This is a genomic window from Streptomyces sp. AM 4-1-1 (assembly GCF_029167625.1).
Lineage (GTDB): Bacteria > Actinomycetota > Actinomycetes > Streptomycetales > Streptomycetaceae > Streptomyces.
In genome coordinates this window covers 4,655,100-4,710,912 of the sequence record NZ_CP119145.1, presented here as the reverse complement: position 1 = coordinate 4,710,912, position 55,813 = coordinate 4,655,100, and the positions used below count along the sequence as shown (strand labels likewise).

General features: G+C 71.2%; 57 protein-coding genes and 1 pseudogene (2 of these 58 only partly in view). 12 read left to right on the top strand and 46 right to left on the bottom strand.

Translation table 11 applies throughout. The features are described 5' to 3' along the window. A protein-coding gene (locus tag PZB75_RS20055) for a protein kinase (RefSeq protein WP_275536675.1) crosses the window boundary here: on the bottom strand, positions 1-736 show its 5' portion. 2,873 nt of this gene lie to the left of the window's left edge; the window shows 736 of its 3,609 coding nt (coding positions 1-736); the start codon lies at positions 734-736; the stop codon falls past the left edge of the window. Between the two features lie 205 nt (positions 737-941). Beyond that, positions 942-3,110: a serine/threonine-protein kinase gene (locus PZB75_RS20050; protein ID WP_275536674.1), complete on the bottom strand. Its 2,169-nt coding sequence runs from the start codon at positions 3,108-3,110 to the stop codon at positions 942-944. Between the two features lie 120 nt (positions 3,111-3,230). Between PZB75_RS20050 and PZB75_RS20045 the strand changes: the two genes are divergently transcribed. Continuing rightward, positions 3,231-4,388 carry a serine hydrolase domain-containing protein gene (locus PZB75_RS20045; protein ID WP_275536673.1) on the top strand — a complete coding sequence of 386 codons (1,158 nt, stop codon included), beginning with the start codon at positions 3,231-3,233 and terminating at the stop codon, positions 4,386-4,388. Positions 4,389-4,539: 151 nt separating this feature from the next. Here PZB75_RS20045 and PZB75_RS20040 read toward each other — a convergent pair whose 3' ends face one another. Further along, the gene (locus tag PZB75_RS20040; RefSeq protein WP_275536672.1) at positions 4,540-6,246 is read right to left on the bottom strand and encodes a glycerol-3-phosphate dehydrogenase/oxidase; all 1,707 of its coding nucleotides are present in this window, start codon (positions 6,244-6,246) and stop codon (positions 4,540-4,542) included. Positions 6,247-6,510: 264 nt separating this feature from the next. Between PZB75_RS20040 and PZB75_RS20035 the strand changes: the two genes are divergently transcribed. After that, complete coding sequence (locus tag PZB75_RS20035; RefSeq protein ID WP_275536671.1) at positions 6,511-7,773, top strand: nucleotide sugar dehydrogenase; 1,263 nt, start codon at positions 6,511-6,513, stop codon at positions 7,771-7,773. A 130-nt stretch (positions 7,774-7,903) separates the two neighbouring features. Continuing rightward, positions 7,904-8,473: a hypothetical protein gene (locus tag PZB75_RS20030; RefSeq protein WP_275536670.1), complete on the top strand. Its 570-nt coding sequence runs from the start codon at positions 7,904-7,906 to the stop codon at positions 8,471-8,473. 127 nt (positions 8,474-8,600) lie between these two features. Here the strand turns inward: PZB75_RS20030 and PZB75_RS20025 are convergent, their stop codons facing one another. The 4 genes from PZB75_RS20025 to PZB75_RS20010 all read right to left on the bottom strand — a co-directional run bounded on the left by PZB75_RS20025 (position 8,601) and on the right by PZB75_RS20010 (position 13,024). Next, on the bottom strand, positions 8,601-9,725 hold the full coding sequence (locus PZB75_RS20025) for a GuaB3 family IMP dehydrogenase-related protein (RefSeq protein WP_275536669.1): 1,125 nt from the start codon (positions 9,723-9,725) through the stop codon (positions 8,601-8,603). Positions 9,726-9,843: 118 nt separating this feature from the next. After that, the gene (gene guaB, locus PZB75_RS20020; protein WP_275536668.1) at positions 9,844-11,349 is read right to left on the bottom strand and encodes an IMP dehydrogenase; all 1,506 of its coding nucleotides are present in this window, start codon (positions 11,347-11,349) and stop codon (positions 9,844-9,846) included. Between the two features lie 152 nt (positions 11,350-11,501). Then, a complete protein-coding gene (locus PZB75_RS20015; protein ID WP_275536667.1) occupies positions 11,502-12,077 on the bottom strand; it encodes a sigma-70 family RNA polymerase sigma factor in 576 nt (191 codons plus the stop codon). 335 nt (positions 12,078-12,412) lie between these two features. After that, positions 12,413-13,024 (bottom strand): response regulator transcription factor, encoded by a 612-nt coding sequence (locus PZB75_RS20010; RefSeq protein ID WP_003948568.1) that lies wholly within the window; start codon positions 13,022-13,024, stop codon positions 12,413-12,415. 413 nt (positions 13,025-13,437) lie between these two features. On the opposite strand from PZB75_RS20010, the gene PZB75_RS20005 reads away from it, so the two are divergent. Beyond that, positions 13,438-13,773: a WhiB family transcriptional regulator gene (locus PZB75_RS20005; protein WP_275536666.1), complete on the top strand. Its 336-nt coding sequence runs from the start codon at positions 13,438-13,440 to the stop codon at positions 13,771-13,773. A gap of 358 nt (positions 13,774-14,131) precedes the next feature. Here PZB75_RS20005 and PZB75_RS20000 read toward each other — a convergent pair whose 3' ends face one another. Beyond that, a complete protein-coding gene (locus PZB75_RS20000; protein ID WP_275536665.1) occupies positions 14,132-15,022 on the bottom strand; it encodes a LysR family transcriptional regulator in 891 nt (296 codons plus the stop codon). An 89-nt stretch (positions 15,023-15,111) separates the two neighbouring features. On the opposite strand from PZB75_RS20000, the gene PZB75_RS19995 reads away from it, so the two are divergent. Both PZB75_RS19995 and PZB75_RS19990 read left to right on the top strand, forming a co-directional pair. Next, on the top strand, positions 15,112-15,810 hold the full coding sequence (locus tag PZB75_RS19995) for an MOSC domain-containing protein (RefSeq protein WP_275538778.1): 699 nt from the start codon (positions 15,112-15,114) through the stop codon (positions 15,808-15,810). Positions 15,811-15,820: 10 nt separating this feature from the next. Beyond that, the gene (locus tag PZB75_RS19990; RefSeq protein WP_275536664.1) at positions 15,821-16,594 is read left to right on the top strand and encodes an SDR family oxidoreductase; all 774 of its coding nucleotides are present in this window, start codon (positions 15,821-15,823) and stop codon (positions 16,592-16,594) included. Positions 16,595-16,796: 202 nt separating this feature from the next. On the opposite strand, the gene groL is transcribed toward PZB75_RS19990, so the two are convergent. From groL to PZB75_RS19975, 3 genes are all read right to left on the bottom strand, one after another. Then, on the bottom strand, positions 16,797-18,422 hold the full coding sequence (gene groL / locus PZB75_RS19985) for a chaperonin GroEL (protein ID WP_275536663.1): 1,626 nt from the start codon (positions 18,420-18,422) through the stop codon (positions 16,797-16,799). A 100-nt stretch (positions 18,423-18,522) separates the two neighbouring features. After that, a complete protein-coding gene (gene groES, locus PZB75_RS19980) occupies positions 18,523-18,831 on the bottom strand; it encodes a co-chaperone GroES (RefSeq protein WP_018101172.1) in 309 nt (102 codons plus the stop codon). Positions 18,832-19,530: 699 nt separating this feature from the next. Then, on the bottom strand, positions 19,531-20,541 hold the full coding sequence (locus PZB75_RS19975; protein WP_275536662.1) for a polysaccharide deacetylase family protein: 1,011 nt from the start codon (positions 20,539-20,541) through the stop codon (positions 19,531-19,533). 98 nt (positions 20,542-20,639) lie between these two features. Here PZB75_RS19975 and PZB75_RS19970 point away from each other — a divergent pair, with 98 nt between their 5' ends. Further along, positions 20,640-21,887, top strand: coding sequence for a methyltransferase domain-containing protein (locus PZB75_RS19970; protein ID WP_275536661.1), 1,248 nt, complete (start codon positions 20,640-20,642; stop codon positions 21,885-21,887). 179 nt (positions 21,888-22,066) lie between these two features. Here the strand turns inward: PZB75_RS19970 and PZB75_RS19965 are convergent, their stop codons facing one another. From PZB75_RS19965 to PZB75_RS19955, 3 genes are all read right to left on the bottom strand, one after another. Beyond that, entirely contained in the window at positions 22,067-22,432 is a 366-nt protein-coding gene (locus tag PZB75_RS19965) for a hypothetical protein (protein ID WP_275536660.1), read from the bottom strand. Positions 22,433-22,507: 75 nt separating this feature from the next. Further along, a complete protein-coding gene (locus PZB75_RS19960; protein ID WP_275536659.1) occupies positions 22,508-23,167 on the bottom strand; it encodes a hypothetical protein in 660 nt (219 codons plus the stop codon). Positions 23,168-23,426: 259 nt separating this feature from the next. Then, entirely contained in the window at positions 23,427-24,935 is a 1,509-nt protein-coding gene (locus PZB75_RS19955) for an MFS transporter (protein ID WP_275536658.1), read from the bottom strand. A 158-nt stretch (positions 24,936-25,093) separates the two neighbouring features. On the opposite strand from PZB75_RS19955, the gene PZB75_RS19950 reads away from it, so the two are divergent. Continuing rightward, entirely contained in the window at positions 25,094-25,894 is an 801-nt protein-coding gene (locus PZB75_RS19950) for a helix-turn-helix domain-containing protein (protein WP_343286247.1), read from the top strand. A gap of 25 nt (positions 25,895-25,919) precedes the next feature. On the opposite strand, the pseudogene PZB75_RS19945 reads toward PZB75_RS19950, so the two are convergent. The 4 genes and pseudogenes from PZB75_RS19945 to tsaB all read right to left on the bottom strand — a co-directional run. Further along, positions 25,920-26,219, bottom strand: a pseudogene (locus PZB75_RS19945) (hypothetical protein); the annotation flags it as partial. Then, the gene (tsaD, locus tag PZB75_RS19940; protein ID WP_275536657.1) at positions 26,216-27,379 is read right to left on the bottom strand and encodes a tRNA (adenosine(37)-N6)-threonylcarbamoyltransferase complex transferase subunit TsaD; all 1,164 of its coding nucleotides are present in this window, start codon (positions 27,377-27,379) and stop codon (positions 26,216-26,218) included. The gene tsaD and the pseudogene PZB75_RS19945, both read right to left, overlap by 4 nt. Next, entirely contained in the window at positions 27,379-27,840 is a 462-nt protein-coding gene (gene rimI / locus PZB75_RS19935) for a ribosomal protein S18-alanine N-acetyltransferase (protein ID WP_275538777.1), read from the bottom strand. The genes tsaD and rimI overlap by 1 nt, the downstream gene beginning before the upstream one ends. Before the next feature lie 77 nt (positions 27,841-27,917). Continuing rightward, positions 27,918-28,571 carry a tRNA (adenosine(37)-N6)-threonylcarbamoyltransferase complex dimerization subunit type 1 TsaB gene (gene tsaB, locus PZB75_RS19930; RefSeq protein WP_275536656.1) on the bottom strand — a complete coding sequence of 218 codons (654 nt, stop codon included), beginning with the start codon at positions 28,569-28,571 and terminating at the stop codon, positions 27,918-27,920. Between the two features lie 277 nt (positions 28,572-28,848). Between tsaB and PZB75_RS19925 the strand changes: the two genes are divergently transcribed. Beyond that, positions 28,849-29,415: a hypothetical protein gene (locus PZB75_RS19925; protein ID WP_275536655.1), complete on the top strand. Its 567-nt coding sequence runs from the start codon at positions 28,849-28,851 to the stop codon at positions 29,413-29,415. A gap of 219 nt (positions 29,416-29,634) precedes the next feature. Here the strand turns inward: PZB75_RS19925 and PZB75_RS19920 are convergent, their stop codons facing one another. The 8 genes from PZB75_RS19920 to glmS form a co-directional block, all read right to left on the bottom strand. Then, entirely contained in the window at positions 29,635-29,889 is a 255-nt protein-coding gene (locus PZB75_RS19920) for a hypothetical protein (protein WP_275538934.1), read from the bottom strand. Positions 29,890-30,050: 161 nt separating this feature from the next. Beyond that, the gene (tsaE, locus tag PZB75_RS19915) at positions 30,051-30,716 is read right to left on the bottom strand and encodes a tRNA (adenosine(37)-N6)-threonylcarbamoyltransferase complex ATPase subunit type 1 TsaE (protein WP_275536654.1); all 666 of its coding nucleotides are present in this window, start codon (positions 30,714-30,716) and stop codon (positions 30,051-30,053) included. After that, positions 30,685-32,064 carry an alpha/beta hydrolase gene (locus tag PZB75_RS19910; protein ID WP_275536653.1) on the bottom strand — a complete coding sequence of 460 codons (1,380 nt, stop codon included), beginning with the start codon at positions 32,062-32,064 and terminating at the stop codon, positions 30,685-30,687. Before PZB75_RS19910 ends, tsaE begins: the two co-directional genes overlap by 32 nt. A 39-nt stretch (positions 32,065-32,103) precedes the next feature. Next, the gene (gene alr / locus PZB75_RS19905; RefSeq protein WP_275536652.1) at positions 32,104-33,300 is read right to left on the bottom strand and encodes an alanine racemase; all 1,197 of its coding nucleotides are present in this window, start codon (positions 33,298-33,300) and stop codon (positions 32,104-32,106) included. 103 nt (positions 33,301-33,403) lie between these two features. Beyond that, positions 33,404-33,793 (bottom strand): DUF488 family protein, encoded by a 390-nt coding sequence (locus tag PZB75_RS19900; RefSeq protein ID WP_275536651.1) that lies wholly within the window; start codon positions 33,791-33,793, stop codon positions 33,404-33,406. Between the two features lie 135 nt (positions 33,794-33,928). Further along, positions 33,929-35,473: an NAD(P)H-hydrate dehydratase gene (locus PZB75_RS19895; protein WP_275536650.1), complete on the bottom strand. Its 1,545-nt coding sequence runs from the start codon at positions 35,471-35,473 to the stop codon at positions 33,929-33,931. 4 nt (positions 35,474-35,477) lie between these two features. After that, positions 35,478-35,846, bottom strand: coding sequence for a holo-ACP synthase (locus PZB75_RS19890; protein ID WP_275538776.1), 369 nt, complete (start codon positions 35,844-35,846; stop codon positions 35,478-35,480). A gap of 81 nt (positions 35,847-35,927) precedes the next feature. Next, entirely contained in the window at positions 35,928-37,775 is a 1,848-nt protein-coding gene (glmS, locus tag PZB75_RS19885; protein WP_275536649.1) for a glutamine--fructose-6-phosphate transaminase (isomerizing), read from the bottom strand. A 175-nt stretch (positions 37,776-37,950) separates the two neighbouring features. Here glmS and coaA point away from each other — a divergent pair, with 175 nt between their 5' ends. Both coaA and PZB75_RS19875 read left to right on the top strand, forming a co-directional pair. Continuing rightward, positions 37,951-38,946 carry a type I pantothenate kinase gene (gene coaA / locus PZB75_RS19880; protein WP_275536648.1) on the top strand — a complete coding sequence of 332 codons (996 nt, stop codon included), beginning with the start codon at positions 37,951-37,953 and terminating at the stop codon, positions 38,944-38,946. 27 nt (positions 38,947-38,973) lie between these two features. Then, positions 38,974-39,912 carry a DUF389 domain-containing protein gene (locus PZB75_RS19875; RefSeq protein WP_275536647.1) on the top strand — a complete coding sequence of 313 codons (939 nt, stop codon included), beginning with the start codon at positions 38,974-38,976 and terminating at the stop codon, positions 39,910-39,912. A gap of 134 nt (positions 39,913-40,046) precedes the next feature. Here the strand turns inward: PZB75_RS19875 and glmM are convergent, their stop codons facing one another. The 4 genes from glmM to PZB75_RS19855 all read right to left on the bottom strand — a co-directional run bounded on the left by glmM (position 40,047) and on the right by PZB75_RS19855 (position 44,500). Further along, on the bottom strand, positions 40,047-41,405 hold the full coding sequence (gene glmM / locus PZB75_RS19870; protein ID WP_275536646.1) for a phosphoglucosamine mutase: 1,359 nt from the start codon (positions 41,403-41,405) through the stop codon (positions 40,047-40,049). Between the two features lie 177 nt (positions 41,406-41,582). Next, entirely contained in the window at positions 41,583-42,083 is a 501-nt protein-coding gene (gene rpsI / locus PZB75_RS19865; RefSeq protein ID WP_275538775.1) for a 30S ribosomal protein S9, read from the bottom strand. 82 nt (positions 42,084-42,165) lie between these two features. Then, positions 42,166-42,609 carry a 50S ribosomal protein L13 gene (gene rplM, locus PZB75_RS19860; RefSeq protein ID WP_275536645.1) on the bottom strand — a complete coding sequence of 148 codons (444 nt, stop codon included), beginning with the start codon at positions 42,607-42,609 and terminating at the stop codon, positions 42,166-42,168. Between the two features lie 268 nt (positions 42,610-42,877). Next, positions 42,878-44,500, bottom strand: a complete 1,623-nt coding sequence (locus PZB75_RS19855) for an ATP-binding cassette domain-containing protein (RefSeq protein ID WP_275536644.1) — start codon at positions 44,498-44,500, stop codon at positions 42,878-42,880. A 93-nt stretch (positions 44,501-44,593) separates the two neighbouring features. On the opposite strand from PZB75_RS19855, the gene PZB75_RS19850 reads away from it, so the two are divergent. Further along, positions 44,594-45,451: a hypothetical protein gene (locus PZB75_RS19850; protein ID WP_275536643.1), complete on the top strand. Its 858-nt coding sequence runs from the start codon at positions 44,594-44,596 to the stop codon at positions 45,449-45,451. Here PZB75_RS19850 and truA read toward each other — a convergent pair. The 16 genes from truA to rpsH all read right to left on the bottom strand — a co-directional run. Beyond that, on the bottom strand, positions 45,416-46,279 hold the full coding sequence (truA, locus tag PZB75_RS19845) for a tRNA pseudouridine(38-40) synthase TruA (RefSeq protein WP_275536642.1): 864 nt from the start codon (positions 46,277-46,279) through the stop codon (positions 45,416-45,418). The genes PZB75_RS19850 and truA overlap by 36 nt on opposite strands. A 108-nt stretch (positions 46,280-46,387) precedes the next feature. After that, entirely contained in the window at positions 46,388-46,915 is a 528-nt protein-coding gene (gene rplQ, locus PZB75_RS19840; RefSeq protein ID WP_275536641.1) for a 50S ribosomal protein L17, read from the bottom strand. A 322-nt stretch (positions 46,916-47,237) separates the two neighbouring features. Further along, positions 47,238-48,260 (bottom strand): DNA-directed RNA polymerase subunit alpha, encoded by a 1,023-nt coding sequence (locus PZB75_RS19835; protein ID WP_003966937.1) that lies wholly within the window; start codon positions 48,258-48,260, stop codon positions 47,238-47,240. 200 nt (positions 48,261-48,460) lie between these two features. Beyond that, a complete protein-coding gene (rpsK, locus tag PZB75_RS19830) occupies positions 48,461-48,865 on the bottom strand; it encodes a 30S ribosomal protein S11 (protein WP_275536640.1) in 405 nt (134 codons plus the stop codon). Positions 48,866-48,970: 105 nt separating this feature from the next. Next, a complete protein-coding gene (rpsM, locus tag PZB75_RS19825) occupies positions 48,971-49,351 on the bottom strand; it encodes a 30S ribosomal protein S13 (RefSeq protein WP_275536639.1) in 381 nt (126 codons plus the stop codon). A 195-nt stretch (positions 49,352-49,546) separates the two neighbouring features. Further along, positions 49,547-49,660 carry a 50S ribosomal protein L36 gene (rpmJ, locus tag PZB75_RS19820; protein ID WP_003956441.1) on the bottom strand — a complete coding sequence of 38 codons (114 nt, stop codon included), beginning with the start codon at positions 49,658-49,660 and terminating at the stop codon, positions 49,547-49,549. Positions 49,661-49,720: 60 nt separating this feature from the next. Continuing rightward, positions 49,721-49,942, bottom strand: a complete 222-nt coding sequence (infA, locus tag PZB75_RS19815) for a translation initiation factor IF-1 (protein ID WP_014047798.1) — start codon at positions 49,940-49,942, stop codon at positions 49,721-49,723. Between the two features lie 388 nt (positions 49,943-50,330). Further along, on the bottom strand, positions 50,331-51,167 hold the full coding sequence (map, locus tag PZB75_RS19810; RefSeq protein ID WP_275536638.1) for a type I methionyl aminopeptidase: 837 nt from the start codon (positions 51,165-51,167) through the stop codon (positions 50,331-50,333). Between the two features lie 126 nt (positions 51,168-51,293). After that, positions 51,294-51,953 carry an adenylate kinase gene (locus PZB75_RS19805; RefSeq protein WP_275536637.1) on the bottom strand — a complete coding sequence of 220 codons (660 nt, stop codon included), beginning with the start codon at positions 51,951-51,953 and terminating at the stop codon, positions 51,294-51,296. Then, on the bottom strand, positions 51,953-53,272 hold the full coding sequence (secY, locus tag PZB75_RS19800) for a preprotein translocase subunit SecY (RefSeq protein ID WP_275536636.1): 1,320 nt from the start codon (positions 53,270-53,272) through the stop codon (positions 51,953-51,955). Before secY ends, PZB75_RS19805 begins: the two co-directional genes overlap by 1 nt. A 222-nt stretch (positions 53,273-53,494) precedes the next feature. Next, positions 53,495-53,950, bottom strand: coding sequence for a 50S ribosomal protein L15 (gene rplO / locus PZB75_RS19795; RefSeq protein ID WP_275536635.1), 456 nt, complete (start codon positions 53,948-53,950; stop codon positions 53,495-53,497). 1 nt (position 53,951) lies between these two features. Further along, positions 53,952-54,134, bottom strand: a complete 183-nt coding sequence (gene rpmD / locus PZB75_RS19790; protein ID WP_275536634.1) for a 50S ribosomal protein L30 — start codon at positions 54,132-54,134, stop codon at positions 53,952-53,954. Then, on the bottom strand, positions 54,134-54,739 hold the full coding sequence (gene rpsE / locus PZB75_RS19785) for a 30S ribosomal protein S5 (RefSeq protein ID WP_056796577.1): 606 nt from the start codon (positions 54,737-54,739) through the stop codon (positions 54,134-54,136). Before rpsE ends, rpmD begins: the two co-directional genes overlap by 1 nt. A 47-nt stretch (positions 54,740-54,786) precedes the next feature. Then, positions 54,787-55,170: a 50S ribosomal protein L18 gene (gene rplR, locus PZB75_RS19780; RefSeq protein WP_275536633.1), complete on the bottom strand. Its 384-nt coding sequence runs from the start codon at positions 55,168-55,170 to the stop codon at positions 54,787-54,789. 2 nt (positions 55,171-55,172) lie between these two features. Beyond that, complete coding sequence (gene rplF, locus PZB75_RS19775) at positions 55,173-55,712, bottom strand: 50S ribosomal protein L6 (RefSeq protein WP_275536632.1); 540 nt, start codon at positions 55,710-55,712, stop codon at positions 55,173-55,175. A 21-nt stretch (positions 55,713-55,733) separates the two neighbouring features. Then, a protein-coding gene (gene rpsH, locus PZB75_RS19770; RefSeq protein ID WP_275536631.1) for a 30S ribosomal protein S8 crosses the window boundary here: on the bottom strand, positions 55,734-55,813 show its 3' end. It continues 319 nt past the right edge of the window; only the last 80 of its 399 coding nucleotides appear in the window; its start codon lies beyond the right edge, outside the window; its stop codon occupies positions 55,734-55,736.

Here is a 55,813-nt window from a genome sequence, read left to right as displayed (position 1 = left end):
ACCCGGCTTCGAGCATGTCGTGGGAACCGGACACGTCGGTCTCGATCCCGAACGCGTCGGCCTCGGTCCCGGGCGGCACATACGGTCCCGCCGGCCCCGACTCGACGGCCGGCGGGGCGAACTCGCCCTCGATCTCGTCGTCGGGCTGCGGCACCGGCACGTACCCGCACAGCGCCTCCTCCGCCGCTCCGGCCGCCAGGCCGGTGAGCACGACGCGGCCGTCATCGCAGATCAGCACCGTCCGGATGGTGATGTTCCGGTGGGTCCAGCCGTGCGCGTGCAGCACCCGGAGCGCCGTCAGCACGTCGGAGCCGATCTCGGCCGCCCGGTACGGGTTGAGGGGGCGCTCCACCAGCAGCGCGGCCAGCGGACGGGCGTCGACCAGTTCGCTCACTATCCAGAGCGAACCCTCCTCCGCGAACACGTCGAAGACCTGGTCGAGGCGCGGATGGTCGGGCACCTGCGCGGCGGCCTGCGCGGCCTCGATCGCGCGCCGGACGGCGGGGTCCTCGGCCCCGCGCACGGCCCGTGACCGGTCCCGCCCCGGCACGGACGGCGGATCGTCCACGTCGAGGACTTCGGCGTCCACGATCTCCGGTAACGGCACCTGCCTGATGCGGACTTCCTGCCCGCTGTATGTGTCGAAGGCCCGGGTCTCGACCAGTTCGTACTCATCGGACGGGGGCAACGGAAGGCGGTAGCGGTCGGCAAGCACCCGACCCGCGTAGTCGTCCACGACGCCTCCCCGGAGCGCGCTGTCCCCCGCATACGATTGACCGTACGAAGTCGTCGGTCACGGTCACTTACTGTGCGCGCGGCCCACTGTCACGGCTGCGCACGGTCTTCGGTCTCTCACGATACGTGGCAAGTCCTGGTCCCGTCGCCGGGTCACCGGAACCTGTTCCGCCCGGCCGGTCGGGCGGCTCGAACCGGCGCCCGGGTCACACGGTCGGTTCGAAGGTCCTGAACGCGGTCTCGCGCAGCGTCCGGCACTCCGCGCCGTCCCACTCGGCCGCCTTGCAGCTGATCATGATCGAGTAGCCGTGCTTGACGTCCACCTTGAACCCCCTGTTCAGGACGTGGACGCGCTGGCCCTTCTGGTCGCGCTTGAACTCCCAGTCGGCCGCCGTCGGATAGCCGTTGTACTTCACCGGGCCGATGCCGAGGTGCTCGTAGCCGTGGCTGGTGGCGGCGACTCCGCCCATGGCGGCCGTCCAGGCCGCGGCGGCGTCGTCCCTCGGGGAGCCGGTGAAGTCGACCTGGACGCGCGGAAAGCCGCCGTCGGCGTTGTAGATGCCGCCGGAGTTCGAACCGGCGATCGCGTTGCGCGTGAAGCCCTTGGGCAGGGCCATCCGGAAGTGGAACCGCTCGTCGGCCACCTGTGCGTACCCGGCGGGCAGCGCGTCCTTCCCACCCGGCGCCCCGCTCTTCGGCGGGTCGGACGGCTTGCCGGACGCCTTGCCCTGGTCGCCCTGCGGGTCGGTGGCCTTGCCGGTGTCGACGCCTGTGGCCTTCGCGCCGTCACCGCCCGCCGTGGCCCCGGCGGATGACGAGGTGTCCTCCTTGGCCGAGCCGTTCTTGTCGCTGTCATCACCGAGGGTGAGTGCGAGCACGGTGCCCAGCACGGCGAGCACGAGGACACCCGCGATGATCAGCAGGGTGCGCCGGGGCACCACGTCCGTGATCGACGCGCGGGGCGGCTGGGAGCCCGTCGAGGCGGCCGGGCGCGCGGACGGCACGGCTGCGAACCCCGAGGTCTTGACCGCGGGGGACGCCGGAGGACCGGCCACCGACGCGGAGGCGACGGCCGGGGAAGCGGCAGCCGTGGAGGCGGGGGCCGAAGAACCGGCGGCCGGCGGGGTGGCGGCCGGGGAAGCGGCGGCGGGACGCGGCGGAACCGTGGGCACCGGGGGCACGGCGGAAGAAGCCGCGGCGGCCTGTGTACCGGCCGCTGCGGCACCCGCGGCGCCCGCACCGGCAGCACCCGCGGCGACCGCGGGCGTCGGCTTCGCGTTGCGCACCGAACGCAGCGCACCGCGCAACCGGTCCCGCGCGCCGTCCCCGGCCTCCCCGCTCTTCGTCCCGGACGCGACGCCCGGCTTCGGCCCGGATGCGGAACCGGACCTGGAACCGGACCGCGTACCCGGCGCGGCCCCGTTCCGCCCACCGGGCTTCGCCGTGTCCCGGTCCTCGCCGCCGACGAGTCCGGGCAACGCCATGAGCTGGGTCGAGTCGGCCGCCGGGGGCTCGGGGAGCTCCGGGGCGTGGATCACGTCGTTGAGCAACGTCCGCGCGCCCGCGTCGTCGAGCCGCTGCTCGGGGTCCCTGGCCAGCAGGCCGTAGATGACCTCCCCCAGCGGGCCCGCGTTCTTCGGCGGGTCCAGCGGTTCGGTCATGACCGCCGTCAGGGTCGCGATCGCCGACCCCTTGTCGTACGGCGGGCAGCCCTCGACGCTCGCGTACAGCAGTCCGCCGAGCGACCAGAGGTCGGCGGGCGGTCCCGGCTTGTGCCCACGGGCCCGCTCCGGGGAGATGTACGAGGGCGCTCCGACGAGCATCCCGGTCGAGGTGACGGACGGGTCTCCCTCGACCTGCGCGATACCGAAGTCGGTCAGCACGACCCGGCCGTCCTCGGAGATCAGTACGTTGGACGGCTTCACGTCGCGGTGCAGGATGCCCTCGCGGTGGGCCGAACGCAGCACGTCGAGGATGGCCAGACCGACCTCGGCCGCCCGCCTCGGCGTCAGCGTGCCGTCCTCTCGGATGGCCTCGGCGAGCGACTTGCCCTCGATGAGTTCCATGACGATCCACGGCCGGTCGTCGTCGTCCACCACGTCGTAGACCGTCACCGCGCCGTTGTTACGGATACGGGCGATGGCCTTCGCCTCGCGCAGGGTGCGCGTGATGAGCCGGCGCTTCTCGTCCTCGTCGATGGCCGAGGGAAACCGGAGTTCCTTGACCGCCACCGTGCGGCCCAGCGTCTCGTCCACCGCGCGCCAGACCGTGCCCATGCCGCCTCTGCCGAGCACCTCCCCGAGCCGGTACCGCCCCGCGAGAAGACGTCCGTCCTTGTCCCGTTGGGGCTCCCGTGCCTGCTCCGCCTCCGACATGCGTCCCCTCTGCGATCAACCCGCCCTGGCAGAGCGTCCATTGTCCCTCACCCTGGTACCGGTCCTGGTGCCGGGGCCTGGGTCCGTCATGATGTGGCCGTAGGAAGGGAATTCCCCGCCATGCGAACGTTCAGGGCGCTGTACGCCACCCTGCCGGTGTTCACGGTGACCGTTCTGCTGGGGCTCCTCGGTCCCGTCCGTTCCCTCGGTTCCGGAACGGCGAACCTGCCCAGCGAACCACACCTCTCCCCCGCAGCTTCCTACCTTTCCCGCCTCGCCGTCCAGGGCGGCGCCCCGGAAGCGGCGATGCTCACTCACCGCGACTCCCCCGTTCCGCACGACGACTACCGGTCGACGGGTCCCGGCATCGCCCGTGACGACCACTTCCGGGCGGGCAGCGCGACCAAGACGTTCGTGGCCACGGTGGTCCTCCAACTCGTGTGCGAGGGACGGCTTCAGCTGTCGGAGAGCGTCGACCGGTATCTGCCGGGCCTGGTACGCGGGAACGGCAACGACGGGCGTCGGATCACCCTGCGTTCCCTGCTCACGCACACCAGTGGGCTGTACGACTACACCGCCGACACGTCCGCCCGCCCGCTCTCCCCCGGGGCCGCTGTCCGGGCCGCCCTGTCGCACCGGCCTGCCTCCTCCCCGGGTTCCTACGCCTACTCGAACACCAACTACGTCCTGCTGGGCCTGGTCGTCCGCCGGGTCACCGGCCACGACTACGCCACCGAGATCCGCCGACGGGTCCTCATCCCCCTCCGTCTCACCGGCACTTCCTTCCCCGGCGCCCGCACCGGCCTGCCCGAGCCGCACGGCCGTGGCTACTCCCGCGATCCGGCCGACGGAACACTGCGCGACGTCACCGCCTTCGATCCACGCCCGGCGGGCGCGGCGGGCGAACTGATCTCCACGCTCACCGACCTCAGCCGCTTCTACGCCGCGCTCCTCGGCGGCCGGCTCCTGCCGCCCGGCATGCTCGCCACCCTTCTGGACACCGCCCCCACCCACGGGGTGTACGCGATGGGCATCTACCCGCAGAGACTGTCCTGCGGCGTCACCGTGTGGGGGCACAACGGGCACATCGCGGGCAGTTACGTCCGCACCGCCGCCACCCGTGACGGCCACCACGTCCTGACGTTCCGCGTCAATACGGACACCCTGTCCGACGCCTCCCTGGAACCGGCCCTGCTGACCGCCGAGTTCTGCCCGCCGGAAGAACACCCCGGCCGACAGGCCCGACAGCGCCCGGTCCGACAACACCCGACCCGATGACAGCCAGCCCGACAGCACCCGGCCCGACCCGACCGGAAGCCCCTCGCACCGGGAGCGGCACCGGCGCCGTGACCGGGACGGGCCGGGCCCGCCCGACGGACCTCGCCGCTCACGGCGCCGATCCGTCAGACCGCCCTATCAGGCCGCCCCATCAGATCGGCACGATGTCCGGCGCCCCGAGCCGTGCCGCGTCCGCCGTCAGGTCGTCCGGCTGCCGCTGCGACTCCCTTTCGGCCTCCACCCGCTTGCGGTAGTGCTCGACCTCCCGGTCGATCCGGTCGCGGTCCCAGCCCAGCACGGGCGCCATCAGCTCCGCGCAGTCCTGGGCGCTCCGGGTCCCCCGGTCGAAGGTCTCGATCGATATGCGGGTGCGCCGGGTCAGCACGTCGTCGAGGTGGCGCGCCCCCTCGTGCGAGGCCGCGTAGACGATCTCAGCGCGCAGATAGTCGTCGGCCGCGGGCAGTGGCTCGCCCAGCTTCGGGTCCTTCGTGATCAGGTCCAGGAGTTCTTCGGTCATCGAGCCGTACCTGTTGAGGAGATGCTCCACCCGGGCGACATGTATCCCGGTACGGGCCGCCGTCCTGGCCCGCGCGTTCCACAGCGCCCGGTACCCCTCGGCGCCCAGCAGCGGGACGTCCTCCGTGACACAGTCCGCCACCCGCTGGTCCAGCCCGTGCACCGCCTCGTCCACCGCGTCCTTCGCCATCACGCGGTACGTCGTGTACTTGCCGCCCGCGACGACCACGAGCCCGGGCGCCGGGTGCGCCACGGTGTGTTCGCGCGACAGCTTGCTGGTCGCGTCCGACTCACCGGCCAGCAGCGGCCGCAGGCCGGCGTAGACGCCCTGGACGTCGTCCCTGCTCAGCGGGGTGGTCAGCACGGAGTTGACGTGTTCGAGGAGGTAGTCGATGTCGGCGCTGGACGCCGCCGGGTGCGCCTTGTCGAGGTCCCAGTCGGTGTCCGTGGTGCCGATGATCCAGTGCCGGCCCCAGGGGATCACGAACAGCACGGACTTCTCGGTCCGGAGAATCAACCCGGTCGAGGAGTGAATCCGGTCCTTCGGTACGACCAGATGGATGCCCTTGGACGCCCGGACGTGGAACTGTCCGCGTTCACCGATCAGCGCCTGGGTGTCGTCGGTCCACACCCCGGTGGCGTTGACCACCTGTTTGGCCCTGATCTCGTACGTACCGCCGGTGTCGACGTCCTCCACCCGCGCCCCGACGACCCGCTCGCCCTCGCGCAGGAAGCCGGTCACCCGGGCGTTGTTCGCGGTATGCGCCCCGTACCCCGCGGCCGTGCGCACCAGGGTGGTCACATAGCGGGCGTCGTCCATCTGCGCGTCGTAGTACTGCAAGGCACCGACCAGCGCGTCCTTCTTCAGGGCGGGCGCCACCCGCAGCGCCCTGCGGCGGGAGAGGTGCCGGTGCACGGGCAGCCCGCGGCCGTGCCCGGACGACACCGACATCGCGTCGTACAGCGCGACGCCCGATCCCGCGTACAGCCGCTCCCAGCCCTTGTGCTGCAACGGGTACAGGAACGGCACGGGCTTCACCAGATGCGGCGCCAGCCGTTCGAGCAGCAGCCCGCGTTCCTTCAGCGCCTCCCTGACCAGCGAGAAGTCGAGCATTTCGAGATAGCGCAGCCCGCCGTGGATCAGCTTGCTCGACCGGCTCGACGTGCCGGACGCCCAGTCGCGCGCCTCGACCAGACCGGTGGAGAGCCCTCTGGTCACCGCGTCCAGCGCGGTCCCGGCGCCGACCACGCCCGCCCCTACGACGAGCACGTCCAGCTCCCGCTCGGCCATGGCGGCCAGCGCTTCGGCCCGCTCGGCGGGTCCCAGTGTCGCTGTCCTCACTGCTGCCTCCCGGTAGATCGGCGTGGTGGTCCGGCTCGGCCGCCCGACCCGGACCCGGGGACCGGCGGAAGGCCGGATTCCCATGGGTCCACCACTCGATTCTGTCCGCGCTCGCCGACTTCAGCCACCGCCTGTGGACAACACCGGGACGACCGGGCCGCGTAATGCCACAAATCGGTCATATTTAAGCCTAGTCTGACATTGCGCTGTCCACAGCAGTTGCGCTTTCCGACCGGCTCGCTTATGGGAAGGACGGCCTCCGACATGCCCGCAGACCTCGCCGTCATCGGACTCGGCCACCTCGGTCTCCCCCTCGCCCAGGCCGCCGTGGCCGCCGGCGTCCCCACCGTCGGTTACGACACCGACCCCCGGCCGCTAGCCGAACTCTCCGCGGGCCGCACCCCCGTCGAAGGCTCCCTCACCGCCTCCGAGGTCCGCCGCATGCTCTCCGGGGGATTCCGGCCCACCACCGACCCCGCCGATCTCGGCCGGGTCCGCACGGCGGTGATCTGCGCCCCCACCCCCCTCGGCGTCGACCGCACCCTCGACCTCACCGCCGTCGGCGACGCGGCCCGCGCCCTCGCCGCCCGACTGCGCCCGCACACCACCGTCCTGCTGGAGTCAGCGGTGCAGCCGGGCACCACCGAGACCTTCGTGCGCCCCCTCCTCGAAGAGGGCTCCGGACTGCGCGCCGGACGCGACTTCCACCTCGCGTACTCCCCCAGCCGCCTCGACCCCGGCAACCGCACCCACCTCTACGCCAACACCCCCAAGGTCATCGGCGGTCTCACCCCCGCCTGCACCGAGTCCGCCGCCGCGTTCTACGGCCGCCTCACCGACAAGGTCGTACGGGCCCGCGGCCCCCGCGAGGCCGAGATGACGAAGGTCCTGGAGACCAACTTCCGGCACGTCAACATCGCCCTCGTCAACGAGATGGCGGTGCTCTGCCACGACCTCGGCGTCGATCTGTGGGACGTCATCCGGTGCGCCGAGACGAAACCGTTCGGCTTCCAGCCCTTCCGTCCGGGCCCCGGCGTCGGCGGCCACGGCGTCCCGGTGGACCCCGGCTACCTCCCGTACCACAGCCGCACCCCGGGCCACCCGCTGCGGATGGTCTCGCTGGCACAGGAGATCAACGACCGGATGCCGCAGTACGTGATCCAGCGCTGCGCCACTCTCCTCAACGAGCACGGCAAATCCGTCCGGAGCGCCCGCGTCCTCCTGCTCGGCGTCAGCTACAAACCCGACCTCGCCGATCAGGAGGCCGCCCCCGCGCGGGAGATCGCCACCCGGCTGATGGACATGGGCGCCCAGATCGGCTACCACGACCCGCACGTCCTGGACTGGCGGGTACGCGAACTGCCGGTCCCGCGCGCCGATTCGCTGTACGAGGCGGCGGCGAACGCGGATCTGACGATCCTGCTCCAGCACCACCGCACGTACGACCTCCAGGGCCTCGCGGTGAAGGCGCAGCTCCTCCTGGACACCCGGGGCGCGACCCCGGCGGGGGCCGCGCACCGGCTGTGACGAGTGGTCCCCGCACCGTGCCGTGACCGGGTTGTGGCCAGGATTCCGGTGGGACATGTCAGACCGGACTGTTAGCCTGCGGCGTCACTTCTCGCACAGCCGTGCGCATTCGACCCAGGGGGAAACCACCATGAGCCAGCCCGTGCCGCCGCCGAACCAGCCCCAGCCGCAGGAGTCCTACGGCGCCCCGACCGGCAACCCGTTCGCGGCCCAGCAGGGGCAGCCCGGTCAGCCCGGCGTGCCCGGTCAGCCCGGCCAGTTCGGCGGGCCCGTGCCGTTCGCGCCCGCCCCCGCGCCGGCCCGCGACAACATCGCGCTCGGCCTGGTGACCGCCCTCGTCGCGGCGGTCGTCGGCGCGATCCTCTACGGCGTCATCGGCGGCGCCATCGAGCGGGAGATCGGTTACCTCGCCATCGGCGTCGGCTTCCTCGTCGGTTTCGCGTCCGCCAAGGTCGGCGGCCCCAAGCCGGTCCTGCCCGTCGTCGGCGCCGTCCTGTCGCTGGGCGCCGTCTACCTCGGCCAGCTGATCGCCATCTCGATGGTCGTGTCGGACAAGCTGAGCGTCTCCTTCACGGACATCTTCTTCGACAGGTTCAGCGCCGTCACCGACGCCTGGAGCGAGTCGGCGGACGTCAAGACGTACATCTTCCTGGTCCTGGGCGCGGCCGCCGCCTTCGCCGGAGCCAAGAAGGCCGCGTAGCACCGCTCAGCCGCTGTCCCGGCCCGCGCCCCACGGGGAAATGAGGGCGCGACGGGAGCGGGAGCGCACGACGGGAGGGCCAGGACCGTTCCCCGGTCCTGGCACTCCCGTCGTGTCACGGCGTGACTCAGCGGCTGTGCTGCGAGTCCCCCACCGTGACCTCGACCCGCTGGAACTCCTTGAGGTCGCTGTAGCCCGTCGTCGCCATCGCCCGGCGCAGCGCGCCGAAGATGTTCATCGAGCCGTCGGGGGTGTGCGAGGGGCCCGTCAGGACCTCCTCCGTCGTGCCGACCCCGCCCAGGTCCACCAGCTTGCCACGCGGCAGCTCCTCGTGGACGGCCTCCATGCCCCAGTGCCGGCCGCGGCCCGGCGCGTCCGTGGCGCGGGCCAGCGGGGAGCCCATCATGACGGCGTCCGCACCACAGGCGATGGCCTTGGGCAGGTCGCCGGACCAGCCGACCCCGCCGTCCGCGATGACGTGGACGTACCGGCCACCGGACTCGTCCATGTAGTCGCGGCGGGCCCCGGCCACATCGGCGACCGCGGTCGCCATCGGGACCTGGATGCCCATCACGTTGCGCGTGGTGTGCGCGGCGCCGCCGCCGAAGCCGACGAGGACACCGGCCGCGCCCGTGCGCATCAGGTGCAGGGCGGCGGTGTAGGTGGCGCAGCCGCCCACGATCACCGGGACGTCCAGCTCGTAGATGAACTGCTTGAGGTTCAGCGGCTCGGCCGCGCCCGAGACGTGCTCGGCGGAGACCGTCGTACCCCGGATGACGAAGATGTCCACACCCGCGTCGACGACGGCCTTGGAGAACTCCGCGGTGCGCTGCGGGGAGAGCGCGGCGGCGGTGACGACTCCGGAGTCGCGCACCTCCTTGATGCGCTGCCCGATCAGCTCCTCCCGGATCGGCGCGGCGTAGATCTCCTGGAGGCGACGGGTCGCCTTCTCGGCGGGCATCTCCGCGATCTCGTCGAGCAGCGGCTGCGGGTCGGTGTGCCGGGTCCAGAGACCTTCGAGGTTGAGGACGCCGAGACCGCCCAGCTCACCGATGCGGATCGCGGTCCGCGGGGAGACCACCGAGTCCATGGGGGCGGCCAGGAACGGCAGCTCGAAGCGGTAGGCATCGATCTGCCAGGCGATCGAGACCTCCTTCGGGTCGCGGGTGCGACGGCTCGGCACGACGGCGATGTCGTCGAATGCGTACGCCCTGCGGCCGCGCTTGCCGCGCCCGATCTCGATCTCAGTCACGATGGTGTGGCCTTTCAGTTTCCCTCGGCGCTGCTGTCTGCCGAGTCCAGTATCCCCGACACACGTGCGAGGGGCGGCCCCGGGAATCCCGGGGCCGCCCCTCGCACGACGGGTGCGGTTACTTCCTGCTGTAGTTCGGCGCCTCGACGGTCATCTGGATGTCGTGCGGGTGGCTCTCCTTGAGTCCCGCCGACGTGATCCGTACGAACCGTCCGTTGTCCTGGAGCTCCGGCACGGTCCGGCCGCCGACGTAGAACATCGACTGGCGCAGTCCGCCGGTGAGCTGGTGGACCACCTGGGAGAGCGGGCCGCGGTACGGGACCTGGCCCTCGATGCCCTCGGGCACCAGCTTCTCGTCGGAGGCGACGCCCTCCTGGAAGTACCGGTCCTTGGAGAACGACTTGCGGTCGCCGCGGCTCTGCATCGCGCCCAGCGAACCCATGCCGCGGTACGACTTGAACTGCTTGCCGTTGATGAACTGGAGCTCGCCCGGGGACTCCTCACAGCCCGCGAGCAGCGAGCCGAGCATCACGGCGTCCGCGCCGGCCACCAGGGCCTTGGCGATGTCACCGGAGTACTGGAGGCCGCCGTCGCCGATGACCGGGACCCCGGCCGCCTTCGCGGCGAGCGCGGCCTCGTAGATGGCGGTGACCTGGGGGACGCCGATACCGGCGACCACCCGGGTCGTACAGATGGAGCCGGGTCCGACGCCGACCTTGACGGCGTCGGCGCCCGAGTCGATCAGCATCTGGGCGCCGTCGCGGGTGGCGATGTTGCCGCCGATGACGTCGATGCCCGAGGTGTTCGACTTGACCTTGGCGACCATGTCGCCGACCAGCCGCGAGTGGCCATGGGCGGTGTCGACGACGATGAAGTCGACGCCCGCCTCGACGAGCGCCTGCGCCCGCTCGAAGGCGTCGCCCGCGACGCCGACGGCGGCGCCGACCAGGAGCCGGCCTTCCTTGTCCTTGGCCGCGTGCGGGTACTTCTCCGCCTTGACGAAGTCCTTGACGGTGATGAGGCCCTTGAGCACCCCGGCGTCGTCGACGAGGGGCAGCTTCTCGATCTTGTGGCGGCGCAGCAGCTCCATGGCGTCCACGCCGGAGATGCCGACCTTGCCGGTGACCAGCGGCATCGGGGTCATGACCTCACGCACCTGGCGCGTGCGGTCCGACTCGAAGGCCATGTCGCGGTTGGTGACGATGCCGAGCAGCCTGCCGCCCTGGTCGGTGACCGGGACGCCGCTGATGCGGAACTTGGCGCACAGCTCGTCGGCGTCGCGCAGCGTCGCGTCCGGGTGCACCGTGATCGGGTCGGTGACCATGCCGGACTCGGAGCGCTTCACCAGGTCGACCTGGTTGGCCTGGTCGGCGATGGAGAGGTTGCGGTGCAGCACGCCCGCGCCGCCCTGCCGGGCCATGGCGATCGCCATGCGCGACTCGGTTACCTTGTCCATCGCCGCGGAGAGCAGCGGGATGTTCACCCGTACGTTCTTGGAGATGCGCGAAGAGGTGTCGATCTGGTCGGGCGCCATGTCGGACGCGCCTGGCAGCAGCAGCACGTCGTCGTATGTCAGCCCGAGCGTCGCGAATTTCTCGGGCACTCCGTCGACGTTTGCAGTCATGACACCTTCCCCAAATGGCCTTGATCGGTGCGGACGTCCATGCTAACGGCCTTCGGGAGCGTCTCATTCCACGGGCAGGGTCAGCCGGAGGTTCTGTAGCTTCGTACGGATCGCGCGCACGGCCCGGCCGGGCCGTGCTCCTGACGTGGTTTCTACTGCTCGGCGAGGGCGCGGAGTCTGCTGAGCGCCCGGTGCTGGGCGACCCGGACCGCGCCGGGCGACATCCCGAGCATCTGTCCGGTCTCCTCGGCGGTCAGCCCGACCGCGACCCGCAGGACCAGCAGCTCGCGCTGGTTCTCCGGGAGGTTGGCGAGGAGCTTCTTGGCCCAGGCCGCGTCGCTGCTGAGCAGCGCGCGCTCCTCCGGGCCGAGCGAGTCGTCCGGCCGTTCCGGCATCTCGTCGGAGGGTACGGCCGTGGACCCCGGATGCCGCATGGCGGCCCGTTGGAGGTCGGCGACCTTGTGTCCGGCGATGGCGAAGACGAACGCCTCGAAGGGCCTGCCGGTGTCCTTGTACCGGGGCAGCGCCATCAGCACCGCGACGCAGACTTCCTGCGCCAGGTCCTCCACGAAGTGACGGGCGTCACCCGGCAGCCGGTTCAGTCGGGACCTGCAGTAGCGCAGGGCCAGAGGGTGGACGTGCGCGAGCAGATCGTGGGTCGCCTGCGCGTCGCCGTCGACGGCGCGGTGCACCAGGCCACCGATCACCGTCGTCTCGTCGTCACGCATCGGACCATGGTGCCTCGGCGCCGGCTCATCCGCGGCACCGCGTCCGTAGTTGTGCACCGAAGCGTTATGAGCGGGTGCGCCGGGTGTCATGTCCTGCGCCCTCCCCTTCCGCTCGACCGAATCGTTCCCAGGGAACTCCACATGTCAAGGATGCGGCATCCCCCGCGAAGCGTCACACCTCGCTGGTCCGGATGCCCGGGGACGGCGTTCGGCGCCTCACTCCGCCCGGTCGCCCGCCCCGTCCGCAGGGGGGCGGACGGGGGCTCGGTCCACCACCGGACGCCACCCTCGGGGGGCAGGGCGCGCAGGTCGTGCCGTCACCCTGACGGCACGGTCTAACGCACCAGCCCCCAGCGGAAGCCGAGCGCCACGGCGTGCGCCCGGTCCGAGGCGCCGAGCTTCTTGAACAGCCGCCTGGCGTGGGTCTTCACCGTGTCCTCGGAGAGGAACAGCTCGCGCCCGATCTCCGCGTTGGAGCGGCCGTGGCTCATCCCTTCGAGCACCTGGATCTCCCGCGCGGTGAGGGTGGGGGCCGCCCCCATCTCGGCGGACCGGAGCCGGCGCGGGGCGAGCCGCCAGGTCGGGTCGGCCAGTGCCTGGGTGACGGTCGCCCGCAGTTCGGCGCGGGAGGCGTCCTTGTGCAGATATCCGCGGGCCCCGGCGGCGACCGCGAGCGCGACCCCGTCCAGGTCCTCGGCGACGGTCAGCATGATGATCCGGGCACCGGGATCGGCGGAGAGCAGCCGCCGGACTGTCTCGACCCCCCCGAGGCCGGGCATGCGTACGTCCATGAGAATCAGATCCGAGCGGTCGGCACCCCAGCGGCGGAGGACTTCCTCGCCGTTGGCCGCCGTCGTCACGCGCTCGACACCGGGCACGGTCGCTACCGCGCGGCGGAGCGCCTCTCGGGCAAGCGGGGAGTCGTCGCAGACGAGGACGGATGTCATGACCGCCCTCCGCAGCTGATGTGCGTCACCTTGAGCCTCCAGGCTGTGTACAAGTCGTCACCTGTGCGGTTGACACTCTCGGACATCTGCCCGAGGGCTTTTTCCACCAACCGCCTCCGCACTCTCAACGACGGTCACTCGAAAGAGTTACGGGTAGGTCCGCCGGGTTCGGCACTCTACGTGAGGGACCGCCTACGGAGGAGAGTGGCGCGGATCATCCAATCGTCAACAGAACCTTCCCAAGGAAATTTACCCCATTTGGCGGGTTTTCTTTCCTTTCTGTAGTGTCTGAGGCTAAATTCGCAAACAGTCATATTTACATCTACTTACACCGTAGTTGTACGGTCATGGCGAGGCTCAAAGGACGGCCTGCGGGCCGTCTCCGACTCAGCACGGTTTCGAGGGGACTAGCAATGGCAGACTTTTCCCGCCTTCCCGGACCCAACGCCGACCTGTGGGACTGGCAGCTGCTCGCCGCCTGCCGAGGGGTCGACAGCTCACTCTTCTTCCACCCCGAGGGTGAACGCGGCGCCGCGCGCAGCGCGCGCGAGAACTCGGCGAAAGAGGTCTGTATGCGGTGCCCCGTACGCGCCGAGTGCGCGGCGCACGCGCTCGCCGTGCGGGAGCCCTACGGCGTGTGGGGCGGCCTGACCGAGGACGAACGCGAGGAGCTGATGGGCCGGGCCCGCAACCGGGCGATCGCGGCCTCGGCGCCTTCCGGGGTGGCCGTCGCGTCGGGTCACGGCTGACCCGTACGCCTCACAGGCAACCGAAGAAACGTTCCTGCGGGATCTGTCGCGAACCGTTCTTCCTCCGGGGCTGCAGGGACCGCCACAACCCGTTCCTGCGGGTTCCGGTGGCCCGGCCGGCTCACGTACGCCATGCCGCGCCTCCGCCCGGCCGCGCCCGCCCCACGTGAAGTAACGGGGATGAGGGCCGAAGGACGATCCATCGCGCCCCGGCCGCGCCCTGCCCGGCCCACTTCGCGAAGCACGAGAAGCGAAGTACGGGATACGGGGCGAAGGACGAGGGCCGATGCGCCGCGTATCCCTGTCCGGGAGCAGCGGGCCCCGGACCGCCCACACGTCCGCCTCCTCGCCGTCGGCGTCAGCGCGCGGCGGCCTTCTCCAGCCGGTCCAGTGTGGCGGCCACCGCCGGGACCCGGGCCAGGTCCGGGAGGGTGAGCGCGACGATCTCCCGCTCGATGGCCGGTTCCACCATGACCGTGCGCACCCCCTTGGGGCGTACGGACTCGATCGCCAGCTCCGGGAGCACGGCCACCCCGAGGCCCGCCCCCACCAGGCCGGCCACCGCCGGGTAGTCGTCGGTCGCGAAGTCGATGCGGGGCTCGAACCCGGACTCCTCGCAGACCTCGACGAGCTGCCGGCGGCAGCGCGGACAGCCCGCGATCCAGGATTCCTGTGCCAGTTCGGCGATGCCGACGGTGCCCGTGTCCGCCAGCCGGTGATCTTCCGGGACCAGGCCGATCAACCGGTCGGTGAGCAGCGGACGGACGACCAGGTCGTCCCATTCGGTGCCCGTGGAGCCGTACCGGAACGCCAGCGCGATGTCGCAGTCGCCGTCGCGCAGCATCTCGACCGAGCGCGGCGGTTCGGCCTCGACGAGGGAGACCCGGGTGCCGGGGTGGTCGGCGCGCAGGGCGGCGAGGGCGCCGGGGACCAGGGTGGAACTGCCGCTGGGGAAGGAGACGAGCCGCACCCGTCCGGCCCGCAGCCCGGCGATCGCGGCGACCTCCTCCTCGGCGGCGGTGAGCCCGGCGAGGATGCCCGACGCGTGCCGCACCAGGGCCTCACCCGCCTGGGTGAGCCGCATCTCGCGGCCCGTTCGGATCAGCAGCGCGGTGCCGGCGGACGCCTCCAGGGCCTTCATCTGCTGGCTGACGGCAGGCTGCGTACAGCCCAGCTCGCGCGCGGCGGCCGAGAAGGAACCTGAGGTCGACACCGCGCGCAGAACGCGGAGATGACGGGCTTCGATCACCCTTTGAACATAAGCGATGCTTGGGGCGGACGCGAATTTCCGATGAGCAACTTTGAGCCATGGCTCGATAACGTACGGTCATGACGCTCATGAAGGTGCTGACCGTGAACGTGGGCCGCGCACAGGCGGTCGGCCACACCAACGCCCCCGGCGGTCGCACCGGGATCGACAAACGCCCGGCCGACGGGCCCGTACGGGTGGCCGAACCGGGCCCCGAGGGCGTCGGAGGCAGCGGACTGGCCGGGGACGCGGTGTGCGACCTGCGCTTCCACGGCGGCACCCACCAGGCGGTGTACGCCTTCGCCCGCGAAGAACTCGACTTCTGGGAAAGGGAGTTGGGTCGTCCGCTGGCGAACGGCACGTTCGGCGAGAATCTGACCACGAGCGGTCTGGACGTCAGCGGGGCGAGGATCGGCGAGCGCTGGCGGATCGGCCGGGACCTGGTCCTGGAGGTGACCTCCGGCCGCATTCCATGCCGCACGTTCGCGGGTCATCTGGACGAGCCGGGCTGGATGAAGCGGTTCACCGGAAGGGCCGCGCCCGGAGCGTACCTCCGGGTCGTCACGCCGGGCGAGATCCGGGCCGGGGACCCGATCGAGGTCGTGCGGAGGCCGGAGCACGAGGTGACGGTGGCGCTCCAGTTCCGGGCGGTGACGACGGAGCGCGCACTGCTGCCGCGCCTCCTGGCGGCCGAGGAGGCACTGCACCCCGTGCCGCTGCGCAAGGCCCGCGAGTATGTGGCGGGGCCGGCGACGGCCGGGTGGGAGCGGGTCGGATTCGGGCACTAACGTGCCGCGTATGACGACTGCACTGATCACGGGCGCGACCGCGGGCATCGGCGCCGCCTTCGCACGGCGGCTCGCGGCCGACGGACACAATCTGGTGCTGGTGGCGCGCGACACCGAACGGCTCCGGGACCAGGCCACCGAACTGCACGACCGGCACGGCATCGAGGCCGAGGTGCTGACCGCGGACCTCTCCCGGGAGGACGGGACGGCCTCGGTGGAGGCGCGGTTGTCGGACCGTCGGCAGCCGGTCGACCTGCTGGTGAACAACGCGGGTTTCGGCAACAAGGGCCGCTTCCTGGACGTACCGATGGCCGATGAGCTGACGATGCTGAAGGTGCACTGCGAGGCGGTGCTGCGGCTGACCTCGGCCGCCGCGGAGGGGATGAGGGAACGCGGGCGCGGCGGGGTGGTCAATGTGGCCTCGGTCGCGGCGTTCCTGCCACGGGGCACGTACGGGGCGTCCAAGGCGTGGGTGGTGCAGTTCACCCAGGGCGTGGCGAAGGACCTGGCCGGGTCGGGGGTGCGGCTGATGGCGCTGTGCCCAGGTTTCGTCCGGACGGAGTTCCACGAGCGGGCCGGGATGGGTACGGACAACATCCCGGACTGGATGTGGCTCGACGCGGACAAGCTGGTCGCGGCTGCGCTGACGGATCTGGCCCGCGGCCGGACGGTGTCGATCCCGGACGCGCGGTACAAGGTCCTCATGGGGCTGGCGAAGGTGGCGCCCCGCGGGGTGCTCGGCGGTGTGACGTCGAGGACGGGCCGCAAGTACGGCCCCCGGTGAGCCGTGGGTACGGCCCTCGGCGACATGTGGTCCGTGGGTACGGGCGGTACACGAGCCCGCCCCGGACCGGGGAGCGGCGGGAAACGGCCGAGGCCCGGCACCCCCTCCGACGAGGGGGTGCCGGGCCTCGGCCGTCGGCCGTCCCGCCGGGTCCGGGGCGGCGGGCTCGCGTGCCCCGGACCCGGCGGAAGACCGGACCGTGCTAGTGCGAGTGCCCGTGGCCGTGGCCGCCGGCGTCGGCCTCTTCCTCGGCCGGCTTCTCGACGACCAGGGTCTCGGTCGTGAGCAGCAGCGACGCGATGGACGCGGCGTTCTCCAGGGCGGAACGGGTGACCTTGACCGGGTCGATGACGCCGGCCTTGACCAGGTCGCCGTACTCGCCGGTCGCGGCGTTGAAGCCCTGGCCCTTGTCGAGCTCGGCGACCTTCGAGGTGATGACGTAACCCTCAAGGCCGGCGTTCTCGGCGATCCAGCGCAGCGGCTCGACGGCGGCGCGGCGCACGACCGCGACACCGGTGGCCTCGTCGCCGGTCTTGCCGAGGTTGCCCTCCAGGACCTTGACGGCGTGCACCAGAGCGGAGCCACCACCGGAGACGATGCCCTCCTCGACCGCGGCGCGGGTCGCGGAGATGGCGTCCTCCAGACGGTGCTTCTTCTCCTTCAGCTCCACCTCGGTGGCGGCGCCGACCTTGATCACGCACACGCCGCCGGCCAGCTTCGCGAGGCGCTCCTGGAGCTTCTCGCGGTCCCAGTCGGAGTCCGTGGACTCGATCTCGGCCTTGATCTGGTTGACGCGGCCGGTGACGTCGGCGGAGTTGCCGCCGCCGTCGACGATGGTCGTGTCGTCCTTGGAGACCGTGACGCGGCGGGCGGAGCCCAGTACGTCCAGACCGGCCTGGTCGAGCTTGAGGCCGACCTCCTCGGCGATGACGGTCGCGCCCGTGAGGGTGGCGATGTCGCCGAGCATGGCCTTGCGGCGGTCACCGAAGCCGGGGGCCTTCACCGCAACGGCGTTGAAGGTGCCACGGATCTTGTTGACGACCAGGGTCGACAGGGCCTCGCCCTCGACGTCCTCGGCGATGATCAGCAGCGGCTTGGAGCCACCCGCCTGGATGACCTTCTCCAGCAGCGGGAGCAGGTCCTGGATCGAGCCGATCTTGCCCTGGTGGACGAGGATGTACGGGTCGTCGAGGACGGCCTCCATACGCTCCTGGTCGGTCACCATGTACGGGGACAGGTAGCCCTTGTCGAAGGCCATGCCCTCGGTGAAGTCCAGCTCCAGGCCGAAGGTGTTGGACTCCTCGACGGTGATGACACCGTCCTTGCCGACCTTGTCCATCGCCTCGGCGATCAGCTCGCCGACCTGGGTGTCCTGCGCGGAGAGCGCGGCCACGGCGGCGATGTCGGACTTGTCGTCGATCGGGCGGGCGGTCGCGAGGAGTTCCTCGGACACGGCCTTGACGGCGGCGTCGATGCCCTTCTTCAGGGCGGCCGGCGAGGCGCCCGCGGCGACGTTGCGCAGGCCCTCGCGGACGAGCGCCTGGGCCAGCACGGTGGCGGTGGTGGTGCCGTCACCCGCGATGTCGTTGGTCTTGGTCGCCACCTCCTTCACCAGCTGGGCGCCCAGGTTCTCGTACGGGTCGTCGAGCTCGACCTCGCGCGCGATGGTGACACCGTCGTTGGTGATGGTGGGAGCGCCGAACTTCTTGTCGATGACGACGTTGCGGCCCTTGGGGCCGATCGTCACCTTCACCGTGTCGGCAAGCTTGTTGACGCCGCGCTCAAGGGCGCGACGGGCGTCCTCGTCGAACTTCAGAATCTTCGCCATGGGCTGTTTTCTGTCCTCTCAAACGAACTGCGCCCCCGACCACCCGGCTGGATACTTCGCAGGGGGCCAGGGGCGCAGAACAGAAGCAAACGTGGGTGAACTACTTCTCGATGATCGCGAGAACGTCGCGGGCCGAGAGGACGAGGTACTCCTCGCCGTTGTACTTCACCTCGGTGCCGCCGTACTTGCTGTACAGCACGACGTCACCGGTCTTGACGTCGAGCGGCAGACGCTCGCCGTTCTCGAAGCGGCCGGGGCCCACGGCCAGGACGACGCCCTCCTGGGGCTTCTCCTTGGCAGTGTCCGGAATGACCAGGCCGGAGGCCGTGGTCTGCTCGGCGTCGAGCGGCTGGACCACAATGCGGTCCTCGAGCGGCTTGATCGCAACCTTGGAGCTGGCGGTCGACACGATCCGGTCTCCCCCTTCGGAGATCTCACGGGGTTTAACAGTCTTGGGTGGGCGACCAGGGTCGATCCGTCGTCGCGGGTGCCGGACCTGTCCTGTCGCGCAATCCTGCTGGCACTCTCCAGTGGGGAGTGCCAGAAGTGAGACTATGACCGCGGTTAGCACTCGGTCAAGCGGAGTGCCAATTCTCGCGCGTGGCGTCAGTGCCCCCGGTCGGGTGTTCGACCCTGGGTCCGGCTTGCCGTGCGGACCGCCGAGCCGCGTCCGCCCCTGGCCGTCGGCGTCGGCGCGGGCCCCGTGCGGGCTCCCCCCGGCGCGCCGCTCCCGTCTCCGGTACGGCCGTCGCCCCCATGAGGGCAACGCGTGAACCGGCCGGGCCGTTCCGTGCGGTGGTACCGGCACGCCGGGAGCCCCGGCCCGCCCCGGGCCGTCCCGGTCCCGGGACGGCCCGGGTGCGCCTCCTGGGCCGCCCTGCGGGCCAGCCGTTCGATCGGGCCGACCGACTGCGCGCAACCCGCCGTGAGGAGCGCACCGGCCACCAGCAGCCCGGCCAGCAGCCGGTGCGCCCGCCTCATCCGGCGTTCCCCGTGACGGATTCCGTCGTACCGGACGCCCTCGCACCGGCCCCCGTCACGCGGGGCCCTGCCGCACCGGCCCCCCTCGCACCGGATGACCTCGCACCCGATGTCCCCGTGGCGGATCTCATACGTAGTCCTCCAGCTTCGCCACGGCGTAGCCCTTCGCCGTGACGATCTTCATGACCTGCCGGATCAGGTCGGGCATGCTGCCCTTCCACTCGTCGCGCCCGCGGAAGTGGGTGAGGATGATGTCGCCGGGGTGCAGGTCCCGGTCCCACTCCCGGTATTCCATGTGGTCGGGGAACACCTCCTCGGCCCAGAGCGGCACGGCCCTGATCCCGCAGGACTTCGCGATGGTCAGGGTGGCGCGGTTGTAGTTGCCGTAGGGCGGCCGCAGCAGCGTGGGGCGCTTGCCGAACTGCTTCTCGATGATGTCCTGCTGGCCGCAGATCTCACGTTTCTGCGCGGCGTACGAAAGGCCGGGCAGGTAGGGATGGTTGAGGGTGTGGTTGTTGATGGTGACGCCCCGGCGCTGCGCGTCCCGGAAGTAGCCGTAGTTGTCGTTGACCTCGTAGTCGCTGAGGAAGGCGCTGTACGGGATCTGCAACTCCGTCATCATCCGCAGGAGTTCGGGGTCCTTCTCGGCGCCGTCGTCCATCGTCAGGAAGACGATCCGCTCCGTGGTCGGGACGGTGGTGAAGACGGGCGGCAGCGAGGCGTCGTCCTCGACCTCGAAGCCCTTGCGGCTGGTGATGCGGGGCTTCTCCAGGGGCGGGGCGGGGGCGACGAGCGGGGTACCGGCCAGTCCCCACTTCCGGGCCGCCGCGACGCGCGCGGCCTGGGCCCGTTTCATCCTCTCGGCGTACGCGGTGAGGGCGCGGGCGGGGTCCGCCTGCCCGGCCCGGGCGCCGGGACGGGCGGGCGGTGGCTCCACCGCCCGCCCGTCGGCGCCGTTGCTCCCGGCTCCGGCGGCGCATCCGGAGCCCGCCGCGGCGACCAGGAGCGCGGCCAGGACGGAGAGCGCCGGCCGGCGTCGGAGCGTACCCGGCACACGCCGGCCACCCCCCGCACGCCGGCGGGAGCCCGGTCTGTGCCTCTTCATGGCGAATTTATCCTTTTGTCGTACAAGCTGCATGGCGCCGCATCCTGCCAGGGCCGCTCCGTCATTCCGTACCGACACCGCGACCGGGCCCACCCGGTCCCCCGCCTGGCTCACACCGGGGCTGGCCCACAATGGGCCGGGTGAACGCTCTCCCCCCGGCCGGTACGCCCGACGCTCCCGACCCCCTCGCCGCCTTCGCCGCCCTGCGCACCCCCGAGGGGGCGGCGCTCCTGGCCGAGCTGCGGACGCACGACCCCGCCCAGGAGCTGGCCACCGCGACCCGGCTGCGCCGCGCGCACCCGGCCCCGCTCGTCTCCGCGGCGCTGGCCCAGGCGCGGCTGCGGCAGCGGGCGGCGGCGAAGTTCGGCGCCGAGGACGCGTACCGGATGTTCTTCACCCCGAACGGCGTCGAGCAGGCGACCCGCACCTCGGTCGCCGCCCATCGCGCGCGGCGGTTCGCGGAGCAGGGGGTGCGCACGGTGGCGGATCTGTGCTGCGGGATCGGCGGCGACGCGATCGCCCTCGCCCGGGCGGGCATCCGGGTACTGGCCGTGGACCGTGACCCGCTGACCGCCGAGGTGGCACGGGCGAACGCCACCGCACTCGGTCTGGACGGGCTGATCGAGGTGCGGTGCGCCGATGTCACGGAGACCGACACCACCGCGTACGACGCGGTCTTCGTCGACCCGGCCCGGCGCGGCGGGCGCGGCCGGATCTTCGACCCGGAGGCGTACTCGCCGCCGCTGTCCTGGGCGGTCGGCACGGCCCTCGGGGCGCCGCGCGCCGCGCTGAAGATCGCGCCCGGCATCCCGCACGAGGCCATCGCGCCGCAGGCCGAGGCGGAGTGGATCTCGGACGCCGGTGACGTGAAGGAGGCGGTGCTCTGGTTCGGCGAGGGCTTCACACCCGGTTCGTACCGCGCGACCCTGCTCCCGGCACGGGCCGGCCTGTGGGCCGCCGCCCCGCTGCCCGCTCCGCCGGTCGGCCCGGTGGGACGCTATCTGTACGAGCCGGACGGCGCCGTGATCCGGGCCCATCTGGTCGCGGACGTCGTGGAGCGGTGCGGCGGCAGGCTGTTCGACGAGATGATCGCGTACGTCACCAGCGACGAGCCCTACGAGTCCCCGTACGCCACCGGATATCGGATCACCGATCAACTTCCCTTCAACGTGAAGCGGTTGAAGGCCCTGTTGCGGGAGCGCGAGGTGGGCACGCTCACGGTCAAGAAGCGCGGCTCGGCCGTCGAACCGGAGGAGCTGCGCCGCAGGATGAAGCTACGGGGTCCGAATTCGGCCACGGTGTTCCTGACCAGGGTCGCGGACGCGCCGACGATGCTGCTGGGCCACCCGCTGAACGGACCCGGCAGCCTGCCGGTCTGAGGCGGCGGCCGACGGCCGGTGCCCGCGGTCACCGGGTGCGTGCGGGTACGGGCGGGCGGCTACGGGTGAGGGCGGCTACGGGCGCGCGGCGCGCACCGGCTCCGGCGGTCCGTGCGCCGCCCCGGCGGCGGGCCGCCCCGGCGACCGTGCCCGCGAGCGCCGGCCGCACCCGCCCCGGACTACGCCAGGTCCGTCAGCTCGTCCGCGTACACCTGGGAGAGCGGCTGCGGGCCCACGTACTGCTGGCAGTTGCACTGCCCCGACTCGAAGCGGACCGGCTTCTTCTTCTCGTCCCAGGCCGTCGGCACCTCGACCCGCTCATGGCACTTGCCCTGCTTGTCGTGCTTGGCGAGATGGTGCGTGCAGCCGCACACCGGCTCCGGCGGCCGCTGCGCCGCCTCGACGGCCAGCCGCTCCTCCTTGTCCGCCTCCAGCAGCTCAAGCCTGCGCGTGTGCCGGTTGCGCAGGGCGGTACGGACGTTGTCGACCGCCCACCCGAAACCGCCTGTCCAGAACAGGATGAGTACCCACCAGTACCACTCCATGTGCCACCCTCCCCCGTGCGTGGTCCGTTACCCCGCCAGGATAGGCCGGACATCGGCGGGCGGCCCCACGCGGCGTCAGCGGTGGGCGCCGCCCCCGGTGGATATCAGCGGTACGGCCGGCCCGCCGACCAGCACCCGCGCCACCCAACGGCGGTGGGCGAGCGCCCTGACCACGCCTATCAGCCCGGTCAGCCAGGCGATGACCCCGAATCCCATGTCTCGGGCGACCATTCCGTAGGTCTTCTCGCCCGCTTCGGCGCCCGCCGGGACGGTCACGCACAGATACAGCCCGAGCGCGCACAGGGCGTACGAGGACAGCAGCCGGACGAGGCCGACCCGGTGGGCGTGGAAGGCCGTGTCGGCCTCCGGGTCCCGGTCCAACCCACCCCAGTCGTCCAGGAGTTGCCGGACCTCGCGGTCCTCGCGCAGACCGGCCACCACGAAGGCGACCGACGGCACCATGAAGCAGGCGCCGAGCCCGACACAGATCAGCCCGAGGCTGATGGTGATGATGTCGTACGACTCCTCCAGCGAGACGATCGCCGTCCCCACCAGCGACCAGCCGAGCGCGCACAGCGCGGCCGACAGCCACAGCGTCCAGAGCCGCCCCGCCCCCACGTACATTCTGACCAACTCCCGCAGCACGACCGCCCGGTCGGTGAGCAGCGCCTCCCGGTCGGGCCAGGAACGGATGCCCACGGGCGGCGGAGGCGGCGGCAGTGGTCGGCGAGACATGGGCAGAGACTACCGACCGCGCCACCGGCCGCTTTTCCCCTCCCGGACCTTCGCGGCAACCATGGCTCGCATCCGGCGGGCGCCCGGCGGGCGTTCGTGGGGCATTCGGCGCGGACGCGGCCGACGGAGGTGCGGGGGCGGCGCGCGGCCGGGGCAGCGGTCGCCGGACCCGGCCGCCCCGTCCGCGCTCATGCGTCGCGCCCCTTCCTCGCCCGTACGCCGGACTCGCCCGCACGCCAGGCCCATCCGCGGGCCGGGCTCACTCGTGTGCCGGGCGGATGTGCCCCGGGTCGGCGCCTTCGGCGACACCGTTCGGAGCGCCCTCCCGCACGGTCACCGCGTCAGCCACCCGGTCCGGCGCCGCCTCCCCGGCTCCCCGGCGGGTGTCCCGCGCCGGGAGCAGGAGCAGGGCCGCCAGCGCTCCCACCGCCAGCAGGCCGGCGCAGACCCAGAAGGCCGCCGCGTATCCGGACGCCAGGTCCGCCGGGCCGGTGCCGCCGTCCGTGACCTGGGCCGCGACGGTCACCAGGATCGCCAGTCCCAGCGAACCGCCGATCTGGCGGGACGTGTTGAGCAGCCCGGACGCCATGCCCGTCTCGGCGACCGCGACATCGGTCGTGGCCGCGGTGCCGAGCGGTACGAAGCACATGCCGACGCCGACGCTGGCGACCAGCGAGGGGCCGAGCACGGAGTAGAGGAAGCTGCCGTCCGCCCGTGCGGTCGCCGCGAACAGGGCGATGCCCAGCGCGGCCAGCGCGCCGCCCGTCGCCAGCAGCCGCCGGACGCCGAGCACGGCGACCGCACGGGTGGCGAGCAGCGAACCCGCGACGACGCCGACACAGAACGGCAGGAACGCGGCTCCGGTGGCCGTGGGCCCGTAACCGAGTGACTGCTGCATGAACAGCGAGACGAAGTAGAACGACGCGAACTGCCCCGAACTCAGCAGCAGGCAGAAGAGGTTGGCCGCGAACACCGGCCGTCCCCTCAGCAGCCCGAGCCGCAGCAGCGGGGACCGCACGCGCGACTCGACCACGGCGAACGCGATCAGCAGCAGCGCGGCGGCGCCGAGTGTGCCCAGGGTGGCCGCCGAGCCCCACGGGTGGGTGGCGGTCCTCACGAGCCCCAGGACCAGCACGGTCATGCCCGCGGTCACCAGCAGCGCGCCACCTGGATCGAGACGGGCACCGGTCCGCGCGGCCCCGCCCTTCAGGCCGGTCCACCGGGACGCCACCAGCGCGAACACCACGATCGGCACGTTGACCAGCATCACCGCGCGCCAGCCCGCCGCGTCCGTGAGCAGCCCGCCGGCGAGCACCCCGACCGCGCCGCCCGCCGCGCCCGCCATGCCCCACAGTCCCAGGGCGCGGGAGCGCGCGGGTCCGGCCGGGAAGGCGAGAGCGATCAGGGCGAAGGCGACGGGGGCGAGCGCGGCGGCCCCGACCCCCTGGACCGCGCGCGCGGCGATCAGTCCGCCCGGTGTCCGGACGAGGCCGCCCACCAGGCTCGCACCGCCGAACAGGGCGAGGCCCGCCGTCAGGACGCGGCGGCTGCCGATCAGATCGGCGAGCCGCCCGCCGAACATCAGGAGGCCCCCGAAGGTCAGCGCATAGGCGTTCACGACCCAGAGCAGCCCGTCGGGCGTGAAGCCCAGGTCCTGGCGCATGTCCGGCAGCGCGACATTCACCACGGACATGTCCAGCGCCACCAGGAACTGCACGGTGAGGGCCACGGTCAGCAGCCAACGCACTTGCCGCGCTTGATCGTTCACGGCATCCCCTTCCCTTGTCGTCATTCGGTCCAGCACCCGACAAGTGAATACTATACGCGTATAGAAACTAGCCGGACGGTCTCGTCGCAGGAAGGCGGACCGCCTCACCTGGGGGGGAAGGACGGCCTCGTCCGAGGGGAGGGGGAGAGAATGCCCAGGTGTCAGGCACAGAGAAGAAGCGTTCCGTGGGCCGCCCGCGCAGGCTCGACCCGGACGCGATGGTCGCCACCGCGCGGCGCATCATCGAGGAAGAAGGGCTCGGCGCCCTGAGCATGCGACGGGTGGCGAAGGAGCTCGGCAGCACGCCGATGGCGCTCTACCACTACGTACGGGACAAGGACGAGCTGCTGATGCTCACCCTGTCCGGAACCGCCGCCGCCCTCCCGCGCCCCGAGCTGCCGGCCGAGCCGAGGGAGCGGCTGCTCGCCGTGACCCTGCACATGCACGAGGTGCTGGGACAGGTGCCGTGGGTGCTGGACATCCTGGCGCTGGGTGAGCTCACCGACAAGGACGCGCTGTGGATGGTGGAGGAGATCATCGACTCCGCCATGGCCTGCGGTCTCACACCCGGCCGGGCAGTCCGCCTCTACCGGACGATCTGGCACTACGTCTACGGCGACCTGGTCTTCCGCAGATCCGCCGCGCACCGCGCCGAACACCCTCCGCAGAAGCGGTACTTCCCGGAGATGATCACCGAGGAGGACGCCGCCGCGCTGCCCCGGCTGACCGAGATCAAGGACCGGTGGCGCGAGTACGCCGCCGACTACTCGGTGGCGGACGAACTCGACGCGATCATCACCGGTCTGCTGCTCCGGGGGACGGGTGAGCGGTGGTCCCCGGCGCCTTCGGAGCGTCCGGATTCTCCCGTGTCTCCGGAGCGTCCCGAGAAGCCGGAGCCTCCTGTGTCTCCGGAGAAGCCGGTGCCTCCGGAGCAGCCGGTGCCTCCGGAGCAGCCGTAGGGCCGGTGGCCTCCGGCGCGGGCGCACCCAGGGACTCGAAGCGCCAGCGGTGGACCGGCCGGGTGATCAGACCGGCGTCCGGCTCGGGCAGTTCCGGGAGCTCGTCGCCGTACGCCGCCCGCCACCAGGTCAGCACGAGCACCCGGTCCTGCGGGGCCCGCAGGAGTTCGGAGCGCAGCGGCTCGTGGGCCAGCTCAGCGGCCCTGGCCCTGGCCCACTCCAGCAGTTCGGCGCCCCGGCCGGGCACGGCGCGGGCCTCCCACATCAGCGCGACGGTGGTTCCGCTCGCGCCGGGTGGCGCACTCGCGCCGGACGCGCCGTTCATGAGTACAGGTTGTCCTTGCTGATCTCGTGGACGTGATCGTGGCTCGCAGCCCCGGTCCGGGCGTGGCGGTGTCCGTGACCGTGTTCCCCGCCGTGACCGTGCCCCTCACCGTGGTCATGGCCCGGCACGTGCGGCTCGGTCACCGGGAGGGAGGAGTCCGCCGACAGCTCCAGGTCCGACGCCGGCCGGTTCCGCGCCACCATCTCCGCGCCGAGCGCCGCGACCATCGCCCCGTTGTCCGTGCAGAGTCCGGGCCGGGGCACCCGCAGCCGGATACCGGCCCGGTCGCACCGCTCCCGCGCCAGCGCCCGCAGCCGCGAGTTGGCCGCGACCCCGCCGCCGATCATCAAATGGTCGACGCCCTCGTCCTTGCAGGCCCGCACGGCCTTCCGGGTCAGGACGTCGACGACGGCCTCCTGGAAGGACGCCGCCACATCCCGTACCGGCACCTCCTCGCCCGCCGCCCGCTTCGCCTCGATCCAGCGGGCGACGGCCGTCTTCAGTCCGGAGAACGAGAAGTCGTACGCCGGATCGCGCGACCCGCTGAGCCCGCGCGGGAACGCGATGGCCTTCGGGTCGCCCTCCTTCGCGAGCCGGTCGATGACCGGGCCGCCGGGAAAGCCGAGGTTCAGCACCCGGGCGATCTTGTCGAACGCCTCGCCCGCCGCGTCGTCGATGGTGGCGCCCAGCGGCCGTACGTCGGCCGTGATGTCCGGCGCGAGCAGCAGCGACGAGTGGCCGCCGCTGACCAGCAGGGCCATCGTCGGTTCGGGCAGCGGGCCGTGCTCCAGCTGGTCGACGCAGATGTGCGAGGCCAGGTGGTTGACCCCGTAGAGCGGCTTGTTCAGCGCGTACGCGTACGCCTTCGCCGCCGAGACACCGACGAGCAGCGCGCCCGCCAGCCCGGGGCCCGCCGTGACGGCGATGCCGTCGAGGTCGCGGGCGCTGATCCCGGCGTCCTTCAGGGCGCGCTCGATGGTGGGAACCATCGCCTCCAGATGGGCCCGGGAGGCGATCTCCGGCACCACCCCGCCGAAGCGGGCGTGCGTGTCGACGCTGGACGCCACGGCGTCCGCGAGCAGCGTCGTGCCCCGGACGATGCCCACGCCGGTCTCGTCGCAGGAGGTCTCGATGCCGAGTACGAGCGGTTCGTCAGCCATCAGTCAGTCTCTGTTCCTTGTACGGTCAGCCGCATGACGAGCGCGTCGACGTTGCCCGGCTGGTAGTAGCCGCGGCGGAAGCCGATGGGTTCGAAGCCGAAGCGTTCGTAGAGCTTCTGCGCGCGGGTGTTGTCGACGCGGACTTCGAGCAGCACTTCGGCGCACTCGAAGGCCGTGGCGTGTTTCAGCAGATCGGTGAGCAGTTCCGCGCCCAGGCCGCTGCCCCGGTGGGCGCGGGTGACGCCGATCGTCTGCACGTCGGCGAGGTCCCCGGCCGCCGCGAGACCGGCGTAGCCGACGATGCGGCCGGTGGCGGGTTCCTCGGCGACGACATAGCGGCGGGTGGCGTGCGGGCCGCGCGCGTGCGCCAGCTCCGACCAGAACATCCCGGCCGACCAGGCGTCCTCCGGGAACAGCTCGGCCTCCAGCTCCAGCACCGCGTCGATGTCCCACCAGCGCATCTCGCGCAGCACGGCGGACCTCTTCGCGTCCCCGGCGCCGCCCGCGCCGCGCTCGCTGTCCGGCTTCGGCACGGCTGTCACTTCGGGGTGACCACCTTGTAGTTCTTCGGGACCTGCGCGTCGGGCCTGCGGAGGTAGAGCGGCGTCGGCGGCAGGAAGTCCGCGCCCGCCGCGAGGCGCTCGGCGGCGAGGGAGGCGAGCGCGGCGGCCGACACGTACTCGGGTCCCCGCGCGTCCGGGAACGCCTCGGGGTACAGCGCCGCCCCCGCCCCGACGACCGGCAGTCCGGCCAGCCGTTCGGCGATCTCGGCGGGCCGGTCGACGGCGGGTTCCCCGACGCGGGTACGGGAGTCCTCGTACCGCGCCCAGTAGACCTCCTTGCGGCGCGCGTCCGTCGCGACGGCGAACGGGCCGTCCAGACCGGCCGCGTACGCGAGACCGTCCAGCGTGCACAGCCCGTGCACGGGGACGCCCAGCACGGAGCCGAAGGTGGCGGCCGTCACCAGACCGACACGGAGACCGGTGTACGGACCGGGGCCGACGCCCACGACCACGTCCGTCACCGCGTCGAGTTCCAGTCCGGCGTCGGCGAGGACCCGGTCGACAGCGGGCAGCAGCAGCTCCCCATGCCTTCGGGCATCGACCTGGGCGGATTCGGCGACGACGGATGTCCCGTCGTGCAGGGCGACGGTGACGGCGGGGGTGGCGGTATCCACGGCGAGCAAGAGCACACAAACAGCCTACGGCTCCGCCGACGGGGGCATGCTCCGCCCACCGAGGCACGGCGTCCCGTGCGGCGGTGCCTCTGCTGCTACCGTCACCGGGTATGCGGAGTACGACGTAAACGCTTGTAGGACCGGCGGTTACGTCGCTTGTACGACAGACGCCATCGCCTGCGTACCGGCGTGACGGCGCCCGGCACGTCCGCGTGCCGCACGTCGCCCCAGGACATTCTCCGTACACCGCTCGCACGCAACATGACAACGAAGGACGAAAGGGGCACGCACGGTGGCAAGGGGAAGCTCGGGAATCGTGGCCGGGCTCACCGCGGCGGCGGTCGCCGCGGTCTGCTTCCTCGCCTACCAGGCGTCGGCGAACGCCCCCGACTCGGTGGCGGCGCCCAATGCGGCGAAGCCCTCCAGCAGCGCCTCCGCGCACCCCGGCGTCCCGCCGGAGACCTCGCCGCGGCCCTCGCTCGCCGTCCCCGCGGACTCCGGAACCGGCAAGCGGGTCGTGTACGCGCTCGCGGACCGGCGCGTCTGGCTGGTGGACGTGACGGACAAGCCGCTCCGGACCTTCGCCGTCATGCCCAGCTCCGTGAATCCGGCGCCCGGTACCTACCAGGTGAGTTCGCGTTCGGACACCATCAAGGGCTCGGACGGCGTGATGATCGAGCACGTGGTGCGGTTCGCGACGGCGGACAGTGTGTCGGTGGGGTTCAGCGCGGCTCTGGACGGCTCGATGCCGAGCCCGAACCCGGGCCTCAAGACCGGTGGGGTACGGATGGCGCGCGCCGACGGGGACGCGATGTGGACCTTCGCGACGGTCGGCGCGAAGGTCGTCGTCGTTCCGTAGGGCCGGAAGAACGGCCGGCCGTGCGGGCGGACGTGCGGCCATGCGGGCGGCCGGCCAGGCAGGCGGGCGGGCGGAAAGACGGCCGGACGGACGGTCTGCGAGCCGACCGCGGACCGGCCGCGACGGCACGGTCACCTCTCGTACGGCCCCGGCACCGGGCACCGCGACCTGCGTGTCCGCGCCCTCCCCGTCGGTACGGCGCCGCTCGGACGACCCCGCTCAGGCCGCTTCGCGCTGCGCCGGAGGCCGCACCACCGGCTGCCGCTCGACGGGCCGCTGCTGCTCCGCAGGCTGCCCCTGCCGCCGCTGCTCCGGCCGTCGCGGCTCGGTCGACTGCCCCTGCTCCTGGCCGTCCTGGCGGGCGGGCGGCGTGGAGACCGCCGCGGCCGCGACGCACGAGGCCAGCAGATCCTTCATCGACACCGTCGACGGCGACGGCGGCTGCGGTCGCGTTTCACGCTCGGACGTCGGCATGGATGCCTCCTGGGACTTCTCTGGAGTGCGTGGTTAGGCGGACCTAACCATGTCTCGCTCCCCATCCGACCATGCCCGTCCCGCCCGGCGCAACATTTTCCCGACACAACGTCGGAAAGAACGCCGGAAAGTGGTACCCGAGCCTGGCCACGGCCGTCCCGTCAGCGGTCTTCGCCGCCCCGGGGAAGCTCCGTCCCCGCCCCCGCCTCCCCCAGATCCGCCCGCAGCCCCGCCCAGCGCGCACCGATCCCGGTCAGCGTGACCGAGCGCCGTTCGTCGTCCGTGTCGCCCACCGCCCGGTCGATCACCACGTGCAGCCGGTCGTCCGAAAGCTCCTCGACCTTGCCGTCGCCCCACTCCACGACCACCACCGACTCCGGCAGCGAGACGTCGAGGTCCAGGTCCTCCATCTCGTCGAGCCCACCGCCCAGCCGGTACGCGTCGACGTGGACGAGCGCCGGACCGTCGCCCAGCGGCGGATGCACCCGGGCGATCACGAAGGTGGGCGAGGTCACGGCGCCGCGCACGCCCAGGCCCTCGCCGAGCCCCCGGGTGAGCGTCGTCTTCCCGGCGCCCAGCTCTCCCGTGAGCATCACCAGATCGCCGGGGCGCAGCACTCCGGAGATCCGGCGGCCGAGGGCGAGCATCTGTTCGGGGGACGTGACGTCGAGCCGGGCCTCGGCCGCAACGGCTCCGGCGGCTCCGGCGGCTCCGGTCGTCGTTCCCGTCGCTCCCGAGGTTCCCGTCGCTCCCGAGGTTGCGGTGGTTCCCGAGGTTTCGGTGGTTCCGGTGGTCTCAGCCGCCGGGCTGTTGTGGGGTGTTTCCATGCCCGCCAACGTTAGTCGTTGGCGGTACGGCCCCGATCCGTACGAGCAGGTCCGCGAGACGGTCGGTCACCGTCTCCGGGTGCTCCAGCATCACCAGGTGCCCGGCGTCCGGGACCAGCACCAGCTCCGCGTCGGGCAGCACCTCCGCGATGGCCTCGCTGTGCGAACTGGGCGTGACCAGGTCCTTGTCACCCGCCAGTATCAGTACCGGAATCCCCGCGAACACGGGAAGCGCGGCGCTCTTGTCGTGTTCGGTGAACGCCGGGTAGAACTCCGCGACCACGTCGATCGGGGTCGACTCGATGAGGCGTTCCGCGAACCGGGCCACCGCCGGGTCCACGTCCTTAGACCCGAACGAGTACCGCTTGACCAGCCCCGCGAAGAGGTCCGCGGTCGCCCGCCGCCCCCGCTCCACCAGCTCCGTCTGCGAACCGAGCGCCTTCAGCACCCCGGGCAGCACCCGCCGTACCGCGTTCACGCCCGCCACCGGCAGCCCGAAGTTGACCTCACCGAGCTTCCCGCTGGACGTCCCGACGAACGCGACCGCGGCGACCCGTTCACGGATCAGCTCCGGGAACCGGTCGGCGAGCGCCATCATCGTCATGCCGCCCATCGAGTGCCCGACCAGCACCAGCCTGCCCTCGGGGGCGGCGGCGTCGATGACGGCCCTCAGATCGCGGCCGAGCTGGTCGATCCCGAGCGGCACGCCCCGGGCCTGCGCCCGGCCGCGCTCCGAACGCCCGTGGCTGCGCTGGTCCCAGTGGACCGTACGCACCAGGCCGCGCAGCGCCGCCCGCTGGAAGTGCCAGGAATCCTGGCCGAGGCAGTAGCCGTGGCTGAAGACGACGGTGACGGGCGCGGGCACCCTGTCGCCGAAGAGACGCCGCCGACGCGGCCCGAGGCCGGCACCGGGCACCTCACCGGCCACATCCGCGCCCCCGGCTCCGGTCCCGCCACCCCCTGCCCCTGCCCCTGCCCCTGCCCCTGCCCCTGCCCCTGCCCCTGCCCCCACCCCTGCCACACTCCCGGCCCCGGCGGCAGCCCGGTCGGCCAGGACAGCCCGGTCCACCTCGTCGACCTCGTAGTACAGCTCGGTCCCGTCGTCCGCGACGGCCCGGCCCGGCAGTCCGCGCAGCGATCCGTAAGGCCCCGACGCGTCGAGCGCCAGCCGGGCCTTCTTCCGCATCCCCCGGCCCACGGTCAGCCGCTCGACGGCGACCCCGGCCGCCGCGCCCGCGGCGAGCACGCCTATCGCGGCCCCGGCGATTCCGCCCGCCCGGCGCCAGCCGATCGCCGCGGCGACCGTTTCCGCCGCTCCCGCCGCTCCCGCGGCTCCGCTCTCGCTCACCGTGCCGCGCTCCTGATCCGTGTCTTCAGCCGTGTCCGATTACGCGCGGGCCCGGTGCCCGTCGTCCCCGGGCGCCGGACACCTGTCGTCGGCCGGGTCCTCGTTCAGATGAATGCGCGGCACCCGGGTACCGATCCGGGTCACGATCTCGTACGCGATCGTGTCCGCCGCCCTCGCCCAGTCCTCGGCGGTCGGCTCGCCCCGGTCCCCCGGGCCGAACAGCACGGCCTCCGAACCGACCGGCACGACGTCACCGCCCAGGTCGACGACGAACTGGTCCATCGCGACCCGTCCGGCCACCCGCCGCCTGACGCCCCCGATCAACACCGGGCCCCGGCCGGAGGCGTGGCGCGGGACGCCGTCCGCGTATCCGACCGGCACCAGGCCGAGGGTCGTCTCGTCGGACGCCGTGTAGTGGTGCCCGTAACTGACCCCGTGCCCGGCGGGCACCTGCTTCACCAGGGCGATCGACGCGGCGAACGTCATCACCGGGCGGAGTCCGAAGTCGGCGGGGGTGCCCAGTTCGGGGCTGGGCGAGATGCCGTACATGGCGATCCCGGTGCGTACGAGGTCGAAGTGCGTCTCGGGCCGGGTCAGCAGCGCCGGGGAGTTGGCGATGTGCCGGACCTCGGGCTCCACGCCCTCCTTCTCGGCGTACGCCACCATGTGCCGGTAGACGTCCAGTTGGGCGTCGATCGACGGGTGTCCGGGCTCGTCGGCACAGGCGAGGTGCGACCAGAGGCCGGTGATCCGGATGGTGCCCGCCTCTTCGGCGGTACGGGCGGCGGCGACCAGTTCCGGCCAGTCGGCGGGCTGACAGCCGTTGCGCCCGAGGCCGGTGTCGGCCTTGAGCTGCACCCGGGCCGCGACGCCCGCGTCGGTGGCGGCGGCCACGGCCTCGCGCAGCGCCCACATCCCGCTCACCGACACGTCGATGCCGGACTCGATCGCCTGCCGCCAGGGCCCGCCCGGCGTCCACAGCCAGCACAGCACCCGGCCGCCGATACCGGCCGCCCGCAGGGCGAACGCCTCCTCCGGAGTGGCGGTGCCGAGCCAGGTCGCGCCCGCCGCGAGCGCGGCCCGCGCGCAGGGCACCGCGCCGTGCCCGTACGCGTCGGACTTGACCACGGCCATGAGCCCCGCACCTGCCGCTCGGGCGCGCAGCACACGCACGTTGGCGCGCAATGCTGCGAGGTCGATCTCGGCGCGGGCTCTCAGTGGTGCTGTCTCGTTCATCGCGCCCAGTGTCTCAGAATCGGCCGACGGGCCCTTCGGGTGCGGCCTCCGACGGGGCGTCGGCGGTGGCCCGCACAGGCTTCGGACATGCCTCGGTGACGCCTCAGCGGTGCTTCAACTCGTGTCGCAAGTGGTCGACGAGGACGGCGACATGGCTGCGCGGGACGTCCTTCACGGCTGTGACGAGCGTCACCGGCTTCTTCTCGCGCAGCATGTCCAGCAGCTCGTCCACTGCCTCCACGTGGACGGGGTCGGCGAGTTCGGCGCGGTAGCGGTCGACGAACCCGTCGTAGCGCTCGTCCGTGGGGTCGTCGTGGAACCAGGAGCGCAGCTCGCGCGACGGGGTGACCTCCTTCGCCCACACGTCGATCGCGGCGTGCTCCTTCGAGACGCCCCGGGGCCACAGCCGGTCGATGAGGACCCTGGTGCCGTCGCTCTTCTCCTGGGGGTCGTACACCCGCCTCACACGTACGCCGTCACCGCTCACAGCCATCACTCCTCAGATGTTCCTGCTGTCCAGGATGGGACAGGCGCACGGGTCCCGCCATGCCACGGCGGACGGCCGCCGTCCGCCACGGCCGACGCCCCCGCCCCCGCACCCGCACCCGCCCCACGTGCCCGCCCCGCGTCAGCCCCGTACGACGTCCCGCCACGCCACCGGGATCGCGTCCGCGACGTCCAGGGCGGCGATCGAGGCGCCCTCGGAGGCGTGCCGGGCCGCGAGGCCGTGCAGATGGGCGCCCGCCGACGCCGCGTCGCGGGGCGTCAGTCCGGCGGCGAGCAGGGAGCCGGTCAGCCCGGAGAGGACATCGCCGCTGCCCGCCGTGGCCAGCCAGGAGGTACCCGTCGGATTGACCCGTACCGGGGTGTGCGGGCCGGGGGCCGCGATCACCGTCGTGGAGCCCTTCAGCAGGACCGTGGCGCCGAACCTGGCGGCGAGTTCCCGTACGGCGGCGAGCCGCCCGGCCTCCACCTCCCGCCGGTCGACGCCGAGCAGCCTGGCGGCCTCCCCCGCGTGCGGGGTGAGGACGGTCGGCGCGGTACGGGCCCGCACGGCGTCGGCGTCGAGCAGCCCGAGCCCGTCCGCGTCCACCAGGACCGGGACCTCGGCGGCCAGTACGTCGGACAGCGCCGACACCGCGTCCGTGCCGTCACCGATCCCGGGCCCGACGACCCATGCCTGCACCCGGCCCGCCTCCGACGGGGGGCCGGGGTGGACCAGGACCTCGGGGAACCGGGCGATCACGGCGTCGGCGCCCCGGCCGACGTACCGCACGGCCCCGGCGCCACCCCGCAGCGCGCCCGCGACGGCGAGGACCGCCGCGCCCGGGTAACGCCCCGAACCGGCGACGACCCCGACGACCCCGCGCCGGTACTTGTCGCTCTCGCCGGTCGGCACCGGCAGCAGCGCCGCCACGTCCGCGTACTGCAACGCCTCCAGGTCCGGCACCTCGGGCAGCTCCGCCCCGAGCCCGATGTCGACGAGCCGCAGCGCGCCCGCCCGCTCGGCACCCGGGTCGACGAGCAGCCCCGGCTTGTACGCCCCGAAGGTGACCGTCGCGTCGGCCCGCACCGCCGCCCCCGTCACCTCCCCGCTGTCCGCGTCGACCCCGCTCGGCAGGTCCACCGCGACGACGGGCGCCCCGGTCGCCCCGAAGGCCCTGACCAGTGCGGCGGCCTCCGCCCGCAGCCCGCCCCGGCCGCCGATGCCGGTGATGCCGTCGACGAGGAGATCGACCCGCCCGAGCCCGGCGACGAACCGCCGCGCCACGGAGTCCGCGTCCCCGTCGCCCGCCCCCGCCGCACCCGTGACACCCGACGAACCCGCTCCCACCGGACCGGCCGCGTCCACCGCCTCCACCGTCCCGCCCGCCGCGCGCAGCGCCGCGAGCCCGCCCTCATGGGCACGCCCAGGTGACGTCCGCACCGCCCGCACACCCGCGCCGCGCCTGGCGAGCGCGGCCCCGGCGTACAGCGCGTCGCCCCCGTTGTCACCGCTGCCGACGAGCAGGACCACCCGGGCCCCGTACACCCGGCCGCCGCGCCGCAGCAGATCGGCGCAGGCCGCCGCGAGCCCCGCCGCGGCGGCCCGCATCAGCGCCCCTTCCGGCAGTCGTGCCATCAGGGCGCGCTCGGCGGCCCGTACGGTTTCCACACAGTAGGCAGTACGCATACGCTCAACCCTCCGCGATCACCATTGCCGACGCCACTCCCGCGTCGTGGCTGAGCGACACATGCCAGTGCCGCACACCCAGTTCGGCGGCGCGTGCCGCCACCGTGCCGCGTACCCGCAATCGGGGCTGTCCGGTCCGCTCCACCCAGATCTCCGCGTCCGTCCAGTGCAGTCCGCCCGGGGCGCCGAGCGCCTTGGCGACGGCCTCCTTGGCGGCGAACCGCGCCGCCAGCGAGGCGACGCCCCGCCGTTCCCCGCTCGGCAGCAGCAACTCCGTCTCCACGAAGAGGCGTTCCGCCAACTGAGGCGTACGCTCCAGCGCCGCGCCGAACCGCTCGATCTCCGCCACGTCGATCCCGACCCCGATGATCACGTACTCGTCCTCACTGCTCGCCCGCTCCCTCAGATCCTCGCCCACGATAGGGAGACGGGCCGCCGGCCGTGGGCGGCGCCGTCACTCCACGGTCACGGACTTCGCCAGGTTGCGCGGCTGGTCCACCTCGTTGCCGCGCGCCGTCGCCAGCTCGCAGGCGAAGACCTGGAGCGGCACCGTCGCCACCAGCGGCTGGAGCAGCGTGGGCGTGACGGGGACGCGGATGAGGTGGTCCGCGTACGGGACGACCGCCTCGTCGCCCTCCTCCGCGATCACGATGGTGCGGGCACCACGCGCCCTGATCTCCTGGATGTTGGAGACGATCTTGCCGTGCAGCACCGACCGCCCACGCGGTGACGGCACGATCACCACGACCGGCAGTCCGGGCTCGATGAGCGCGATCGGCCCGTGCTTGAGCTCACCGGCGGCGAACCCCTCCGCGTGCATGTACGCGAGTTCCTTCAGCTTCAGCGCGCCCTCCAGCGCCACCGGGTAGCCGACGTGCCGGCCGAGGAAGAGGACCGTGTCGTGGCCGACGAGCGAACGGGCCAGCTCGCGCACCGGCCGCATGGTCTCCAGCACCTGTTCGACCTGCTGGGAGATCTCGGAGAGCTGCCGCACGACGGTCCGGATCTCGTCGCCCCACTTGGTGCCCCGCACCTGGCCCAGATACAGCGCCACGAGATAGCAGGCGACGAGCTGGGTCAGGAACGCCTTCGTCGACGCCACCGCGACCTCGGGCCCCGCGTGGGTGTAGAGCACGGCGTCGGACTCGCGGGGGATCGTCGAACCGTTCGTGTTGCAGATGGCGAGCACGCGCGCGCCCTGCTCGCGGGCGTGCCGCAGCGCCATCAGGGTGTCCATCGTCTCGCCGGACTGGGAGATCGCGACGACCAGCGTGCTCCGGTCCAGGATCGGGTCCCGGTAGCGGAACTCACTGGCCAGCTCGGTCTCGCAGGGGATGCGGGTCCAGTGCTCGATGGCGTACTTGGCGATCATCCCCGCGTGGAACGCCGTACCGCAGGCGACGATCACCACCTTGTCGACCTCGCGCAGCACGCTCGGCGGAATCCGCACCTCGTCGAGGTGGAGCACGCCCTCCCCGTCGATCCGGCCGAGCAGGGTGTCCGCCACCGCCTTCGGCTGCTCGGCGATCTCCTTGAGCATGAAGTAGTCGTACCCGCCCTTCTCGGCGGCGGAGGCGTCCCAGTCGACGTGGTACGTGCGCGTCCCGGCGGACCGCCCGTCGAAGCCGGTGACCGTGACGCCGTCCGCGCGCACCTCCACCACCTGGTCCTGGCCCAGCTCGATCGCCGACCGGGTGTGCGCGATGAACGCCGCGACGTCGGACGCGAGGAACGCCTCACCCTCACCGATCCCCACCACCAGCGGCGAGTTCCGCCGCGCCCCCACCACCACGTCCGGCTCGTCGGCGAACACGGCGACCAGCGTGAACGCGCCCTCCAGCCGTCGGCACACCCGCCGCATCGCCTCCGCCGGGCCGGCCCCGGACGAGGACTCCTCGGCCAGCAGATGCGCCACGACCTCGGTGTCCGTCTCGGAGGCCAGGGCGTGACCGCGCCCGACCAGCTCGGTGCGGAGCGCGGCGAAGTTCTCGATGATCCCGTTGTGCACGACGGCGACCCGGCCCGCGCTGTCGAGGTGCGGGTGGGCGTTGGCGTCGGTGGGGCCGCCGTGGGTGGCCCAGCGGGTGTGCCCGAGGCCGGTGGTCCCGGCCGGGAGCGGGTTCTCGACCAGCTCCTTCTCCAGATTTGCCAGCTTCCCCGCCTTCTTCGCGACGGCCGGTTCCCCGTCCGCGAGCACGGCGACGCCCGAGGAGTCGTAACCCCGGTACTCCAGGCGCTTCAGACCGGCGATGACGACATCGATCGCCGGCTGACCGCCCACGTACCCCACGATTCCGCACATATCACTGCCTTTCCGTACGAACGTCCCTCACCGCTCGCATCGTCGCAGAAGGGACGGCGCCGCCCCGGCACCACGCGACCGCGCCGCCTGACCGCCGCAGGCCGCGGCCACCGCCCTTGCGCCACGTGACCGAGCCCACCCCCCATCGCGGGGCAACTCCCGCGACAATGAATCCGTGATCACTTCGTCGCACCGGACCACCCACCGCCGGGCCGAGCACCCGTCGACGCCGTACGTCGACCTGACCCGTGCCGAGTGGAGCGCCCTGCGCGAGCGGACCCCGCTGCCACTGACCGCCGACGAGGTGGAGCGGCTGCGCGGGCTCGGGGACGTCATCGACCTCGACGAGGTACGCGACGTCTATCTGCCGCTGTCCCGGCTGCTGAACCTCTACGTCCAGGCCACCTCCGGTCTGCGCGGCGCCCTCAACACCTTCCTCGGCGACGCCGGGGGCGGCCACGGCGAGCAGCGCGGCACCCCGTTCGTCATAGGGGTCGCGGGCAGCGTCGCCGTCGGCAAGTCCACCGTCGCGCGGCTCCTCCAGGCACTGCTGGCGCGGTGGCCGGAACACCCGAGGGTGGAGCTGGTCACCACGGACGGGTTCCTGCTGCCGATGAAGGAGCTGCGGGCGCGCGGACTGATGTCCCGCAAGGGCTTCCCCGAGTCGTACGACCGCCGCGCCCTGACCCGGTTCGTCGCCGACATCAAGGCGGGCAAGGACGAGGTGACCGCGCCCGTCTACTCGCACCTGATCTACGACATCGTGGAGGGCGAGCGGCTGACCGTGCGCCGCCCGGACATCCTGATCGTCGAGGGGCTCAACGTCCTCCAGCCCGCGCTGCCCGGCAAGGACGGCCGGACCAGGGTCGGGCTGGCCGACTACTTCGACTTCAGCGTGTACGTGGACGCGCGCCCCGAGGACATCGAGACCTGGTACCTCAACCGGTTCCGGACGCTGCGCGAGACCGCCTTCCAGAACCCGTTCTCGTACTTCCGCAAGTACACCCAGGTCTCCGAGGAAGAGGCGCTGGACTACGCCCGCACGATGTGGCGGACCGTCAACAAGCCCAATTTGCTGGAGAACGTCGCGCCCACCAGGGGCCGTGCCACCCTGGTGCTCCGCAAGGGCCCCGACCACAAGGTCCAGCGGCTGTCCCTGCGCAAACTCTGACCGCCGGCCCGAGCATCGAGGAGCGGTGTGCTGCACCTGCGTCTGATCGTCCCCACCGGGCTCACGGACGACGTGGTACGTCTCCTGGAGCAGGCCACCGGTACCGCGCACCTGGTGGTGCTGCCCGGCGCCGCGCGCTCACCCGCCGGTGACGTGGTGCTCTGCGACGTCGCGCGCGAGGCGGCCGACGAACTGATCGGGGAGCTGCGCGGGCTCGGGCTCGGCCGGACCGGGGCGATCACCGCCGAGAGCCTGGAGCTGACGCTCTCCGCAGACGCGGACCGGGCCGAGGCGGCGGCGCCCGGCGAGAGCTCGGACGCGGTGCTGTGGGAGGAGCTGACGGAGGTCACCCACGAGGAGTCGGCGTTCAGCGTCACCTACGTCGCGTTCCTGTCGCTGGCGACGATGCTCGCGGCCTGCGGTGTGATGCTCGACAACGCGGTCCTGATCGTGGGCGCGATGGCGGTGGGACCGGAGTTCGGCCCACTGGCGGGGATGTCCACGGCGATCGTGCAGCGCGCCCCGCGCCTGGTGGCGCGGTCGTTCTGGGCGCTGATCGGCGGCTTCGCGGTGGCCGTGGCGCTGACCGCGGGGTTCGCCCGGCTGCTGAACTCCTTCGGCCTCTTCACGGCCGCCATGGTGGAGGCGGACCGGCCGAACACATCGTTCATCTGGCAGCCGGACTGGATCTCGTTCGTGGTGGCGCTCCTGGCGGGCATCGCCGGGACGCTCTCCCTCACCTCGGCCAAGTCGGGCGCGCTGATCGGTGTGGCGATCTCGGTGACCACGGTCCCGGCAGCCGCGAACGCGGCGGTGGCCTTCAGCTACCAGGATCTCCAGCAGACCTGGGGATCGGGCGCGCAGCTGCTGGCGAACCTGGGCGGGATCGTCCTCGCGGGCACCTTGACGCTGCTGGCCCAGAAGGGCCTGTGGGCGCTCACCCGGCGCGGCGGCCGGGCGGGATGACGGAGCCGCCCGGCGGCCCCCCGGCGCGGATCACCGCACCGCCGGGGGCCGCCGGGCGGCCGGTGCCGACCTCCCCCCGACGAAGCCGCGAGCGGTGTCGCGGGCTCCCTGTCGTGGGGGAGGCCGTGAGCCCACTACCCGAGGGCGGACTTCACCACATCTGCCAGCCGCTCGGCCACCGAGCGGGCGTGCTCGATGTCGGCGGCCTCGACCATCACCCGTACCAGCGGCTCGGTGCCCGACTTGCGCAGCAGTACGCGGCCGGTGGCGCCCAGCTCGCGCTCCGCCTCGGCGACCGCCACCGCCAGCTCCGACGACGTGCCGACGCGGGACTTGTCGACGTCGGGCACGTTGATGAGGACCTGCGGCAGCCGCTCCATCACCCCGGCCAGATCGGCGAGCGTACGGCCGGTGGCGGCCACCCGGGCCGCCAGCATCAGACCGGTCAGCGTGCCGTCCCCGGTCGTCGCGTGGTCCAGGACGATCACGTGGCCGGACTGCTCGCCGCCCAGCGCGTACCCCTCGGCCTTCATCGACTCCAGGACGTAACGGTCACCGACGGCGGTCTGGACGAGCTGGATGCCCTCCCGCTCCATCGCCATCTTGAAACCGAGGTTGGACATCACCGTGCCGACGACGGTGTCCTTGCGCAGCTGCCCGGCCTCACGCATGGCGAGGGCCAGTACGGCCAGGATCTGGTCGCCGTCGACCTCCTCGCCCGCGCCGTCCACGGCCAGGCAGCGGTCGGCGTCACCGTCGTGCGCGATGCCGAGGTCGGCGCCGTGCTCGACGACGGCGTTCCTCAGCAGGGCCAGGTGGGTGGAGCCGCAGCCCTCGTTGATGTTCAGCCCGTTCGGCTCGGCGCCGATCGTGATGACCTCGGCGCCGGCCCGCGCGAATGCCTCGGGCGAGACCCGGGCGGCGGCGCCGTGCGCCTCGTCCAGGACGACCTTCAGACCGTCGAGCCGGTTCGGGAGGACCCCGATGAGGTGGGCGACGTACCGGTCGAAGCCCTCGGTGTAGTCGGTCACCCGGCCGACCCCGGCGCCGGTGGGCCGCGCCCACGGGGCACCGGTGCGGTGCTGGTCGTAGATCGTCTCGATCCGGACCTCCAGCTCGTCGGGGAGCTTGTGACCGCCCCTCGCGAAGAACTTGACCCCGTTGTCCGGCATCGCGTTGTGGCTGGCGGAGAGCATCACGCCCAGGTCCGCGCCCAGCGCCCCGGTCAGATAGGCGACGGCGGGGGTCGGCAGCACGCCGACGCGCAGCACGTCCACGCCCGCGCTCGCGAGACCCGCCACGACGGCGGCCTCCAGGAACTCCCCGGACGCGCGGGGGTCACGTCCGACCACCGCTGTGGCCCGATGGCCTTCGAACGTGCCCGCTTCGGCGAGTACGTGCGCCGCGGCGACCGACAGACCGAGCGCGAGCTCGGCCGTGAGATCCGCGTTGGCGACACCGCGCACGCCGTCCGTGCCGAAGAGTCGTCCCACTGGTGTCCTCCGAAAATGCTCCGAAAACCCAAAAAGAAAGCAAGCCAAAGCAGGCGAGGCGTGGCAAGTCTATGAACGTCTTATGCCGTTATACGCCTACGGGGGTCGATAAACGAACGCCCCGACGGCACAGAGTGTGCCGCCGGGGCGGGCGTGTAACGCGGATGAGCAGGCGGTTTAGCGCTTGCTGTACTGCGGGGCCTTACGGGCCTTCTTGAGACCGGCCTTCTTGCGCTCGACCGCACGGTCGTCGCGGGAGAGGAAGCCGGCCTTCTTCAGCGGGGCGCGGTTGTTGTCCACGTCCGCCTCGTTCAGCGAGCGGGCCACGCCGAGGCGCAGGGCACCGGCCTGACCGGAGATGCCGCCACCCGAGATGCGGGCGATGACGTCGTAGCGGTTGTCGAGTTCGAGCACCTTGAAGGGCTCGTTGACTTCCTGCTGGTGCACCTTGTTGGGGAAGTAGTCCTCAAGGGTGCGACCGTTGATCTTCCACTTGCCGGTGCCCGGGACGATCCGGACGCGGGCGATGGCGTTCTTGCGACGGCCGAGGCCGGCCGCGGGCTGCGGGTCGCCGAAGCGGGACGCCAGCGACTCGCTGGTGTACTCGCCCTCGACGGGGACCTCGGACTCGAAGGTGGTGACCTCCGCGAAGGTCTCCTCGCCCTCGGTGCCCGCCACGTCCTCGGTGGTCGTCTCAACAGTGGTCTCGGCCACGATTCTCCTCAGATCTTTCTTTACGTCTTTGGGGGGAGGCCGGAAACTACTGCGCGACCTGGGTGATCTCGAACGGGACCGGCTGCTGGGCAGCGTGCGGGTGCTGGTCGCCCGCGTAGATCTTCAGCTTCGAGAGCATCTGACGACCCAGGGTGTTCTTGGGGATCATGCCCTTGATGGCCTTCTCGACGGCCTTCTCGGGGCTCTTGGCGAGCAGCTCGTCGTAACGGACGGAGCGGAGACCACCCGGGTAACCGGAGTGGCGGTACGCCATCTTCTGGGTCTTCTTGTTGCCGGAGAGGTGGACCTTCTCGGCGTTGATGATGATGACGAAGTCGCCCATGTCCATGTGGGGGGCGTAAATCGCCTTGTGCTTGCCTCGGAGGAGGTTCGCTGCCGTAGTCGCCAGACGACCCAGGACGATGTCCTGCGCGTCGATGACGTGCCACTGGCGCGTCACATCTCCGGGCTTGGGGCTGTACGTACGCACGGTCGTAGCCTTCGCTTCTTCAGTGAGTGAGTCCTGACAAGGCCACCCGGACGATCGACAGCCTAGACCGCACATCGGGGACGCAACCCGAGTGCTTGCCGCTGGTCATCGGCCCGGTGGACCGGCGTAAGGGCCCCTCGCGTGAGAACGACCAAGCCAATACGCATAACAAACCAGAAGGCTACCGCTGCTCCCCCACGCGGGTCAAAACGGCCCCCCGCGCCGCCCGGCCCGCCCGTCACGGCCCGTCCGTCACGCCACGCCCACGTCAGCGGGCCCGGACCACCCGCCGCTCGTCCCACACCGGCTCCGTCGACTCCCGTACCACCCCGTCCGACCCGAAGACCAGGTACCGGTCGAAGGACTTCGCGAACCACCGGTCGTGCGTGACCGCCAGCACCGTCCCGTCGTACACCTCCAGGCCGTCCTGCAACGCCTCGGCCGACTCCAGGTCCAGGTTGTCCGTCGGCTCGTCCAGCAGCAGCGCCGTCGTCCCCGCCAGCTCCAGCAGCAGGATCTGGAACCGCGCCTGCTGTCCGCCGGACAGCTTCTCGAACGCCTGGTCCCCCTGCCGCTCCAGCTCGTACCGCCGCAGCACGGACATCGCGCCGCCCCGGTCCTTGGCGTGCTCCGACCACAGGATCTCGACGAGCGTCCTGCTCAGCAGCTCCGGATGCGCGTGCGTCTGCGCGAAGTGCCCCGGCACCACCCGGGCGCCCAGCCGCCACGTCCCGGTGTGCGCGACCGAGGTGTCCCCCGCCAGCAGCCGCAGGAAGTGCGACTTCCCCGAACCGTTCGAACCGAGGACGGCGACCCGCTCCCCGTAGTAGATCTCCAGGTCGAAAGGCTTCATCAGCCCGGTCAGCTCAAGACCCTCGCAGATCACCGCCCGCACCCCGGTCCGGCCGCCCCGCAGCCGCATCTTGATGTCCTGCTCGCGCGGCGGCTCCGGCGGCGGCCCGGCGTCCTCGAACTTCTTGAAGCGGGTCTGCATCGCCCGGTAGCGCGACGCCATGTCGGGACTGTTCGCCGCCTGCTGCCGCAACCGCAGGACCAGCGCCTTCAGCCGGGCGTGCTCCTCCTCCCAGCGCCGCAGCAGCTCCTCGAAGCGGGCGAACCGCTCCTTGCGCGCCTGGTGGTACGTACCGAATCCGCCACCGTGCACCCACACGTCCGAGCCCGCCGGGCTCGGCTCCACACTGACGATCTTCTCGGCGGCCCGGGACAGCAGCTCCCGGTCGTGCGAGACGAACAGCACGGTCTTACGGGTCTCCTTGAGCTTCTCCTCAAGCCACCGCTTGCCCGGCACGTCCAGATAGTTGTCCGGCTCGTCGAGCAGCAGCACCTCGTCCGGCCCGCGCAGCAGCGCCTCCAGGACCAGCCGCTTCTGCTCACCGCCGCTGAGCGTGCGCACCTCACGCCACTGCGCCTTCTCGTACGGGACACCGAGCGCCGCCGTCGTGCACATGTCCCACAGCGTCTCGGCCTCGTACCCGCGCACCTCCGCCCAGTCGCTCAGCGCCTGCGCGTACGCCATCTGCGCGGCCTCGTCGTCGACGGTGAGGATCAGCTCCTCGGCCCGGTCGACCGCCCGCGCCGCCTCCCTGATCCTGGGCTGGGCGACCGACACCAGCAGGTCCCGGACGGTCCGCTCGTCCCGCACCGACCCCACGAACTGCGGCATCACACCGAGCCCGCCGCTCACCGACACCGAACCGCCGTGCGGCTGGAGCTCCCCCGCCAGCAACCGCAGCAGCGTCGTCTTCCCCGCGCCGTTGGCCCCGACCAGGGCGACCACCGCGCCGTCCGCGACCCGGAACGACGCGTCGCCGAGCAGCACCCGCCCGTCCGGTAGGTAGTACTCCAGATGACCCGCCTCAAGATGTCCCATACCGAGCATTGTCACGGCCCGGGAAGCGTTCGCCCAACCGGATTACGGAGCATGACGGCCCGGCCCCTGAGCGAGGTCGTTAGGATGCGCCGCATGAGCTTTGGGGATGGGGGGCCCTCCTGGGGGCCAGGGGGCGGACAGACCCCGGACTGGGCGGCGCTCGCGGAGGAGTCGGCGGCCCGCGCCCGGCGCAGGAAGTGGCTGATGATCGGCGGCGGGGCGCTCGCCACGGCCGCGGTGGCGGCGATCGTCGCGACCGCCGTCATCTCGGCCCACGGCGACGACTCCGGGGCTTCGGGCAGGAACGCGAGCGCGCTGCCCTCGCCCGCCGACCTGCCGGCCGAGCCCACCGGCCCCGAACCGTCGTTCTCGTCGGTCGCCCCGCTCCCCCCGCCGAACCCGATGGACTTCATCTCCAGCGCCGGCAAGGACAAGGCACCGCTCGGCGCCGACACCCTCTTCCCCGGCAGGAAGCTCACCATGGGCGACCGCGTCTACCTCAAGGGCGCCACGAACCGGGTCACGAACTGCGCCACGGCCACCCAGGGCGACCTCGGCACCGTCCTCGTCGCACACGGCTGCGACCAGGTCATCCGCGCCACGTACAACAAGGACGGCGTCGCCGTCACCGTGGGCGTGGCCGTCTTCGCGACCGCCGACAAGGCCAAGCGCGCCGCCGAGGAGGCCACCGGCGGCATCGCCTCACTGAGCGGAGCGGGCGTCCCCACCTTCTGCCGGGGCGGCGCGGTCTGCCGCCGCACCGCCAACTCCTACGGCCGGTACGCCTACTTCGCGGTCAGCGGCTTCGTCAGCGGCAAGAGCGTCAGCAAGGGCGACCAGGGCGTCTTCACCGTCGGCGACGATCTGACGGACTTCACCGTCCGCCAGATCCACCACCGCGGCGAGGCCCAGGCGTCAGCAGCAGCCACCGCCGCCGCCACCGGGCAGTGACCGCACGTTGCGGGCCTCCTTGCTCCGCGCGGCCAGCAGCTCGTCGGCGGGATAGGCGACCTCCTCCAGCGTGAGACCGTGCGGACGCACCACGTGCACCGCGGAGTCCCGCACCCCGGCGGCCAGCACCCGTGCGGGCCACCCGGCCGGCCGGTGCCCGTCGCCGACGAACAGCATGGCGCCCACCAGCGCCCGCACCATGTTGTGGCAGAAGGCGTCGGCCCGCACGGTCGCCGTGATGATCCCGGACACCTCATCCCGCTCCCAGCTCAGCCGCTGGAGCGTACGGATCGTCGTCGCGCCCTCGCGCCTGCGGCAGTACGCGGCGAAGTCGTGCTCACCGGTCATCCCGGCCGCCGCCGCGTTCATCGCGTCCACGTCCAACGGCCGGTCGCACCACAGCACATGACCGCGCAGCAGCGGATCGACCCCACCGGGCCGGTCCGAGACCCGGTACGCATACCGCCGCCACAGCGCCGAGAACCGCGCGTTGAATCCGGCGGGCGCCTCGGCGATCCGACCGATCCGGACGTCCTGCGGCAGCCGCCCCGCCATCCGCCGCAGCAGCTTGTCACCGTGCTCGGCCCACACCTCGGCCGGCAGGTCGACGTGCGCCACCTGTCCCCGGGCGTGCACTCCGGCGTCGGTCCGCCCGGCCACCGTCAGCTCGTACGTCCGCGAGGACCGCGTCACGGTCCGCAGCGCGTCCTCGATGTCCCCCTGCACGGTCCGCCTGCTCGTCTGCTTCGCCCACCCGGAGAAGTCCCGGCCGTCGTACGAAAGGTCCAGCCGTACCCGGACCAGGCCGGGCCCCACTTCGTCACTCACCCAACGATCCTCTCAAGCCGCCGCCGTACCGCCCCATGACGCCCCATGCGGAACGGGCCCGCACCGCCCCGAAGGGTGATGCGGGCCCGTCCTGTGATCTCGGAACGCTCAGGCGTCCTTCGACTCCGCGTCGTCGGCGGGCTTGGCGTCCTCGACCGGCTTCGCGTCCTCGACCGGCTTCGCGTCCTCGACGGGAGCGGCGTCCTTCTTGAGGGCGTCCTCCTTGACCGCGCGCTTCGTCGCGGCCTCGGCCTCACCGGTGGCGGCCTGCGCCACGGTCAGCGCCTCGACCAGCTCGATGACGGCCATCGGGGCGTTGTCGCCACGACGGTTGCCGATCTTGGTGATACGGGTGTAACCACCGGGGCGGTTCTCGTACCGGGGGGCGATCTCGGTGAAGAGCGTGTGCACGATGCTCTTGTCCGTGATCGTCTGGAGCACCAGGCGACGGTTGTGGATGTCGCCCTTCTTGGCCTTGGTGACCAGGCGCTCGGCGACCGGACGCAGCCGGCGGGCCTTGGCCTCGGTCGTGGTGATGCGGCCGTGCTCGAACAGTGCCTTCGCGAGGTTCGCGAGGAGCAGACGCTCGTGCGCGGCGCTGCCGCCCAGACGGGCACCCTTGGCGGGCTTCGGCATGGTGTTTCTCCTTGTGTGCTGCACCGGCCGTATCAGGTACCGGTGTCAGTTCCCGTGAGGCGGCTGCCCCCCGGAAGTGCTGGGCGGGAACCCGCGCGACGCGGGCCCCCGCCCCAGAACTCGTCCTACTGGTGCCGCTCCCGGCAGTGATTGCCCCGAAGGAGCGTCGTCCGGCGCGTGCGATCGCAAGGCGGCCGGAAGTCCTGGAGGGGGTCCCCCTGGTCCTCAAGACCTTGGGGGAAGAGCTACCAGGGCTTTCGGCCAACGCGGCGACCGTGCGTGCTGGACGGCGCGACGGGGCGAAGCTTGCCGGAAGGCGGCACTAGTACTGCTCGGTCTCGACGAAACCGGCGTCCGCGTCGTCGTCCGCGCCGAAGGCGTCGGCGGCGGCGGTCGGGTCGAATCCGGGCGGGCTGTCCTTGAGCGCCAGGCCCATACCGGCCAGCTTCGCCTTGACCTCGTCGATCGACTTCGCACCGAAGTTGCGGATGTCGAGCAGATCGGCCTCGGAGCGCGCCACGAGCTCGCCCACCGAGTGGATGCCCTCGCGCTTCAGGCAGTTGTACGACCGGACCGTGAGCTCCAGCTCCTCGATCGGCAGCGCCAGATCGGCGGCGAGCGCGGCGTCCGTCGGCGACGGGCCCATGTCGATGCCCTCGGCGTCGATGTTGAGCTCGCGCGCCAGACCGAACAGCTCGACCAGGGTCTTACCGGCCGACGCCATGGCGTCACGGGGACGCATGGCCTGCTTGGTCTCGACGTCGACGATCAGCTTGTCGAAGTCGGTGCGCTGCTCGACACGGGTCGCCTCGACCTTGTACGTGACCTTGAGCACCGGCGAGTAGATCGAGTCGACCGGAATCCGGCCGATCTCCTGGCCCACCTGCTTGTTCTGGACGGCCGAGACGTAGCCGCGACCGCGCTCGACGGTCAGCTCCATCTCCAGCTTGCCCTTGCCGTTCAGCGTGGCCAGGACCAGGTCCGGGTTGTGCACCTCGACACCGGCGGGCGGCGCGATGTCCGCGGCGGTGACCAGGCCGGGGCCCTGCTTGCGCAGGTACATCACGACCGGCTCGTCGTGCTCCGAGGAGACGACCAGCTGCTTGATGTTGAGGATGAGGTCGGTGACGTCCTCCTTGACGCCCGGCACGGTGGTGAACTCGTGCAGGACACCGTCGATACGGATGGACGTGACGGCCGCACCCGGGATCGAGGAGAGGAGCGTACGACGCAGGGAGTTGCCGAGGGTGTAACCGAAGCCCGGCTCCAGCGGCTCGATCACGAACCGGGAGCGGAACTCGTCGACGACCTCTTCGGTCAGCGACGGACGCTGAGCGATCAGCATGAGGAATGGCCTCCAGAATCTTCGGCGCCCACTATTTGACGCCGTAGGTACTACAAGGGTACGGGCGGCCCGCCCCGAAAGGGACGTGCCGCCCGGACCGACGGGCCCGCTGCTACTTCGAGCGGGACCCGACGATCAGCTGTTCCGGCGCCCGGCGGCCGATCACTCGGCCGGCCCGGTGCCCGGACAGGTGGTACGGATCAGACGCGGCGACGCTTGGGCGGACGGCAGCCGTTGTGCGGCGTCGGGGTGACGTCCTGGATCGAGCCGACCTCAAGACCGGTGGCCTGGAGGGAGCGGATCGCGGTCTCACGGCCGGAGCCGGGACCCTTGACGAAGACGTCCACCTTGCGCATGCCGTGCTCCTGCGCGCGGCGGGCGGCCGACTCGGCGGCCATCTGCGCGGCGAAGGGGGTGGCCTTGCGCGAGCCCTTGAAACCGACGTGACCGGCGGAGGCCCACGAGATCACGTTGCCCGCGGGGTCCGTGATCGAGACGATCGTGTTGTTGAACGTGCTCTTGATGTGCGCGAGGCCGTGAGCGACGTTCTTCTTTTCCTTGCGGCGCACCTTCTTGGCTGCGCCCTGACGTCCCTTGGGGGGCATGTCTTTACTCCTGCGTGGAGGTGGTCGGTCCTACAGCGAAGACCGCTTGTTGCTGCGGAGGTCTGAGGGAAGACCCTCAGGAGGCCGCAGTGCGTCCGCTGAGGACTACTTCTTGCCCGGCTTCTTCTTACCGGCGATGGCGCGACGCGGGCCCTTGCGGGTACGCGCGTTGGTGCTGGTGCGCTGGCCGTGGACCGGGAGGCCGCGACGGTGGCGCAGACCCTGGTAGCAGCCGATCTCGACCTTGCGGCGGATGTCGGCCTGGATCTCGCGACGAAGGTCACCCTCGGTCTTGAGGTTGGCGTCCACGTACTCGCGGATCTTGACCAGATCCTCTTCCGCGAGGTCACGGACGCGGGCGTCGGGGTTCACACCGGTGGCGGCGAGAGTCTCCTTCGCCAGGGTGCGGCCGATGCCGAAGACGTAGGTGAGGGCAACCTCCACGCGCTTTTCGCGCGGGATGTCAACACCTGAAACGCGTGCCATTCAATGGCTCCTGTTGAATATCGGGGGTCTTCCGCAGAACCGCTCCCGGCCGCCGACCTCTCCTCGAAAGGGAGGTGGTACGCCCGGGTCCCCGGCCCCCGCCGGAGGTGCCGTCAGCCGTGGCTTGGACGGGTTCTGCGTATGTACGAATTACGTGCGTCGCGCGAAGTGCTGCGAGATGCAGGGGGTCGTGCGTCAGCCCTGGCGCTGCTTGTGGCGCAGGTTGTCGCAGATGACCATGACCCGGCCGTGGCGGCGGATCACCTTGCACTTGTCGCAGATCTTCTTGACGCTCGGCTTGACCTTCATGGGATGTCAGGTTCTCCGGGTCAGTGCCACCACCCCGCCGGAGCGGGATGCGGGCAAGATCTACTTGTACCGGTAGACGATCCGGCCACGCGTCAGGTCGTACGGAGACAGCTCCACCACGACCCGGTCATCGGGAAGGATTCGGATGTAGTGCATCCGCATCTTGCCGCTGATGTGCGCGAGGACCTTGTGACCGTTCTGGAGTTCCACCCGGAACATTGCGTTCGGGAGGGACTCGATCACGGTGCCCTCAATTTCGATGGCACCTTGCTTCTTGGCCACGCTTCGCCTTTCGAATCGGCTACCTTGATCGAATCTCGCTGCCGAGTGCGGACACACGGATACACGAGAGCCGACGCGTCAGTCTACGACAGCCCGATCGAAAAGACGAATCCGAGGAGTGTGCCCACCTGCGGTGATCCTTAGACGTCCGACACCCCCGCGCATCCCCGACACGTCCCACCTCCACGCCTCCCCGCGCGCCCCCCGCGGATCGGCGCCGAAGCGCCTCACAGGCTTCGGACCGCCGCGCGGACTCCGCCCGCCCCGACTTCAGCCCAGCGGATTCGGGGCCACCTCGATCCCGACCCCTCCCCCTGCGACCCTCGCGGATCGCGCCGAAGCGCCTCACAGGCTTCGGACCGCCGCGCGGACTCCGCCCGCCCCGGCCTCAGCCCAGCGGCTCCGGCGCCGCCTCGATCCCGTACTGCGCGAGCTTCGCGCGACCGCAGTCCGGGGACGTCAGGACCAGCGGGCCCTGTTCGGTGATGGCCACCGAGTGCTCCCAGTGCGAGGACCAGCTGCCGTCCGTCGTGATGACGGTCCAGTCGTCCTCCAGCACCTCGGTCCGCGCCGTCCCCAGCGACACCATCGGCTCGATGGCCAGGCAGAGGCCGGGGACCAGCTTGACGCCCTTGCCGCGCTTGCGGGAGACGTAGTTCAGCAGATGCGGGTCCATGTGCATCTCGGTGCCGATGCCGTGGCCGCCGTAGTCCTCGATGATCCCGTACTTGCCGCTCGCCGGGCGGGGCTGGCGGCGGATGTAGGACTCGATCGCCTTCGAGATGTCGACGAGCCGGTTGCCCGACTTCATCGCGGCGATCCCGGCCCACATGGACTCCTCGGTCACGCGCGACAGCTCGATCAGCTCCGGCGCGTGCCCCGTGCCGACGAAGACGGTGTACGCGGCGTCGCCGTGCCAGCCGTCGATGATCGCGCCGGCGTCGACCGAGATGATGTCGCCGTCCTTCAGGACGGTCTTCTCGTCCGGGATGCCGTGCACGACGACCTCGTTCACCGAGGTGCAGATGGTCGCCGGGAAGCCGCCGTAGCCCAGGAAGTTCGACGTGGCGCCGTGGTCGGCGATCACCTTGCGGGCGACCTGGTCGAGGTCGTGGGTGGTGGCGCCGGGCACGGCCGCCTCACGGGTGGCGGCGTGAATGGCGGCGACCACCAGCCCCGCCTCGCGCATCTTCGCGATCTGCTCGGGGGTCTTGATCTGCACCATGTGCGCGGCGCCTCTCTGCATCGGACGGTGACGGCTGCGGCGTACTCAACGATACGGCGCAAACGGTCGGCCGCGGCGCCCTCGGGCGCCGCGGCCGACCGTGATGAAACAGGTGACGGGTTCTGCTCAGACCTCGTCGGACTTCTTGAGAGCCACCATGGCCCGCTCGGTCACCTCGGTGACCTTGCCGAGCGCGGAGATGGTGACCACCAGGTTCTGGGCCCGGTAGTAGTCGATGATCGGCTCGGTCTGCGTGTGGTAGACCTCCAGCCGGGTCCGTACCGTCTCCTCGCTGTCGTCGTCCCGCTGGTACAGCTCGCCGCCGCAGAGGTCACAGACACCCTCGGTCTTCGGCTTGTTGTACGCCACGTGGAAGACGTGCGCGCTGTCGTTGCGGCAGATGCGGCGGCCGGCGATGCGCTTGACCACCTCGTCCTCGGGGACTTCCAGATCGAGCACGGCGTCCAGCTGTACGCCCTCGCTCTTCAGCATCTCGTCCAGCGCCTCGGCCTGTCCCACGTTCCGCGGGAAACCGTCGAGCAGGAAGCCGTTCACGGCGTCCGACTGCGACATGCGGTCCTTGGCCATGGCGATGGTGACTTCGTCCGGCACCAGCTGCCCCGCGTCCATGAAGGCGCGGGCCTGCTTGCCAAGGTCGGTGCCCTGGCTGATGTTGGCGCGGAAGAGGTCGCCCGTTGAGATGTGCGGAATCGACAGGTTCTTGGCAAGGTACGCGGCCTGCGTTCCCTTGCCGGCACCGGGCGGCCCGACGAGGACGATTCTCATCAGCGGAGGAACCCTTCGTAATTGCGCTGCTGGAGCTGACTCTCAATCTGCTTCACGGTTTCCAGACCCACACCCACGATGATCAGGATGCTCGTCCCGCCGAACGGGAAGTTCTGGTTCGCGCCCCCGAAGCCTGCCAACGCCATCGTCGGCACCAGAGCGATCAGGCCCAAGTACAGCGAGCCCGGCCAAGTAATCCTGTTGAGCACGTAGCTCAGGTACTCGGCAGTAGGTCGACCGGCCCGGATACCCGGGATGAAGCCACCATACTTCTTCATGTTGTCGGCGACTTCCTCGGGGTTGAACGAGATCGCCACATAGAAGAATGCGAAGAACACGATCAGGAGGAAGTACGTGACGATGTAGTACGGATGGTCACCCTTGACGAAGTGGTCCTTGATCCACGTGGCCCAGCCGGCCGTCGAGTTCGAGAACTGGACCACCAGGGCCGGGATGTAGAGCAGCGAAGAAGCGAAGATCACGGGGATCACGCCCGCCTGGTTGACCTTCAACGGGATGTACGTCGATGTACCCCCGTAGGAACGACGGCCGATCATGCGCTTCGCGTACTGGACCGGAATCCTGCGCTGGGCCTGCTCGACGAAGACCACGAGGGCCACCATCACGAAGCCGATCAGGATGACGGTGCCGAACTCGATCCAGCCGTCGGCGAGCTTGCCGCTCTCCTTGATGGCCCACAGCGAGCCGGGGAAGCTGGCGGCGATCGAGATGAACATCAGGATCGACATGCCGTTGCCGATGCCGCGGTCGGTGATGAGCTCACCGAGCCACATGACGGCGGCGGTGCCCGCGGTCATCGTGATGACCATGACGACCGTCGAGAACATCGACTTGTCGGGGACGATCTGGTCGCCGACCGGGCAGCCGCTGAAGAGAGCGCCGCTGCGGGCGGTCGCCACCAGGCCGGTTCCCTGGAGGATGGCGAGCGCGACCGTCAGGTAACGCGTGTACTGCGTGATCTTGCCCTGACCGGACTGACCCTCCTTCTTGAGGGCCTCCAGCCGGGGGATGACGACGGTCAGCAGCTGAAGGATGATGCTGGCCGTGATGTACGGCATGATGCCGAGCGCGAAGATCGTGATCTGCAGCAGTGCACCACCGCTGAACATGTTCACCAGGCCGAAGAGGCTGTTGTTGCCCTTACTGGCGTGATCAACACAGGTCTGGACGTTCTCGTAGCTCACTCCCGGGACCGGGATGTGTGCCCCGAGCCGGTAGAGCACGATGATGCCGAGCGTGAAGAGCAGCTTCTTGCGCAGGTCGGGCGTCTTGAACGCCCGGGCGAAGCCGGTGAGCACGGTGCCTCCTGCGACCCCCGCGCAAAGCGTCAGAGGCGGGTCTTGAGGATCGACGAATACGGGATCAGTGGGAGTCCGGGGGATGTCCCCCAGGCGTAATACAGCAAGAACGGACGCCACCTTACCGGCGACCATGCCCCCCTAGGAACGACCAACCGGGGATGCCCCATATGAGAGGCATCCCCGGTCGGATGTTCAGTCCATCGAGTTGTCCGAGTTGTCTCAGACGAGCTCGGTGACGCTGCCGCCCGCGGCGGCAATCTTCTCCTTGGCGGAGCCGGAGACGGCGTCAACCGAAACCTGCAGCGCCACGGAGATCTCGCCCTGGCCAAGGACCTTGACGAGGTGGTTGTTGCGCACGGCGCCCTTGGCGACCAGACCGGCCACCGTGACCTCTCCACCCTCGGGGTAGAGCGTCGCGAGCTTGTCCAGGTTCACGACCTGGTACTCCGTGCGGAACGGGTTCTTGAAGCCCTTGAGCTTCGGGAGACGCATGTGGAGGGGCATCTGCCCACCCTCGAAGCGCTCCGGAACCTGGTAACGGGCCTTGGTGCCCTTGGTACCACGACCGGCGGTCTTACCCTTGGACGCCTCACCACGACCCACACGGGTCTTGGCGGTCTTGGCGCCCGGGGCGGGCCGAAGGTTGTGGGCCTTCAGCGGGCTGTTCTCCGCCATGTCAGTCGACCTCCTCAACCGTCACGAGGTGGCGGACGGTCTGAGCCATTCCGCGGAACTCGGGGCGGTCCTCCTTGACGACCACGTCGTTCAGGCGCTTGAGCCCGAGCGAACGCAGGGTGTCGCGGTGGTTCTGCTTGCTGCCGATGTACGACTTCGTCTGCGTGATCCTGAGGCGAGCCATTACGCACCCGCTCCCGCACGCGCACGGAGCAGAGCCGCGGGAGCGACGTCCTCGAGGGGCAGACCGCGGCGGGCCGCGATCTCCTCGGGACGCTGCAGGCCCTGAAGGGCCGCCACGGTCGCGTGCACGATGTTGATCGGGTTCGAGGAACCGAGCGACTTCGACAGGATGTCGTGGACGCCGGCGCACTCGAGGACGGCGCGCACCGGGCCACCGGCGATCACACCGGTACCGGGGGAAGCCGGCTTGAGCAGAACGACGCCCGCAGCCTTCTCGCCCTGGATCGGGTGAGGGATGGTGCCCTGGATGCGCGGAACCTTGAAGAAGCTCTTCTTGGCCTCTTCAACGCCCTTGGCGATGGCCGCGGGAACTTCCTTGGCCTTGCCGTATCCGACACCGACGGTGCCGTCACCATCGCCCACCACGACCAGCGCGGTGAAGCTGAAGCGACGACCACCCTTCACAACCTTGGCGACGCGGTTGATCGCGACGACGCGCTCGACGTACGCGGTCTTCTCGGCGGCGCTGGCGCCACCGTCACGGCCCTTCCGGTCCCGCCGCTCGCCGCCACCGGCACCGCTTCCGCGGCGCTGGGGTCCAGCCATTGGAATTACCTCTCTCTGTTACGTCCGCTGTGCGTAGGAACCGGGGCTTAGAACTTCAGCCCGGCTTCACGGGCGGCGTCAGCCAGAGCGGCAATCCGCCCGGCGTACTGGTTGCCACCGCGGTCAAACACGACGGCCTCGACGCCTGCGGCCTTGGCACGCTCGGCGACCAGGGCCCCGACCTGCTTGGCCAGGGCGCTCTTGTCACCCTCGGTGCCACGGATGGACGAGTCCAGGGTCGAAGCCGACGCGAGCGTGTGGCCCGCGATGTCGTCGATGACCTGGGCGACCATGTGGCGGTTGGAACGCGTCACAACCAAGCGCGGCCGCTCCGGCGAACCGGAGATGTGCTTGCGGACGCGGATGTGGCGGCGCTTGATGGCGGCACGCTTGTACGCGTCGCCCTTGGCGATCTTCACACCGTATGCCATGGCTACTTACCAGCCTTTCCGACCTTGCGGCGGATGACCTCGCCCGCGTACTTGACGCCCTTGGCCTTGTACGGGTCGGGCTTCCGCAGCTTGCGGATGTTGGCGGCTACCTCGCCGACCTTCTGCTTGTCGATGCCCTCGACCGAAAGCTTCGTGGGCGATTCGACCTTGAAGGTGATGCCTTCCGGAGCCTCGACGACGACCGGGTGGCTGTAGCCCAGGGCGAACTCCAGGTTGGAGCCCTTCGCCTGGACGCGGTAACCGACACCGCTGATCTCGAGCGCCTTCACATATCCCTGGGTCACACCGGTGATCATGTTCGCCACCAGCGTGCGGGACAGGCCGTGGAGAGCCCTGTTCTGACGCTCGTCGTTCGGGCGGGTGACGTTGAGAACGCCGTCCTCACCCTTGGTGACCTCGATCGGCGCGGCGACGGTGTGCGAGAGGGAGCCCTTGGGGCCCTTCACGGCGACCGTGCGGCCATCGATGGTGACGTCCACACCGGCGGGAACCTGGATGGGGAGCTTGCCGATTCGCGACATTAGCTTTTCCTCCGTTCCCGACTACCAGACGTAGGCGAGGACTTCCCCACCTACGCCCTTCTTGCTGGCCTGCTGGCCGGTCAGGAGACCGTGGGACGTGG

Excerpts from the sequence above, each read along its gene's own strand:
- PZB75_RS19965 (WP_275536660.1), bottom strand. The coding sequence starts at position 22,432 with ATGGAGTGGTACTGGTGGGTACTCATCCTGTTCTGGACAGGCGGTTTC.
- PZB75_RS20015 (WP_275536667.1), bottom strand. The coding sequence starts at position 12,077 with ATGCGTGACGACGAGACGACGGTGATCGGTGGCCTGGTGCACCGCGCC.
- glmS (WP_275536649.1), bottom strand. The coding sequence starts at position 37,775 with ATGTGCGGAATCGTGGGGTACGTGGGCGGTCAGCCGGCGATCGATGTC.
- PZB75_RS19970 (WP_275536661.1), top strand. The coding sequence starts at position 20,640 with ATGGGCCGGGTGAACGCTCTCCCCCCGGCCGGTACGCCCGACGCTCCC.
- rplQ (WP_275536641.1), bottom strand. The coding sequence starts at position 46,915 with ATGCCGAAGCCCGCCAAGGGTGCCCGTCTGGGCGGCAGCGCCGCGCAC.
- rplF (WP_275536632.1), bottom strand. The coding sequence starts at position 55,712 with ATGTCGCGAATCGGCAAGCTCCCCATCCAGGTTCCCGCCGGTGTGGAC.
- rpsM (WP_275536639.1), bottom strand. The coding sequence starts at position 49,351 with ATGGCACGCGTTTCAGGTGTTGACATCCCGCGCGAAAAGCGCGTGGAG.
- rpsK (WP_275536640.1), bottom strand. The coding sequence starts at position 48,865 with ATGCCCCCCAAGGGACGTCAGGGCGCAGCCAAGAAGGTGCGCCGCAAG.
- groL (WP_275536663.1), bottom strand. The coding sequence starts at position 18,422 with ATGGCGAAGATTCTGAAGTTCGACGAGGACGCCCGTCGCGCCCTTGAG.
- PZB75_RS20035 (WP_275536671.1), top strand. The coding sequence starts at position 6,511 with ATGCCCGCAGACCTCGCCGTCATCGGACTCGGCCACCTCGGTCTCCCC.
- PZB75_RS19850 (WP_275536643.1), top strand. The coding sequence starts at position 44,594 with ATGAGCTTTGGGGATGGGGGGCCCTCCTGGGGGCCAGGGGGCGGACAG.
- guaB (WP_275536668.1), bottom strand. The coding sequence starts at position 11,349 with ATGACTGCAAACGTCGACGGAGTGCCCGAGAAATTCGCGACGCTCGGG.
- PZB75_RS20045 (WP_275536673.1), top strand. The coding sequence starts at position 3,231 with ATGCGAACGTTCAGGGCGCTGTACGCCACCCTGCCGGTGTTCACGGTG.
- PZB75_RS19995 (WP_275538778.1), top strand. The coding sequence starts at position 15,112 with ATGAAGGTGCTGACCGTGAACGTGGGCCGCGCACAGGCGGTCGGCCAC.
- PZB75_RS19990 (WP_275536664.1), top strand. The coding sequence starts at position 15,821 with ATGACGACTGCACTGATCACGGGCGCGACCGCGGGCATCGGCGCCGCC.
- rplO (WP_275536635.1), bottom strand. The coding sequence starts at position 53,950 with ATGGCGGAGAACAGCCCGCTGAAGGCCCACAACCTTCGGCCCGCCCCG.
- PZB75_RS20050 (WP_275536674.1), bottom strand. The coding sequence starts at position 3,110 with ATGTCGGAGGCGGAGCAGGCACGGGAGCCCCAACGGGACAAGGACGGA.
- map (WP_275536638.1), bottom strand. The coding sequence starts at position 51,167 with ATGGTGCAGATCAAGACCCCCGAGCAGATCGCGAAGATGCGCGAGGCG.
- PZB75_RS20005 (WP_275536666.1), top strand. The coding sequence starts at position 13,438 with ATGGCAGACTTTTCCCGCCTTCCCGGACCCAACGCCGACCTGTGGGAC.
- PZB75_RS19855 (WP_275536644.1), bottom strand. The coding sequence starts at position 44,500 with ATGGGACATCTTGAGGCGGGTCATCTGGAGTACTACCTACCGGACGGG.
- PZB75_RS19805 (WP_275536637.1), bottom strand. The coding sequence starts at position 51,953 with ATGAGAATCGTCCTCGTCGGGCCGCCCGGTGCCGGCAAGGGAACGCAG.
- PZB75_RS19900 (WP_275536651.1), bottom strand. The coding sequence starts at position 33,793 with ATGGCTGTGAGCGGTGACGGCGTACGTGTGAGGCGGGTGTACGACCCC.
- rpsE (WP_056796577.1), bottom strand. The coding sequence starts at position 54,739 with ATGGCTGGACCCCAGCGCCGCGGAAGCGGTGCCGGTGGCGGCGAGCGG.
- PZB75_RS19960 (WP_275536659.1), bottom strand. The coding sequence starts at position 23,167 with ATGTCTCGCCGACCACTGCCGCCGCCTCCGCCGCCCGTGGGCATCCGT.
- rimI (WP_275538777.1), bottom strand. The coding sequence starts at position 27,840 with ATGCGCTGGTGGGACATCGACGCGGTGCTGGAGCTGGAGGCCGAGCTG.
- PZB75_RS20030 (WP_275536670.1), top strand. The coding sequence starts at position 7,904 with ATGAGCCAGCCCGTGCCGCCGCCGAACCAGCCCCAGCCGCAGGAGTCC.
- PZB75_RS19895 (WP_275536650.1), bottom strand. The coding sequence starts at position 35,473 with ATGCGTACTGCCTACTGTGTGGAAACCGTACGGGCCGCCGAGCGCGCC.
- rplR (WP_275536633.1), bottom strand. The coding sequence starts at position 55,170 with ATGGCATACGGTGTGAAGATCGCCAAGGGCGACGCGTACAAGCGTGCC.
- tsaE (WP_275536654.1), bottom strand. The coding sequence starts at position 30,716 with ATGGAAACACCCCACAACAGCCCGGCGGCTGAGACCACCGGAACCACC.
- PZB75_RS19835 (WP_003966937.1), bottom strand. The coding sequence starts at position 48,260 with ATGCTGATCGCTCAGCGTCCGTCGCTGACCGAAGAGGTCGTCGACGAG.
- PZB75_RS19920 (WP_275538934.1), bottom strand. The coding sequence starts at position 29,889 with ATGCCGACGTCCGAGCGTGAAACGCGACCGCAGCCGCCGTCGCCGTCG.
- rpmJ (WP_003956441.1), bottom strand. The coding sequence starts at position 49,660 with ATGAAGGTCAAGCCGAGCGTCAAGAAGATCTGCGACAAGTGCAAGGTG.
- rpmD (WP_275536634.1), bottom strand. The coding sequence starts at position 54,134 with ATGGCTCGCCTCAGGATCACGCAGACGAAGTCGTACATCGGCAGCAAG.
- PZB75_RS20010 (WP_003948568.1), bottom strand. The coding sequence starts at position 13,024 with ATGACATCCGTCCTCGTCTGCGACGACTCCCCGCTTGCCCGAGAGGCG.
- PZB75_RS19975 (WP_275536662.1), bottom strand. The coding sequence starts at position 20,541 with ATGCAGCTTGTACGACAAAAGGATAAATTCGCCATGAAGAGGCACAGA.
- tsaD (WP_275536657.1), bottom strand. The coding sequence starts at position 27,379 with ATGGCTGACGAACCGCTCGTACTCGGCATCGAGACCTCCTGCGACGAG.
- alr (WP_275536652.1), bottom strand. The coding sequence starts at position 33,300 with ATGAACGAGACAGCACCACTGAGAGCCCGCGCCGAGATCGACCTCGCA.